Here is a 55,822-nt window from a genome sequence, read left to right on the forward strand (position 1 = left end):
GTGCTGACCTCGGTGTCGGCGGCGCTCTCGGTGGACCCGGACGGCCGCCGCATCACCGCGGACAAGCTCGTGCCCGGCACCACGACGGCCCTGGACCACACCCTGGGCGCGGGGCTCACGTTCGTGCCCTCGCACTTCGCCTGGCCGCACCTGATGATCCTGCACGCACCGGGCTGGCGCCCGGTGATCCACTACCCCGTGGCCGCCCCGGACCTGGCCAAGCCCACCTCCGTGGAGACCCTGGAGCGGCGGCTCACGGCCCTCGCGCACCCCGTGCGCCTGCGGCTGTGCCGCGACATGGCCCGCGCGCCCTTCAGCACCGGCGAGTTGGCCCACGCGACCGGGCTCACCGCGCCGGAGGTCTCCCGGCACCTGACGCTCCTGAAGAAGGCGGGCCTGGTCACCACCACGCGGCGCGGCCGGTACGTGCTGCACCAGCTGGACGTGACCGTGGTGGCCCGCCTGGGCAGCGACTTCCTGGAGGGCATCCTGCGCTGACCCGCCCCGGGAAGGGCAGCCGTCAGACGGCTCCGCCGCCCGCCCGCACCAGACCCGTCTCGTACGCGAGGACCACCACCTGCACCCGGTCCCGCAGGCCGAGCTTGGTCAGGATGCGGCCCACGTGGGTCTTCACCGTGGCCTCCGACAGGACGAGCCGCGCCGCGATCTCCCCGTTCGAGAGCCCCTGGGCGACCAGGATCATGACCTCGCGCTCGCGGTCCGTGAGCCGCTCCAGTTCCTTGTGCTGCGGCTGCCCGCCCGCGTTCGGCAGCATCGGCGCGAAGCGGTCGAGAAGGCGCCTCGTCGTGGACGGCGCGACCACCGCGTCACCGCTGTGCACGGAGCGGATCGCCGCGAGCAGCTCCCCCGGAGGCACGTCCTTGAGCATGAAGCCGGACGCGCCCGCCTTCAGCCCCGAGAAGGCGTACTCGTCGAGGTCGAAGGTCGTCAGGATGAGGACCTTCGGCGGATTCTCGTCCTGGCAGATGCGCCGGGTCGTCTCCACGCCGTCCAGTTTCGGCATGCGTACGTCCATGAGCACCACGTCGACCTCGGTCGTCCGCAGCGCCTGAAGGGCCTCGACCCCGTCACCCGCCTCGGCGACGACGTCCATGTCCGGCTGTGCGGCGAGCACCATCCGGAACCCCGTGCGCAGCAGCGCCTGGTCGTCGACGAGCATGACGCGGATCGACATCAAAGGCCCTTTCGTGGAGCTGTTCTCATCAGCGAGCGGATGTGCTCAAGAGCGATGTGTTCAAGAGCGGCGTATTCAAGAGCGTATGGCGTGGGCGTATCGGTGACAGGTGTCAGTTCGCGGGCTTGAGCGGGAGAAGGACGCTGATGCGGAAGCCTCCGCCCGGCCGCGGCCCCGCGTCCAGGGTGCCGCCGACCATGCCGACGCGCTCCCGCATGCCGATCAGGCCGTGCCCGCTGCCGTCGGCGCCGCCGTCCTCGTACAGCTCGTGCGGGGCGCCCTTGCCGTCGTCCTCGACCAGCAGCCCCAGGCCGTCGTCGAAGTAGACCAGGCGCACGCTCGCGCCGGTGTTCTCACCGCCGTGCTTGCGGGTGTTGGTGAGCGCCTCCTGCACGATGCGGTACGCCGTGAGCTCGACGCCGCTGGGCAGCGGGCGCGGGGTGCCCTCGACCTTGAAGTCGACCGGCAGTCCCGCCGTGCGCACCTGCTCGATGAGCTCGTCGAGCTGCTCGACATCGGGCTGCGGGACGTACTCACCGCTCTCCTGGTGCTCGCCGGTGCGCAGCACGCCGAGCAGTCTGCGCATCTCGGCGAGCGCCTGCCGCCCGGTGCCCGAGATGGTCTCCAGGGCCTGCTTGGCCTGCTCGGGGGCCTGGTCCAGGACGTACGCGGCGCCGTCGGCCTGGACGACCATCACCGAGACGTTGTGCGCGACGACGTCGTGCAGCTCGCGCGCGATGCGGGCCCGCTCGGCCGCCACCGCGACCTTGGACTGCGCCGCCCGCTCCTTCTCCAGGCGGTCGGCGCGCTCCTCCAGCTGTGCGAAGTAGGCGCGGCGGGTGCGGATGGAGTCGCCGAGCACCCAGGCGAGGGCGAAGGGCACCATCTGGAAGATCGTGAAGAAGACGCTGCCGAAGGCACCTATGTTCTCCTCCGGCCAGCGCAGCGCCGACAGCGGCGCCGCGCACAGGCCGCCCACGAGGGCGAACCGCGAGGCCCACTTCGAGCCGTCGGCCGAAGCGGTGTAGATGATCACCAGCATCGCGAAGTCGGCCGGCATCGTCTTCACGTCGAAGATCAGCTGGGCGACGCCGAGCACCGCGGCGAGGATCAGCATCTTCTCCGTGTACTTGCGGCGCAGCGCCACCACGACGGACATGCCGAGGACGACGACGGCGGCCGCGGCCTCCGGGTCGTGGCCTTCCACATCGGCCATGGAGACGAGACCGATGCCGGAGACCCCGAGCAGGACGAGAGCCCAGAAGCAATCGACCCCGGTCGGGTGTCTGCGGAGGAAGTCATAGACGCGCTGCACGTAACCCAGCGTAGGCAGCGGGATGGCCCTCCGGGGTCAACCGGAGGTCCGATCCGTACCCCTCGCGTGTACTCCCCAAGGTGGAGGCCCGCTTAGCCTTCTCGTGTGACGAACGAGGTCCGGGACGAGCGGCCAGAGGTGCGGCGTGGCTGGCGAGAGGCCATGGAGACCGCGCTGTACGGGCCCGACGGCTTCTACCTGCGCCCCGAAGGACCCGCGGGGCACTTCCGGACGTCGGTGCACGCCTCCCCGCTCTTCGCGGGCGCGGTGGCCCGGCTGCTGTGCCGGGTGGACGAGGCGCTCGACCACCCGGACGAGTTGACCTTCGTCGATCTCGGCGCGGGCCGTGGCGAGTTGACGGCGGGCGTCCTTGCCGCGCTGCCCGCCGACGTGGCGGCACGCGCGCGTGCCTGCGCGGTCGAGCGGGCCGGGCGCCCGGCGGGACTCGACCCGCGCGTCGAGTGGTGCGAGCGGCCGCCCGCCGGCGTCACCGGCCTGCTCTTCGCCAACGAGTGGCTGGACAACGTCCCCCTGGACGTCGTCGAGGTGGCCCCCGACGGCCTGGTGCGCCGTGTCCTCGTACGCGACGACGGCACCGAGACACTCGGCGACGCGGTGGACGGCGCGGACGCCTCCTGGCTCGCGCGCTGGTGGCCGCTCGCCCCGGAGCCGGGCCTGCCCTTGGAGCCGGGCCTGCGCGCGGAGATCGGCCGCTCCCGGGACGAGGCGTGGGCGACGGCCGCGGGGACGCTGACCCGCGGTCTGGCGGTCGCGGTCGACTACGCGCACGACCGCGCCGGACGGCCGCCCTTCGGTACCCTGACCGGCTTCCGCGCGGGCCGCGAGACGGCGCCCGTGCCGGACGGCACCTGCGACATCACGGCGCATGTGGCGCTCGACGCGTGCGCGCCGCCCGGAGCCGCCCTGCTCACGCAGCGCGCGGCCCTGCACGCCCTGGGGGTCGGCGGTGGCCGCCCGCCGCTCTCCCTGGCCTCCAGCGATCCGGTGGCGTACGTACACGCCCTCACGCACGCCGGAGAGGCGGCGGAGCTCACCGCGACCGGCGGACTGGGCGACTTCGGGTGGCTCGCCCAGCCGGTCGGCATCACCGACCCGCTACTTGTCGATGTCGCCGACCACGAAGAACAGTGACCCCAGGATCGCCACCATGTCGGCGACCAGCTGTCCCGGAAGCAGTTCGGCGAGCGCCTGGATGTTGTTGTACGACGCCGAGCGGAGCTTCAGGCGGTACGGGGTCTTCTCGCCCTTGGAGACCAGGTAGTAGCCGTTGATGCCCAGAGGGTTCTCGGTCCACGCGTACGTGTGGCCCTCGGGGGCCTTGAGCACCTTCGGGAGACGCTGGTTGACCGGCCCCTGCGGCAGCTCGGCGAGCCGCTCCAGGCAGGCGTCGGCCAGGTCGAGCGCGTTGTGGGTCTGCTCAAGGAGTACCTCGAAGCGGGCCAGGCAGTCGCCCTCCTGACGCGTGACGACCTTCAGCGTGTCCTGGAGCTCCCCGTACGCGAGGTACGGCTCGTCGCGGCGCAGGTCGAAGTCGACTCCGGAGGCGCGGGCGATGGGACCGCTCACTCCGTAGGCGTGCACCGCCTCCGGGGAGAGCACACCGACGCCGCGCGTACGCCCCCGGAAGATCTCGTTGCCGAGGACCAGCTTGTCGTACACGTCCATGCGGGAGCGGACCGAGGCGACAGCGGCACGCGCGCGTGCGGCCCATCCGGCGGGGAGGTCCTCCTTGAGGCCGCCCACGCGGTTGAACATGTAGTGCATGCGGCCGCCGGAGATCTCCTCCATCACGTTCTGGAGCTCCTCGCGCTCCCGGAACGCGTGGAACACCGGGGTGATTCCGCCCAGTTCGAGCGGATACGACCCGAGGAACATCAGGTGGTTGAGCACGCGGTTCAGCTCGGCGAGGAGCGTGCGCATCCAGACGGCGCGCTCGGGCACCTCCATGCCGAGCATCCGCTCCACGGCGAGGACGACCCCGAGTTCGTTCGAGAACGCGGACAGCCAGTCGTGCCGGTTCGCGAGCACCACGATCTGCCGGTAGTCACGCGCCTCGAAGAGTTTCTCCGCGCCGCGGTGCATATAGCCGATGACCGGCTCCGCGTGCTGGATCCGCTCGCCGTCGAGGACGAGGCGCAGCCGCAGCACGCCGTGCGTGGACGGGTGCTGCGGGCCGATGTTGAGCACCATGTCGGTGCTCTCCGCGGCACCGCCGATGCCGAGCGTGGTCTCCGTCGTGGGGCTCATGCGCGCATTCTCTCGTACGCGCGCTCCTACGCGACTGTCACGTCGGCTACGTACGCTTGAGGCATGGATACGGGGACGGCACAGCCGACTCAGCCGGGACAGCCGGGACAGTCAGCGGCGGAGCCGGTGTGGACGGGGCTGCCACGGGGGCTGCTGCGGATGCGGCGACTGCTCCTGGTGGTCTGGCTCGTGCCGCTCGCGGCGGCCGTCGGCGTCCTCCTGGGGATCTTCGCCGGGCCCGCGTGGGCGGTCTTCGCGGCGGTTCCGCTGGCCTTCGTGGTGTGGGGCTGGCCGATGCTGGGACGGAACTGGCGCTCCTGGCGGTACGCGGAGCGGGCCGACGACCTGCTGATCAGCCGGGGGGTGCTCTGGCGCGAGGAGACGATCGTCCCGTACGGCCGGATGCAGCTCGTCGAGGTGACATCGGGGCCCGTGGAGCGGCACTTCGGCCTTGCCAGCGTGCAGCTGCACACGGCCGCCGCGGCCACGGACGCCCGGATCCCCGGCCTCATCCCCGAGGAGGCCGAGCGGCTGCGCGACCGCCTCACCGAGCTGGGCGAGGCCCGCTCGGCGGGGCTGTGAGCGGCGTACGCGAAGCGACGGGGGAAGAACACGCCCCCGGCGCCCAAGACGTGCGAGAACGGCGTCTGCACCCCGTGACGCCCCTGCGCCGCGCCTGGGCACCGGTCGCGATCGTCGTGGGCTTCGCGGTGCACGACCCGAGCGGCACGCAACGGCGGGCCTCCGAGCTCCCCGTGGCCCAACTCCTGGCCGGGATCGCCGTCGTCCTCCTGGGCGGCGCCCTCTACGGCTTCATGAGCTGGTGGTTCACGCACTTCGCCGTCACCGACACCGAGCTGCGCATCCGCACCGGTCTGATCTTCCGGCGCACCGCGCACATCCGGCTCGACCGGCTCCAGGCCGTGGACGTGACGCAGCCGCTCGCCGCCCGCATCGTGGGCGTCGCCAAGCTCAAGCTGGACGTCGTCGGGACGGAGAAGAAGGACGAACTGGCCTATCTGGGCCAGGAGGAGGCCTCTGTCCTGCGGGCGGAACTCCTCGCGCGGGCGGCCGGTTTCGCGCCGGAGACGGCGCACGAGGTCGGTGAGGCGCCGGTCAACAACCTGGTGCACGTACAGCCGCGGATGCTCGCGATCTCGCTGGTCCTGACCGGCACGACGTGGGGCATGCTCATCGCCACGCTCATCGTGCCGCCCTTCCTGTGGTTCGCCACCCACAACCTGTGGACAGTGCTCGCGACCGGACTGCCCATGCTGGGCGGCGCGTTCGCCAGCAGCATCGGGCGGTTCATCGGGGAGTACGACTGGAAGGTGGGCGAGTCCCCCGACGGCCTGCGCATCGACCACGGTCTGCTCGACAAGGCGCACGAGACGGTGCCTCCGGGGCGCGTGCGGACGGTGCGCGTCGTGGAGCCGTGGCTGTGGCGGCGGCGTGGCTGGGTGCGGGTGGAGCTGGACGTGGCGGGCTCCTCCAACTCCGTCCTGGTCCCGGTCGCTTCACGGGAGGTCGCGGAGTCCGTGATCGCGCGGATCCTGCCGGGCGTACGGGTGCCGGACGCCGCCGAGCTCGTCCGGCCTCCCGCGCGAGCGGCGTGGTGCCTCCCGGTGTGGTGGAAGGGGTACGGCCTGACGGTGACGGACACGGTGTTCGCGGCCCGGCACGGGCTCCTGCGCCGCCGCCTGTCGCTGGTGCCGCACGCGAAGGTGCAGAGCGTGCGGCTCACGCAGGGGCCCTGGGAACGGTTCAAGGGGGTGGCGGACGTGCAGGTGGACACGGGGGCGAACAAGACGGTGACAGCGCGGCTGCGTCCCTCGGGGGAGGCGGCTGCTCTGCTTCAGTCGCAGGCTGACCGGTCCCGTACGGGGCGCAGGACTGCGCGGCCTGACCGGTGGATGGCGTGAGGGGCTAGGCCGGGGCTCCGCCCCGGACCCGCTCCTCAAACGCCGGAGGGGCCGAATCTTTGAGACCGTCCGGCGATTGAGGACGAACTCGGCGAAGCCGGTGACGACAACCAAGGCCCAGGGGCCCGTCTACGCCCGCAGCGCCGTCCGCAGCTCCGCCACGTCGATCTGTTCCGTCTCGTCATGTTCCGTCAGGTCGATGACCTGACCCACGGCACGGTCCGAGCCCTCCGCGGGGGCCTTGAACTCCGCCTCTGCCTCCGCCTTGTGCACGGCGAGTGCCTCCTCGCCCACCACGTCCGCGAGGTCCGTGTTCTGTACGGACTCCAGCGCCCCGGCGGTCGCCTCGCTCTTCGTGCCGAAGAAGTCGAAACCTCCCTGGGCGGTCTGGCGGCGCCTGTGCGTGGGCGGCGCGACGGCGACCGCGCGCTCATGCCCGCCGTATCCCTCGGCCGCCCCGGGCTTCCCCTGCGCTTCGTCCCCGTCCGCGCGTTCCCGGGACGTCTCACGCTCAGGGGTGGGCTTCGGGGTCAGCCGGTCGAGCGCCGCGTTCGCCCGGTCGTACAACGACGGGGGCGCGATCGTCCCCGGGCGCACGACGGGAGCGGGGGCCTCGCCGCGGACCGGGGCCGGCGGCAACGCCTTCGCCGGGGCGGACGCCTCGATGGCGAGCAGCCGGCGACCCTCCAACGCGGTCGCCCGCTCGGTCTCCGCCGTCGCGTACCGCCGCAGCAGCGCCGCGTGTTCGTTCCGCAGGGCGGCGAGCTCGGCCCGCTTGGAGCGCAGCTTCGTCTCCAGGCGGCCCCGCAGCTCGCGGGACTCCTCCAGGTCGGACTCGAACTCGGCTATCCGCTCCTCGTAGCGCCACTCGTCGCTCTTGCGGCCCCGGCCCAGCTCAGCGACCTGTTTACCGGCCGCCAGGTCCCAGCGGCGCATGACGACCGAGCCCACGACGGCAGCCGCGGCTGCGGCGGCGGCCAGGCCGCGGAGCACGACGGGTTCCGCGAACAGCCAGGCGCCGCCGGCGCAGACGAGAGAGAGGCCTGCGACCGTCGAGGGAGGAAGCAGCCTGTGCAAGGGTGGGGAATGGCGGTGACGTCCACGTGGCATGGCCAGAAACTTACCGCGCGTAGGCGAACTGTGGTGCCCCGCCCGCCAAAATGACAGCGCCATAGTGCTGACTCCCCACCCTTCCCGGTCCTCTTCCGCCGCTCAACTCCAGTTTCGGCCGAGCCACTTCGAGCGTTCCCCCTTCGGGCGTCTTCAGCCGCGCTACTTCTTGATCAATCCCTTCGACTCCAGATAATCCCTGGCGACATCGGCTTCCTTCTGCCGCTCCACATCGACCTTCCGGTCGAGTTCCGCGAGATCTTCCGTCGTCAGCGTCTCGGTCAGCTTCCCGAGCGCGTCGGCTATCTCCTTGTCGCCCGCTTCCTTCGCGTTCACAACCGGAAGGATGTTGTCCGCGTTCTGCAGCTTCTTGTCGTCCTCAAGGGCCACGAGACCGAAGCTGTCGAGCGTCGCGTCCGTGGTCGTGGTCAGCACCACTTGGTCCGTGCCGTTCTTGACGGCCTGCTTGGACTGCGTGGTGCCGACGCCCTTGGGGTCGATTCCCGCGACGTCGATGCCGTACGTCTTCTTCAGCCCCGGAGCGCAGAAGGGCCGCGACTCGCATTCGTCACTCGCGGCGATCTTGACCTTCTCGCCGGACTTCCCGAGATCCGAAAGCGTCTTGAGCTCGTGCTCCTTCGCGTATTCCTTGCTCACCGCGAACGCGTTCTGATCGACCGCGTCACCGGCGGGAAGCACCTTCAGGCCGCGCGGTTCGGCGAGCTTCTTCAGGGCGGCCACCGTGGCGTCCACATCATTCGATGCGACCGGCTTCGCCTTCGGGCCGTTCTTGCCGAGGTTCAGGAACTCCGCGAGCGTCGCCGCGTATTCGGGGGCGACATCGATCGCGCCCTTCTTCAGCTCGGGCTCGTACACCTCGCGGTTCTGGACGGTCTTGACCTCGGCGTCGTATCCGGCGTCCTCGAGGACTCCCACATAGAGCTCGGCGAGCACCTTCTGCTCGGTGAAACGGGCCGAGCCGACCACGAGCTTGCCCTTGTCACCCGCCTTGCCGCCGTCGCCCTTGCCGTCCTTCTCCAGGCTGTCCCCGCCGCACGCGGTGAGCCCCGCGGTCAGCGCCACGACGGCCACGGCCGCCCCTGCCATCCGTCGCGCGCGACGCGTTGTGCTGTTCATCGGTGAACCACCATTTCGAAAGCCCTGGGACACGAAAGCCCTGGGAACCACTGGAAACTGCCGTCGAAGGAGACTGCCGCGGGAGATCACTGGGCGACCCCCGAACGCCCTCGCATGGGGTCGAAGGCCTTGCCCACCACGACGAGCACCACCTCCACGAAGAGGGCGAGCACCGCCACGAGCAGCGCCCCCGCCACCACCTGAGGCGTGTTCTGCAGGTTGAACCCGGCCGTGATGATCCGGCCGAGGCCCCCTTCGCCCGCCATCGCGGCCAGCGTCGCCGTCGCGACGACCTGTACGCCTGCGGACCGGACCCCGGTCATGACCAGGGGGAACGCGAGGGGCAGCTCGACCCGCGCGAACAGCTGGCGGCCGCTCATGCCCATCCCCCGCGCGGCCTCCACCACCGACCGGTCGACCTCGCGCATCCCGATGTACGCGTTGGTCAGCAGCGGCGGCACCGCGAAGAGGACCAGCGCGATCAGCGTCGGCACGTCCCCGCGCTCGCCGAGCGGGGTGAGCGTGAGCAGCACGAGCACCGCGAGCGTCGGAACCGCACGGCCGACGTTCGAGATGTTCACGGCGAGGGCGCCACCCTTGCCGATGTGGCCGAGGTACAGGGCGATCGGCAGCGCGATCAGACACGCGACGGCGAGGCACACACCGCTGAAGTACAGATGCTCGGCGAGGCGGTTCCACACCCCCTTCTCGCCCTGCCAGTTGGCACCCGTGGTCAGCCAGTCGTACGCGCCGGTTATCGCGTTCATGCAGGTTCAGCCACCTTGGCCGTGCGCTCCGCGTGCGCGGGACGCTTCGTACGTATTCGGTGGACGCGGGTCCACGGCGTGAGCCGGCGCTGGAGGGCGAGCAGGAGCAGGTCGGCGACGATCGCGAGGAGCACGCAGAGCGCGGACGCGGTGAGCACCTGCGCCTTGAACGTCGTGTCGAGGCCGTCGAGGATCAGCGATCCGAGGCCCCCGTAGTCGACGATCGCCCCGACGGTCGTCAGCGCCACCGTCGAGACCGTCGTGATCCGTACACCGGCGAGCAACGCGGGCAGCGCGAGCGGGAGTTCGACCTCCCACAGCAGCCGCAGCGGGCCGTACCCCATCCCCTTGGCCGCGTCCCGCGCCTCCTGGGGCACCGCCTGGAGCCCCGCCAGGATGTTCCGCACGAGGATCGTCAGGGAGTACAGCACGAGGCCCGTGACGACCAGCGAGGCCGAGAGCCCGAAGAAGGGCAGCAGGAGCGAGAACATCGCGAGCGAGGGCACCGTGTAGAGCACGGTCGTCACGCCGAGGATCGGGCCCGCGAGGAAGGACCAGCGCCGCGCGAGCAGTGCGAGCGGCAGCGAGACGGCGACGCCGATGGCGACCGAGGCCGCGGTGATGCCCACATGCTGCACCGTGGCGTCGATCAACTCCTGGCTGCGGGAGCTCACGTACTCCCCGCAGATCCAGTCGTTCGTCACCAGACAGTTCTGCTCGCTCATCCCGCCCCACTCCCCCCGAGTACCGATTCCTGAGGCCGTCTGGCGACCCTAACGCGGAGCACCGACAATCGCCGAGACTCGTCGTACTGGCGCAACATGGGCTTTACACAACGCCCGCAACAATGGGGAATCATGATCCGGTTCGAGCACGTCACCAAGCGGTACGAGGACGGCACCACGGCCGTCGACGACCTGTCCTTCGATGTCGCCGAGGGCGAACTGGTCACGCTCGTCGGCCCGTCGGGCTGCGGCAAGACGACGACGATGAAGATGGTGAACCGTCTCATCGAGCCGACCGAGGGCCGGATATACGTCGAAGGTGAGGACATATCCACCATCGACCCGGTCCAACTCCGGCGCCGGATCGGCTATGTCATCCAGCAGGTCGGCCTCTTCCCGCACAAGACGGTCCTGGAGAACACCGCGACCGTCCCGCACCTGCTCGGCGTGAAGCGCGGCAAGGCCCGCGAGCGCGCCGCCGAACTCCTCGACCTGGTCGGCCTCGACCCCGCCACGTTCGGCGACCGCTACCCCGAGCAGCTCTCCGGGGGCCAGCGCCAGCGGGTGGGCGTGGCCCGCGCACTGGCGGCCGATCCGCCGGTGCTCCTGATGGACGAGCCGTTCGGCGCGGTCGACCCCGTGGTGCGCGAACACCTGCAGAACGAGTTCCTGCGCCTCCAGCAGGCCGTCCGCAAGACCGTCCTCTTCGTCACGCACGACATCGAGGAGGCGGTCCGCCTGGGCGACCGCATGGCCGTCTACGGAGAGGGCCGCATCGAGCAGTTCGACACCCCGTCGACAATCCTGGGCGCACCGGCCAACGGCTACGTGGCGGACTTCGTCGGAGCGGACCGCGGCCTCAAGCGCCTCTCCGTGACGCCCATCGAGGAAGGCGACCTGGAGCAGCCGCCCGTCCTGCACCTGGACGACCGGCTGCCCGCGAAGCTCGACGCCCGCTGGGCCGTCGTCCTGGACGGCGAGAACAACCTGCACGGCTGGATCTCCGCCGAGGACGCGCACGGCGGCCCGGGGACGGTCCGGGACCACGCCCGCCGCATGGAGGCGTGGCTCCCGGTGGGCGCGACCCTGAAGCAGGCGTTCGCGACGATGCTCCAGCACGACGCGGGCTGGATCGCGGTCATCGACAAGGACAGCGAGGGCCGCTTCCTGGGCGTCCTCACCCCGGCCCGGCTGCACGAGGCGCTGCGCAGGTCGACGGCGGCCGACGCGCGCGACATCGCGCGCGGGGAGGTCGAGTTGGAGACCATCGCGGCCATCGGCGGGAACTGAGGCCCTACTTGCCGTGCGTGGGCCCTACTGCCGTTCTTGAGCCCCGCGCGCCATGGGTGAGCCCTACTTGCCGTTCAACCGTCCGCTGATCCACTCCAGGGTCGCCGGGATCTCCCGGCGCCACGTGTTGAAGTTGTGCCCGCCGCTGTCGAGCGTGATCGACGAGATCCTGGTGGGCGACTTCACCTTGTCGATGAACTTCTCGGTGTCCGCGTAGTTGTCCTCTCCTTGTTTGCTGGTGGTGACAAGGAGGGACGTCTTGGGCGGCGGCATGTGGTCGAGGTACCACATGAGGTCGGCGCGCCGCTCCAACTCCTTGTCGCCGTGGAAGAGATCGCCCGTCGTGACGTCGATGGGCGCCTTGTAGTAGGCGGAGAGGCCCGCCCCGGCGGCGTACACATCGGGATGGTGCATGGCGAGCTTCAGCGCGCAGTAGCCGCCCGTGGAGTCGCCGATGACGCCCCAGCTGCCCGCGGTCCGGCCCGCCCTGTAGTGCTCGGAGATGGCACTGGGCAGGTCCTTGGCGAAGAAGGTCTCGGCCTGCGGGCCACCGGGGACGTCCACGCACTCGGTGTCCCGCGGAGGCGCCACGGTGGGCCGCATCATGACCAGGATCATCGGCTGCATCTCGCCCCGCTTGGCCTTCTCGTGGGCGGTCTGCGGGTAGTGCAGGCCCTTGATCAGTGCCTGGGCCGTGCCGGGGTAGCCGGTGAGCACCACGGAAACGGGGAACGTGCGGTCCTTGTAGCGCGGCTGGAAGTACTCGGGCGGCAGGTAGACGTACGCGGGGCTGGCTATGTCCGCCTCCTTCCCGCTGACGACGACCTTCTGGATCTGGCCGCCGATCGGAGGGCTGCCGCCGCCCTTCACGTTCACGGGCCGGGTGCTGCGCACGTCGACGGGTGTCTCGCCCTTGGCGGGGTCGTGGTCGACGACGACACCGGGGCTCGTCTCCTGGCCGAAGAGATCCGCCCACGTGGCGTAGAAGCCGAACGCCTGATTGGCGGCGAGGCCGATCGAGGCGAAGATCGCCAGCTGTGTGGCGATGAGCAGCCCGATACGGCCGGTGACCGCCCGCCAGTTCTGGCGGGCCAGGCGCGGCCAGACCCAGACCGTGCCGATGAACAGCACGACGGCGAGGAGAACCGCCAACGCGAGGACCTTGTTGCTCGTCAGACCCATGGGGTGTTCTGCCTGCGCTTTCTGCCTGTTCCGTCGTTCATTTTTTCCAGCGGTTTTCCGGTCGGGAGTGAACCCGATTCACGGAAGGACCGTCCTAGAGGGCGCAATGTCGCCGGATGCCGTTTTGGTGCCGGATTCAAGCTCTCTCGCAGAACCACGGGATGCGATGTCTGTCAGGATAGATGCGGAAATGTCGGGCGCGGTTCCGGACCATGCGGGCAGCCGCCCCGAAGGTCGGCGCCGTACCGGCGGGCTCCGTGACGGCAGACTCCGTGACAGCAGATTCGGCCGGCTGCTCCGCGGCCCACGCCCGGAGGCCGTACCCACCCTCGTCGCCCGCGCCTGCACCCTCGTGGGCCTCCTGAACATCGCGGCCGGCGTCTTCCCGCGCTTCCGGCACAGCCGCATGCACGCCATCGCCGAGGTCCTGCCCGGCGCGCTCGGCCCCTTCGCCGCCGCGCTCGCGCTCAGCTCCGGCGTCCTGTTGCTGCTGCTCGCGCACGGCCTGCGCCGGCACAAGCGGCGGGCCTGGCGGGCCGCCGTGGTACTGCTCCCGGCCGGTGCCATCGCGCAGTTCGCCTACCGGCACTCGGTCATCGGCGCACTGATCTCACTCGCCCTCCTGACCCTGCTGCTGCGCCATCGGGGTGAGTTCGCCGCCCTGCCCGACCCGCGCAGCCGCTGGCGCGCCCTGGCCAACTTCGTGCTCCTCGGGGCCGGTTCCATCCTGCTCGGCCTGGTGATCGTCAGTGCTCACCCGGGCAAGGTCATCGGGGACCCGAGCATCACCGACCGCCTCGCCCACGTCCTGTACGGCCTGTTCGGCTTCGAGGGCCCCGTCGACTACTACGGACGCACGTCCTGGACGGTGGCCTGCTCACTGGGCGCCCTGGGCCTGCTCACCGCGATCACCACCATCTACCTGGCCTTCCGCCCCGAACACCCGGCCGCGCGCCTCACCGAGGACGACGAGACGAAGCTGCGCGCCCTGCTCGACAAGCACGGCGCCCGCGACTCGCTCGGCCACTTCGCGCTCCGCCGCGACAAGGGCGCCGTCTTCTCCCCCAGCGGCAAGGCGGCGGTCACCTACCGCGTCGTCTCCGGGGTGATGCTCGCGAGCGGTGACCCGATCGGTGACGTGGAGGCCTGGCCGGGCGCGATCGAGCGCTTCATGGACGAGGCGAAGGCCCACTCCTGGACGCCCGCCGTCATGGGCTGCTCCGAGACGGGCGGCGAGGTCTGGACCCGCGAGACCGGCCTGGACGCCCTCGAACTGGGCGACGAGGCGGTGGTGGATGTCGCGGATTTCTCCCTGTCCGGGCGTGCGATGCGCAACGTACGCCAGATGGTCAAGCGGATCGAGCGCAATGGATACGAGACCCGCGTACGGCGCGTGCGTGACCTCGGGGAGCGCGAACTGGAGCGGATACAGCGCGCGGCCGACGACTGGCGCGGCACCGACACCGAGCGCGGCTTCTCCATGGCGCTCGGCCGTATCGGCGACCCGGACGACGGCGACTGTCTGATCGCGACCGCCCACAAGGCTGACGACGAACCGGGCGACTACGGAGACCTCAAGGCCGTCCTGCACTTCGTCCCCTGGGGCAAGGACGGCGTCTCCCTGGACCTCATGCGCCGCGACCGCTCGGCCGACCCCGGCATGAACGAGCTGCTCATCGTGGCCGCACTCCAGGCCGCCCCGAAGCTCGGCATCGCCCGCGTCTCGCTCAACTTCGCGATGTTCCGCGCGGCCCTGGCACGCGGCGAGAAGATCGGCGCGGGCCCGGTCCTGCGGGCCTGGCGGGGCCTGCTCGTGTTCCTCTCCCGCTGGTTCCAGATCGAGTCCCTGTACAAGTTCAACGCGAAGTTCCGCCCCCGCTGGGAGCCCCGCTTCGTCGTCTACCGCTCCTCCAAGGACCTCCCCCGCATCGGTTTCGCGGCCATGCAGGCCGAGGGCTTCGTGAGCCTGGCCCTGCCCCGTTTCCTGCGGCGGGGGAGCGCGCAGCGCCGTCCCTGCCCGCACCACACGACGGAGCGCGAGGTCCGGGCGGCATAGAGCCCGCCCGCACGGGCCTAGGCTGGAGGCATGAGTACGTTGCGCGGGCGGGGATCGGTCGAGGGGCTGCCGGAGTGGGGCCGCTGTGCGGTCATGGGGGTCGTGAACGTGACCCCCGACTCCTTCTCCGACGGGGGCCGCTGGTTCGACACCACGGCCGCCGTCAAGCACGGCATCGACCTGGTCGCCCAGGGCGCCGACCTGATCGACGTGGGCGGTGAGTCGACCCGCCCCGGCGCCCCGCGCGTGGACGAGGACGAGGAGCTGCGGCGCGTGGTCCCCGTCGTGCGGGGCCTGGCGTCCGAGGGCGTGACGGTGTCCGTGGACACCATGCGCGCCACCGTCGCCGAGCAGGCGCTCGCCGCGGGTGCCGTCCTGGTGAACGACGTCAGCGGTGGCCTCGCCGACGAGCGCATGGTCCCCGCCGTCGCCGCCGCGGAGGCGCCCTTCGTGGTGATGCACTGGCGCGGCTTCCTCACCGACATCCACGCCAAGCCCGTCTACGAAGACGTGGTCTCCGAAGTCGTCGACGAGCTCCACGCGCGCGTGGAAGCCGCCATCGAGGGCGGCATCGCCCCCGAGCGCATCGTCATCGACCCGGGCCTTGGCTTCTCCAAGGACGCCGAGCACGACCTGGCGCTCCTGGCCCGCCTCGACCGCCTCCGTCAGCTCGGCCACCCGATCCTGGTCGCCGCCTCCCGCAAGCGCTTCCTCGGCCGCGTCCTCGCGGGCCCCGAGGGCGCGCCGCCGCCCGCCCGCGAGCGCGACGCGGCCACCGCCGCGGTCTCCGCCATCGCCGCCCACCAGGGCGCCTGGGCCGTCCGCGTGCACGAGGTGCGGGCCACGGCCGACGCCGTCCGCGTCGCCCACGCCGTGACCAGCGCGGCGGGCGGTCCACGGTGACCGGGGCCAGGACCGACGTGGAACAGGTCGAGCTGGCCAACACGGCTTTCTACGAAGCACTGGAGCGCGGCGACTTCGACGAGCTCTCCCACCTGTGGCTGGACACGGACGCGGCCCCGGAGCACGACGACGACCCCGAGAGCAGGGACGACGAGGACGCGCGGGACGACGAACCCGCGATCTCCTGCGTCCACCCCGGCTGGCCGGTCCTCACCGGCCGCGGCGAGGTCCTCAGGTCGTACGCGCTGATCATGGCGAACACCGAGTACATCCAGTTCTTCCTGACCGACCTGCACGTCGGGGTCGCCGGCGACACCGCCCTGGTGACCTGCACGGAGAACATCCTCAGCGGCGGCCCGCCGCCCGAGGGCGGCGGCGAGCTCGGCCCGCTCGTCGGCCAGCTCGTGGTCGCGACCAATGTGTTCCGCCGCACAGTCGACGGATGGAAACTCTGGTCGCACCACGCCTCACCCGTACTCGCCGAAACCGACGACGAAGAGGGCGAGGAGTCACCCTCCTGAGTGGGTAGGGGCGGTTACAGGAGCCCCCGCGGGCCAGGACTGTCAGTGCTCGCAGGTAGATTCGATCGAGGCTGCTGTGCCGACCGCACTCGGCGCAGGCCTGCCGATACCAACGATTGCAGGAGTGATTCGCGTGGATCGTGTCGCGCTGCGCGGCCTCAAGGCCCGTGGACACCACGGTGTCTTTCCGCGGGAACGCGAAGAGGGCCAGACCTTCATCGTGGACCTGGTCCTTGGCCTGGACACCCGTGCGGCCGCCGCCGACGACGACTTGGCGAAGACCGTGCACTACGGAGTCGTGGCGGAGGAGGTCGTGGCCGCCGTCGAGGGCGACCCGGTGGACCTCATCGAGACGCTCGCCGAGCGCATCGCCCAGACGTGTCTGAAGCACGACGGAGTCCTGGAGGTCGAGGTGTGCGTCCACAAACCGGACGCCCCGATCACCGTCCCCTTCGACGATGTGACCGTCACCATCACACGGAGCCGAGTATGACCGCGTTTTCCACGCAAGGGCAGAGCGACCCGACCGTCCAGCCGGTGCCCACCGCCGTGGTGGAACAGGTCGACGCCGCCGACAGCACCCTCTCCAACCCCAAACGCGCCGTGATCTCCCTCGGCAGCAATCTCGGCAACCGCCTGGAGACGCTGCAGGGCGCGATCGACGCCCTGGAGGACACCCCCGGCCTGCGCGTCAAGGCGGTCTCTCCGGTGTACGAGACGGAGCCCTGGGGCGTCGACCCCGGCTCCCAGCCCTCGTACTTCAACGCGGTGGTCGTGGTGAAGACGACCCTGCCGCCCTCCTCGCTCCTGGAGCGGGCGCAAGCGGTCGAGGAAGCCTTCCACCGTGTGCGGGAAGAGCGCTGGGCCGCCCGCACGATCGACGTCGACATCGTGGCGTACGCGGACGTCGTCTCGGACGACCCGGTCCTCACGCTCCCCCACCCGCGCGCGCATGAACGTGCCTTCGTCCTGGCCCCTTGGTACGACGTGGAACCCGAGGCACAGCTGGCCGGCCGCGGCCCGGTCGCCGAGCTCCTTGCCAACGTCACCCGTGACGGCGTCATCCCCCGTGTCGACCTGGAACTCCGCCTGCCCGAATAGTCGTTAGGGTCTAACGGACCCGCATGACACGAAGCGGGTCCGTACGACGATGAAGCGATGAAGGGTCATCCGTGAAGCAGCTGCGCATCAGGACACTGGCCGGCCTCTTCGTGGTGGCCGGGGTGCTGTCCTGGGCGGGCGCCCGGCTGTGGGACTCCGTCGGCACGCTGCCGCGGGTCCCGCTGGCCGCGCCCATCGTGCTCGCCGTGATCGCCGCGGTGCTGCTCGCCACGGCGCTCTCGCTGCGGTCCCGGCTGCGCGCCCAACGCGAGCGTCGCCCCGGGGCGAAGGGCGTCGAGCCGATGATGGCCGCGCGCGCGGTCGTCTTCGGCCAGGCGAGCGCCCTGGTCGCCGCCCTGGTCGCCGGGATGTACGGCGGCACGGGCGCGTTCCTCCTGGAATACCTGGACGTCCCGGCCCGCCGGGACCAGGCGATCTACGCGGGCCTCTCGCTGGTAGCGGGCATCGCGGTCATAGCGGCCGCCTTCTTCCTGGAGCGGGTCTGCCGCCTCCCCGAGGACGACGACGAAACGGGCGGGGCGGCCCCGGCGGCCTAGAGCAACCGGCCGAGGAGCGCCCCGAAGGCGCGCGGGGAACTGCACGACCGGCCAGAACGCGCCCGCAGACGCATACACCCGTCCCGTAAGGCGCCTAGCGCGCCATGATGAGGCTCATGGCCTCATTACGCGTCGCAGGGTCACGCAGCTGCCCCCGCACCGCAGACGTGATCGTCTTGGCGCCCGGCTTGCGCACCCCGCGCATGGTCATGCACATGTGCTCGCACTCCACGACCACGATGACGCCGCGCGGCTCCAGGATCTCCATCAGGGAGTCCGCGACCTGCGTGGTCAGCCGCTCCTGGACCTGCGGACGGCGCGCGTAGACGTCCACGAGGCGAGCCAGCTTGGACAGGCCGGTGATCTTGCCGTCGGACGAGGGGATGTAGCCGACGTGCGCGACACCGTGGAACGGCACCAGATGGTGCTCGCAGGAGCTCTGCACCTCGATGTCCTTCACCAGGACCATCTCGTCGTGGCCGAGATCGAACGTCGTCGTCAGGACGTCCTCGGGCTTGAGCCACAGACCGCCGAATATCTCCTTGTACGCGCGTGCGACCCGCCCAGGAGTCTCCCGCAGGCCCTCCCGGTCCGGATCCTCCCCGACCGCGATGAGCAGCTCGCGCACGGCGTTCTCGGCCCGCTTCTCGTCGAACACGCCGATCGTGCCCTCGCCGTCCAGCGTCACCGGATCGGTCATGTGTGCCTCGTTCCTAGCGTTCCACGCGTCATGCGTCAGTACGTACGAAAAAACTGCGCCCCCCAGGCTAGAACCAGGGGGGCGCAGCTTCCATTCCGGGCCTGCTGAGGCGCCGGGGATCAGCTCTCGGGGCGATCCTCCTTGGTCACCTCGATGGGCGTCTCCGTCGGGCCCGCGGTCACCGCGGGCGTCGCGCCGTTCGCACCGTTCGTCAGCGACAGCTCCCGGGGGGAGAGCACCGGCGGGCGGGTAGAGGGCGTACGCCGCGAGGAACCGGTCCACGCCGGGCGGGCCGGGCGCTTCACGATGCCTGCGAAGACCTCGGCGATCTGCTCCTTGTTCAGGGTCTCCTTCTCGAGGAGCTGGAGGACCAGGTTGTCGAGAACGTCGCGGTTCTCGACGAGGATCTCCCAGGCCTCGTTGTGCGCGGTCTCGATGAGCTTCTTGACCTCTTCGTCGACCAGCGCCGCGACCTCTTCCGAGTAGTCGCGCGGATGACCCATCTCACGGCCGAGGAACGGCTCGGTGTTGTCGCCGCCGAACTTGATCGCGCCGAGCCGCTCGGTCATGCCGTACTGCGTGACCATGGCCCGCGCGGTCGCGGTGGCCTTCTCGATGTCGTTCGCCGCGCCCGTCGTCGGGTCGTGGAAGACGAGCTCCTCGGCCGCGCGCCCGCCCAGCATGTACGCCAGCTGGTCGAGCATTTCGTTGCGCGTGGTCGAGTACTTGTCCTCCTCGGGCAGGACCATGGTGTAACCCAGGGCCCGGCCGCGCGACAGGATCGTGATCTTGTGGACCGGGTCCGAGTTCGGAGACGCCGCCGCGACCAGGGCGTGTCCGCCCTCGTGGTACGCGGTGATCTTCTTCTCCTTGTCGGACATGATCCGCGTCCGCTTCTGCGGACCCGCCACGACGCGGTCGATCGCCTCGTCGAGCGCGTGGTTGTCGATCAGCTTCTTGTCGCCGCGCGCCGTGAGGAGCGCCGCTTCGTTCAGCACGTTCGACAGGTCGGCACCCGTGAATCCCGGCGTACGCCGCGAGACCGCGCCCAGGTCGACGTCCGGAGCGACCGGCTTGCCCTTCTGGTGAACCTTGAGGATCTCCAGACGGCCCTGCATGTCCGGGCGGTCGACCGCGATCTGACGGTCGAAACGGCCGGGGCGCAGGAGCGCGGGGTCGAGGATGTCGGGGCGGTTCGTGGCGGCGATCAGGATGACGCCGCCCTTCACGTCGAAGCCGTCCATCTCGACGAGCAGCTGGTTCAGCGTCTGCTCGCGCTCGTCGTGACCGCCGCCCATACCGGCACCGCGGTGCCGGCCGACGGCGTCGATCTCGTCGACGAAGACGATCGCCGGGGCGTTCGCCTTGGCCTGCTCGAAGAGGTCACGCACACGCGAGGCGCCGACACCGACGAACATCTCGACGAAGTCGGAACCGGAGATCGAGTAGAAGGGGACGCCGGCCTCACCCGCGACGGCGCGCGCGAGGAGCGTCTTGCCCGTGCCGGGCGGCCCGTACAGGAGCACGCCCTTGGGGATCTTGGCCCCGACGGCCTGGAACTTCGCCGGCTCCTGGAGGAACTCCTTGATCTCGTGGAGTTCCTCGACGGCCTCGTCCGATCCGGCCACATCGGAGAACGTCGTCTTCGGTGTGTCCTTGGTGATCAGCTTGGCCTTGGACTTCCCGAACTGCATGACCCGGGAGCCGCCGCCCTGCATCTGATTCATCAGGAACAGGAAGACAACGACGATGAGCACGAAGGGGAGCAGGGAAAGAAGGATGCCGACGAACGGGTTCTGCTTCGACGGCGAGACGGTGTAACCGTCCGGGATCTTCTTGTCCTGGTACTTGTCCTGCAAGGTCTTGGCGATGTCGACACCTTGGTTGCCGATGTAGCTCGCCTGGATCTTGCTGCTGTCCTTGACCTTCTGGCCATCCTTGAGCTCGACCTTGATGGTCGACTCGTCACCGGTGGTGAGCTTGGCGCTCTCGACCTTGTCGTCGTTGATCGCCTGCACTACCTGGCCGGTGTCCACCGTCTTGTAGCCGCCGGACGAACCGACCACCTGCATCAACACGACCACGGCAAGGACGGCCAGCACGATCCACATGACTGGCCCACGGAAGTATCGCTTCACGTCCATCCATACGGAGCGATGACGCCCCGTCCCTCCTGCCATAGTGAGTTTGATAAAGACTGTTCTTCGGACGGTACCCCAGCATTGTCACCCGATACCGCACGGGACGGCTGACAAACCCGTCTTCGCATGCTCCAACGGCGGGAAACGGGTGAGGGTTCCCGGCCGCCTCCGCGGAGTTGGCCGGGGGACCGGGAATCAGCCGCCGTAGACGTGCGGAGCGAGGGTGCCGACGAACGGCAGGTTGCGGTACTTCTCCGCGTAGTCCAGGCCGTACCCGATGACGAACTCGTTCGGGATGTCGAAGCCGACCCACTCCACGTCGATCGCGACCTTGGCCGCATCGGGCTTGCGCAGCAGCGTGCAGACCTTCAGCGACGCGGGCTCGCGCGAGCCGAGGTTGGAGAGCAGCCAGGACAGCGTCAGACCGGAGTCGATGATGTCCTCGACGATGAGGACGTGCTTGCCCTTGATGTCGGTGTCCAGGTCCTTGAGGATCCGCACGACACCGGAGGACTGGGTGCCCGCGCCGTACGACGACACGGCCATCCAGTCCATGGTGAGCGGGGTGGACAGCGCACGCGCCAGGTCCGCCATGACCATCACCGCGCCCTTGAGCACTCCGACGATCAACAGGTCCTTGCCCGCGTACTCCGCGTCGATCTTCGCGGCCAGCTCAGCCAGCTTCGCGTCGATCTCTTCCTTGGTGATGAGCACCGACTGAAGGTCGGTGCCCATGTCTTTCGCGTCCACCCGCATCACTTTCGGTCGTCCGTCACACCGGCTGCGCGGGGCCCGGGGATCCCTCGGTCAACAGCCTTGCCGGATCACCAGTCTGCCACCCTGGCGCTGAGCGACGACTTTGCCCGGGAGATTGATGGCTCCCTGGCCGCGCCAGCCCGTGATCAGCCGGTCGACCTCTTCGAGGTGGCGGGCGAAAAGCGCACCGGCCGGAGCGCCCGCTTCGATGGCGGCGCGGCGCACGATGCGGCGGCGTACGGCGGGCGGCAGGGCGTAGAGCTTGGCGCACTCCAGGAGTCCCGCGGCGTCACGCACGGAAGCTTCCGCCTGTGCGGCCCAGTGGTCCAGGGCGTCGGCGTCATCCCGGGACAACTGGGCCGTACGGGCGAGTGCTTCCACGACGCCCTTGCCGAGCGCCTTCTCCAGGGCGGGCAGACCTTCGTGCCGCAGCCGCGAGCGGGTGTAGGCGGGGTCGGTGTTGTGCGGGTCGTCCCAGACGGGCAGCGACTGGACCATGCAGGCCTTGCGGGCGGTCTGCCGGTCGATGTGCAGGAAGGGGCGGCGGTAGCGGCGGTCGGCTCCGGGGCCGCCGGACACGGCCGCCATCCCGGACAGGGAGCGGATGCCGGAGCCGCGGGCGAGACCCAGCAGGACGGTCTCCGCCTGGTCGTCACGGGTGTGGCCGAGGAGGATCGCGGCGGCGCCATGGCGCTCGGCCACCGCGTCGAGTGCGGCGTATCTCGCGTCGCGGGCCGCGGCCTCGGGGCCGCCGTCCCGGCCGACGTCGACAGCGACGGACTCGATCGGTTCCAGGCCGAGGGCGGTGAGCCGGGATACGACCTCGGCGGCGCGCAGATCGGACCCGTCCTGCAGTCCGTGGTCGACGGTGACACCGCCGGCGCGGATGCCGAGCTTGGGGGCCTCGAAGGCGAGAGCGGAGGCGAGCGCCATGGAATCGGCGCCGCCGGAGCACGCGACCAGCACGAGTGGCGTCGCGGCCTGCTCGCGTGGAGGGTGGGGGTGAGCGGGGCGTGAGGGGACGTGCTCGGGGGTGCGCTGTGCTTCGGGGCGCTGTTGGTCGGCGCGCTGGGCGTCGGTGCGCTGTACGTCGGTCAGTACGTCGTGGAGTACGCGGCGGACCGCCAGGCGTATCGCCGCGACCGCAGGATGGGGACCCATGTCCGGTTCCCTTCATGAAGTTCGGGGGTGAGCCTCGGACCTGTCACTGTCGCTCAGGACCACTCGGGAGATCGGGCCTCAGTCAGACCTCACGAGGTTAGTCACTCAGAGTGTGTCGATGGTGACAGAGCCGAGCCGTTCCCCGAGCATTGCACGCCTACCCATGGCTCACGGTCCCTCGGACGGGTGATTGCGGGGGCGTTTGCCTGCCATCGGCCGCAACTCGCTCCCCTACGACCCTCACTCTCCCTTACGGTGCACCCGCGCGACCCAGTCCGCCGGTTTGGCGATCTCCGACTTGGTGGGCAGCGTGTTCGGCGAAGTCCACACCCGGTTGAAGCCGTCCATTCCGACCTCGCCGACGACCGCGCGCACGAAACGCTCGCCGTCCCGGTATTGGCGCAATTTCGCGTCCAGGCCGAGCAGCTTGCGCAGAGCTTGATCGAGGCGGCTCGCCCCGCGGGCCCTGCGCTGCTGGAACTTCTCCCGGATCTCGCCCACGGAGGGCACCACATCGGGGCCGACGCCGTCCATCACGAAGTCGGCGTGCCCTTCGAGGAGCGACATGACGGCTGTGAGCCGGGCCAGGATCTCGCGCTGGGCGGGGGTCTGCACCAACTCGACGATGGAGCGCCCCCCGTCGTCCTCCTCGCCCTCAGGGCGGCCGCCGGCGAGCGACTGGGCGGCTTCCCTGATGCGCTCCAGGACCGTCATGGGGTCGACCTCGGTCTCGGAGAGGAACGACTGGATCTCCCCCTCCAGGTGGTCCCGCAGCCAGGGCACGGCCGAGAACTGCGTACGGTGCGTCTCCTCGTGCAGGCACACCCAGAGCCTGAAGTCATGGGGGTCCACGTCGAGTTCGCGCTCCACGTGCACGATGTTCGGTGCCACGAGGAGGAGCCTGCCGCCGCCGTTCTCCCCCGCCGGGAGGTCGCGGGTGGCCGGGGCGAAGGTCTCGTACTGCCCGAGGACGCGTGAGGCGAGGAAGGAGAGCAGCATCCCGAGCTCGACGCCCGTCACCTTGCCGCCGACCGCCCCGAGCACGGCGCCGCCGGGGCCGCTGCGCCGGTCCTGCATCTTGTCCAGGAGGGGTTTGAGGATCTCCCGGAACCCGGCGACGTTCGCTCGGATCCACCCGGCCCTGTCGACCACGAGCACCGGGGTGTCGTGTATGTCCTCCGTGCCCATCCGGGTGAAGGAACGGACATGCTCCTCCGAGGACTTCGCATGCTTCCGGAGCTCGGCGACGATGGCCCGCGCCTCGTCCCTGCTCACTTCTGGACCCGGCCGGACGAGCCGGGTCGCGGTCGCCACCGCGAGATTCCAGTCGACCATCTCCGCACCACCGATGCTCGTCATGCGTCAACGGTACGTGCTCGACCCCGCCCGTGGAGCGGGTTGACCCCCGAGATTGCCCCACTCCGGGGCCCCTAGGGGTCAACGGGAAGCGATTGCCCCGTGAGGCCGCCATCACCGGCCCGTCGACACGACGGCGGGCGAGACACCCGTGTCCCACCGGCCGGTGAGGCCGGACCGTCCATCGTCTGCGACACCGTCGTGGCCGGTCGCGCTCTTCCCCGCGTCCTTTCGGGGCGCGGCCTGCCCCTACCGCCCCGAGGCCCAGGGCCTGCTACCTGCATCCGCACTTCGCCACCGACGACGCCATCTGGTCCAGTGCCGCCTGCGCCGCCTTGGGGTCCGTGGTGCCTGTGGTCATGAACGCGAAGACCAGGAGGCGGCCCTCCGCGTCGACGACCGTGCCCGCCAAGGTGTTCACGCCTGTCAGGGTGCCCGTCTTCGCGCGTACGACGCCCGTGCCCGGGGAGTCCTTCGGGTAGCGGTCGACCAGGGTGCCCGTGAAACCGGCCACCGGCAGGCCCGTCACCACCGAGCGCAGCTCGGGGTGGGCGGGGTCGGCGGCGCGGGACAGGAGCGCGGCGAGCAGGTCGGCGGAGCTGCGGTCGGCGCGGTCCAGGCCGCTGCCGTCCGCGAACTTCGCTCCGGAGAGCGGGAGTCGCTCCTTCTTCAGCTGGGCTTCGATCGCCTTGCCCGCGCCGTCGAAGCTCGCAGGCTCCTTTGCGGCGAGCGCCGTCTGGCGGGCCAGCGCCTCGGCGATGTCGTTGTCGCTGTGCGTCAGCATCCGCTCGACGAGTGCGGACAGCGGCGGGGACTCCACCTCGGCGAGGGACTCGGCCCGGTCGGACGCCTTGGACGGGCCCGGGTCCTTCTTGTCTTTCTCGTTCTTCTTGTCCTTGGTGTTCGTTTCGATGCCCTCGTCCTTCAGGAGCTCCGCGAACTTCTTCGCCGCGTCGCCCGCCGGGTCACCCGAGCGCGGGGCCGGCCCGCTGGAGGAGTCGTCCAGGCGGCCCTCGTCGGCCATCAGGGCGCTGACCAGCGTGAGGTTCTCGTTCGGGCCGATGGGGTGCTGCTGCTCCCCCGAGTAGAGCGACGTGTCGTACGACAGATTCACCTTGTCGGCCCCGCGGTCCTTCAGGGCGCGCGCGGTGTCCTTCGCCAGCTCGTGCAGGCTCGCGGCGCTTCCCGAGAAGGGGCCGTCCTTGCGGGCGGTGAGCGTGGGGTCGCCGCCTCCCACCAGGACGACGTCCTTCGAGTCCGGCTCGATGACCGTCCTCGTGGTGATCCGGTGGTCGGCCCCCGCCGCGGTCAGCGCCGCCACCGCCGTGGCGATCTTGGTGGTGGACGCGGGCGTCAGGGTGTCGCCGCCGCCCTTGCCGTAGACCCGCCGCCCGGTGCCCGCGTCGATGACGACCGCCGAGCGCTCGGGGCCCAGGGCCTTGTCCTTCAGGAGCGGATCGAGGACGCCCGCGAGCGCCTTGCCGTCGGGAGCGGGCGCGGAGCCGCCGTGCGCGGAACCCGCGGGCACGCCGAGCCCCCTGAGCACGGAGGGGGCGCTCGGGGCGTCCGCCGGCGCTCTTCCGGACGTACGACCGCCGTGATCTGTGCCACCCCCGGCCTCCTGGGAAGCCGCCCAGTCCCGCTCGGCCGTACGCTGACCGGAGGAGTCCCAGGGGCCGGCCGCGGCCACCGCACCGGCCGCGATCGCGAGTCCTACGGTGGCGGCACCCGCCGTGAGCTGCCAGGTCTTGAGCTTCGCAGGAGCCTTGAGAGCGGCAGGGATCTTGGGAGCCAAAGGCTCGGGAAGCCGCTTGAGCAGCTTCCCGACCTGCTGCCGGGTCTGTTGCCAAGGCTTGAGCTCGGGCACGACGACCAGCCCCTTTCGCGATCACACATCTGCGTGAGGGACACTTAACCACCCGAAGTATGTGCTGATCATGGAGGAGCCACCCGTGGAGTTCGACGTCACCATCGAGATTCCGAAGGGTTCGCGGAACAAGTACGAGGTGGACCACGAGACCGGCCGGATCCGCTTGGACCGTCGCCTCTTCACGTCGACCAGCTACCCCGCGGACTACGGCTTCGTCGAGAACACCCTCGGCGAGGACGGTGACCCGCTGGACGCCCTCGTCATCCTGGACGAGCCGACCTTCCCGGGCTGCCTCATCAAGTGCCGCGCGATCGGCATGTTCCGGATGACCGACGAGGCGGGCGGCGACGACAAGCTGCTCTGTGTCCCGGCGTCGGACCCCCGCGTGGAGCACCTGCGCGACATCCACCACGTCTCCGAGTTCGACCGCCTGGAGATCCAGCACTTCTTCGAGGTCTACAAGGACCTGGAGCCCGGCAAGTCCGTCGAGGGCGCCGACTGGGTCGGCCGCGCGGACGCCGAGGCCGAGATCGAGAAGTCGTACAAGCGCGCGGAGGCGCAGGGTCACTGAGTGCCCCTCCTCCGCCGCTGACGGCCGTTCACGGGCCGCGTGATCTTCACGAAGACCACGCGGCCCGTTCGCGTATCTGTGCGCATACTGTTCGTACTGGAGGTGCGCAAGGTTCGTACGTGGGAGCGAGGCAAGTGAACGTGGCTGACCAGGAGGCCGAAGACCGCAAGCCACAGTCGGATGAGGCAAGGAGTGCGTTCACTCAGCCCACCGGCGTGGTGCCGCAGCCACCGGCACCCGAGGACGAGTCGCAGACGACCTCCGAGTTCGCGATCCCGACCGGTGTGCCGAGCCCATCGGCGACCACCACCCAGGAGACCGAGAAGTCGGCGTTCACCACACCGCACACCTACAGCTCCCGCACCGCGCCGCCCGCTTTCACTCCCCCGCACGGCATACCCCTGGTGAAGCTCACCAAGGAGACGCCCTGGCAGGACCAGATGCGCACGATGCTGCGCATGCCGGTCGCCGAACGGCCCACTCCGGAGGCCTCGCAGAGGCACGAGGACGAGACCGGGCCGGCCGTGCCGCGCGTGCTCGACCTGACGCTGCGTATCGGCGAGCTGCTGCTGGCGGGCGGCGAAGGCGCCGAGGACGTGGAGGCGGCGATGTTCGCCGTCTGCCGCAGCTACGGCCTGGACCGCTGCGAGCCGACCGTGACGTTCACGCTGCTGTCGATCTCGTACCAGCCGTCCCTGGTGGACGACCCGGTCACCGCCTCCAGGACCGTGCGCCGCCGAGGCACCGACTACACCCGCCTCGCGGCCGTCTTCCACCTGGTGGACGACATCAGCGACACGGACACCGACATCTCCCTGGAGGAGGCCTACCGCCGGCTCGCGGGGATCCGCCGTAACCGCCACCCCTACCCCGGCTGGGCGCTCACGGCGGCCAGCGGGCTCCTCGCGGGCTCGGCCTCCGTGCTCGTCGGCGGTGGCGCCCTGGTCTTCGTGATCGCGGCGGTCGGCGCGATGCTCGGCGACCGTCTCGCCTGGCTGTGCGCGGGCCGCGGGCTTCCGGAGTTCTACCAGTTCGTGGGGGCCGCGATGCCGCCCGCCGCGATGGGCGTCACGCTCAGCGTCCTGCACTCCCAGGAGGTCAACGCCTCCGCGGTGATCACCGGTGGTCTCTTCGCGCTGATCCCCGGAAGAGCCCTGGTGGCCGGCGTCCAGGACGGCCTGACCGGCTACTACATCACGGCGGCGGCACGCCTCCTGGAGGTCTGCTATCTCGTCGTGGGCATCGTCGTCGGCGTACTGCTCGTGCTGTCGCTCGGCGTGATGCTGGACGCCACGAGCCTGCAGCCGGAGACGGCGTTCGTGGCGACCGACTCGCGCCCGGTGATCCAGATCCTGGCCTCGATGGCGCTGAGTCTCGCCTTCGCGATATTGCTCCAGCAGGAACGTCACACCGTGCTCATCGTGACCCTCAACGGCGGTATCGCCTGGGTCATGTTCGGCGCCCTCGCGCAGACGTCGCTGGAACTCTCGCCGGTCGCAGCGACAGCCGTCGCGGCCGGGCTCGTGGGCCTGTTCGGGCAGCTGTTCTCGCGCTACCGCTTCGCCTCTTCACTGCCGTACGTCACCGCGGCCATCGGCCCGCTGCTGCCCGGTAGCGCGACGTACTTCGGTCTGCTGGCCCTCGCCCAGAACGACATGAACACGGGCATCAACTCGCTCACCAAGGCGGCGGCGACGGCCCTTGCCATCGCGATCGGCGTGAACCTGGGCAGCGAGGTCTCCCGCATGATCCTCAAGATCCCGGGTGCCACGACGGCGGCGAACCGCCGTGCGGCGAAGCGGACGCGGGGCTTCTAGAGCCTGCCGCTCGCTCAGCGCTTGGCGTGCCGGCCGCGCGACGCCGGGGCCGCTCCGGGGGCCTCGCCCTCGGCGGCTGCCGCCTTCTTGTTCTTGCCGCGCGCCCTCAGGAACTCGATCACGATCGGCACCACCGAGATCAGGACGATCAGGATGAGGATCGCCTCGATGTTCTTGTGCACGAAGTCGATCTTGCCGAGCCAGGCGCCGAGCAGCGTCACGCCCGCGCCCCAGAGGATGCCGCCGATGATGTTGAACGTGATGAACGAGCGGTACCGCATGCCGCTGACGCCCGCGATGATCGGCGTGAACGTCCGCACGATGGGCACGAAGCGGGCCAGGACCAGGGACTTCGGGCCGTACTTCTCGAAGAACTCGTGCGCCTTGACCACGTTCTCCTGCTTGAACAGCTTGGAGTCCGGGCGGTTGAAGAGCGCGGGGCCGACCTTCTTGCCGAAGAGGTAGCCCGCCTGGTCGCCGAGGATCGCGGCGACGCAGATGAGGATGCAGCAGAGCCAGAGCGGGAAGTCCAGCTGCTTCGTCGTGATCAGCAGGCCCGTCGTGAACAGCAGCGAGTCGCCCGGCAGGAAGAAGCCGATGAGCAGGCCCGACTCGGCGAACACGATCGCGAGCAGGCCCCAGACCCCGAACGTGTTCAGGAGGTAGTCCGGGTCCAGCCAGCTTGGTCCGAGCGCAAGCGTCGTCACGGTTCCGGGCTCCTGAGGGTGAGAGGGCGATGCGGCGGGGACGGCCGCCCAAAGCTATCAACGCGAGGTGACGTGCCCAGGTTCCACTGCCCTCCCCAGGGTGCACTGTGCGCCGATTGGGACAAAGCTGTGTGCCATGGGTATCGAAGATTTCGGCGGTGGCACCGACCCGCACTCCGACGTACTGGTCGTGACGACGAACGACGTACCGGGATACCGCGTACAACAGGTTATCGGTGAGGTCTTCGGCCTCACCGTCCGCTCCCGGCACTTGGGCAGCCAGATCGGCGCGGGCCTCAAGTCCATGATCGGCGGCGAGCTGAAGGGCCTCACGAAGACGCTGGTGGAGACCCGGAACCAGGCCATGGAGCGCCTCATCGAGCAGGCACGCGCGCGGGGCGGCAACGCGGTCCTGATGATGCGCTTCGACGTCACCGAGGCCGCGGACGTCGGCACGGAGGTGTGCGCCTACGGCACGGCGGTCGTGATCGCGCAGGAGCAGTGACGTCAGCGGTAAGGGGCGGCCACCATGGGTGACCGCCCCTTACCATTCCTTACTGTTCCTTACCGTTCCTTACCGGTACGCCTGCTCAGCTGTTCCGCGCCGCGTTCGCCAGCATCGCGTCCCGCATGTAGACCGCGAGCCCCGGCCGGATCGCCTCGTAGACGGCCGTGAACCGCTCGTCCGACACGTACATCTCGCCGATGCACGTGTGGATCTCGTACGTGCAGTCGTAGTGGAAGCGGCAGATGAAGCGGCGGTGGTCCTCCGCGACATTCATCGCGTCCTCGGAGTCCGCGGGCAGCCCCCGGGCGAGCGCGTCGGCCATGCGCGCGTGCAAGGCGTTGGACTCGTCGTTGATCCGCTGCCAGTCCTCCTTGGTGTACGAGGCGGCCTTGCGCTGCGACTCCTTGTAGGCGTCGGTGTCGCCCCAGCGCCGCTCGACCTCCTCCGCGTACTGGTCGGGGTCGTGGTCCCCGAAGACCTCGAACTTCTCCTCGGGCGTGAGGTTGATGCCCATCTTCTTCGCCTCCATGGCGGTCTCGACGGCGGCGGCCATCTCCTGGAGCCTGGTGATCCGGGCGGTCAGCAGCTCGTGCTGGCGGCGCAGGTGCGCGCGCAGGTCCGTATCCGGGTCGTCCAAGAGGGCCGACACCTCGTCGAGGGGGAAGCCGAGCTCCCGGTAGAACAGGATCTGCTGCAGCCGGTCGAGGTCGTCGTCGCTGTAGCGCCGGTGGCCCGCCTGGCTGCGCTCGCCGGGCGCGAGCAGGCCGATCTCGTCGTAGTGGTGCAGCGTGCGCACCGTCACTCCGGCGAAACCGGCGACCTGTCCCACGGAGTAGCTCATGGCTCCCGCCTCTCTCTCGGTACGCACCTCAGCCTGAGTCCTCACGTCACGTGAGGTGCAAGTGCGGACCCCGGCAACCGCTCATATCCTCGCCAGCGGGGGCATGAAATCCCCGTACGAAGGAGACCGCCCATGCCGCTCCACCGCAGCGAGGCCCCGAACGGCGGCTCCCAGGAGCGCACCCTCGCGGTGAACCCCTTCTACGGAGAGGCCGACCCGGTCAGCGGCATGACCGAGGCACCGCCCAAGCATCGCCTCCCCGACAGGCCGCTGCCGCCCGCGACGGCCTACCAGCTGGTGCACGACGAGCTGATGCTCGACGGCAACTCACGGCTCAACCTCGCGACCTTCGTCACGACGTGGATGGAGCCGCAGGCCGGCGTCCTGATGGCGGAGTGCCGGGACAAGAACATGATCGACAAGGACGAGTACCCGCACACCGCCGAGCTGGAGCGGCGCTGCGTGGCCATGCTCGCCGACCTGTGGCACGCGCCAGACCCGGCGGGCGCCGTCGGCTGCTCGACGACCGGATCGAGCGAGGCGTGCATGCTCGCCGGGATGGCGCTCAAACGCCGCTGGGCCAAGGCCGGGCAGAACCGTGACCGCTACCCCTCCCCCGCCGCGCGCCCGAACCTCGTCATGGGCGTCAACGTCCAGGTGTGCTGGGACAAGTTCTGCAACTTCTGGGAGGTCGAGGCGCGCCAGGTCCCCATGGAGGGCGACCGGTACCACCTCGACCCCGAGGCCGCCGCCGAGCTCTGCGACGAGAACACGATCGGCGTGGTGGCCGTGCTCGGCTCCACCTTCGACGGGTCGTACGAGCCGGTGGCCGAGCTCTGCGCGGCCCTGGACGACCTCCAGGAGCGCACAGGGCTCGACATCCCCGTGCACGTCGACGGCGCGTCCGGCGCGATGGTGGCGCCCTTCCTCGACGAGGACCTGGAGTGGGACTTCCGGCTGCCGAGGGTGGCGTCCATCAACACGTCGGGCCACAAGTACGGCCTGGTCTATCCGGGCGTCGGCTGGGCCCTGTGGCGCAACGCGGACGCGCTGCCGGAGGAGCTGGTCTTCCGGGTGAACTACCTCGGCGGTGACATGCCGACGTTCGCGCTGAACTTCTCCCGGCCGGGAGCGCAGGTCGCCGCGCAGTACTACACGTTCCTGCGCCTGGGCCGCGAGGGCTACCGCGCCGTCCAGCAGGCGGCCAGGGATGTCGCCCGCGGCCTCGCGTCACGCATCGAGGCGCTCGGCGACTTCCGGCTGATCACCCGCGGGGACCAGCTGCCGGTGTTCGCGTTCACCACGCGGGACGACGTGACGGCGTACGACGTCTTCGACGTGTCCCGGCGCCTTCGCGAGCGCGGCTGGCTGGTCCCCGCGTACACCTTCCCGGCCCACCGCGAGGATCTGGCGGTGCTCCGCGTGGTCTGCCGCAACGGCTTCACGGCCGACCTCGCGGAGCTGTTCCTCGCGGACCTGAGCAGCCTGATGCCCGAACTGCGGGAGCAGCCGCACCCGTTCACCAGGGACAGGGACGCGGCCACGGGGTTCCACCACTAGGGCCCGATGTGTTCGATGTGAATGGTTCGGGCGTCGGTGTCCATGCGGTACAAGAGTCGCCGGCGCCCCAAGTGGAGGCGCCGGTAGTCGATGCCGTGCAGCGCGTGTGAGCTCAGCCCTCCTCCGCCCCGGCCGCGAACGGGTTCTCCTCGCCCTCGGCGAGGATGCCCACGAAGGGCTCGCCCTCCCCCGCGAACGTGTAGGCACCGCCCTCGATCCGCTCGATCAGACCGCGCGTCCACTCCATGCCGCCGTCGGCCGTGTGGACCCAGAGGTTCATGATCTCGCCGATGTGCCCGAGCTGCTCCGGGCCGTCCTCGGGCGTGTAGTACTCCGTGACGGACCTGCGCCACTCCTCGATCCCCCGCACCCGCTCCCTCAGGAGATCGGCCGCCTCACCGCGCGGCAGGTCGACGATGAAGCCGAGGGCCGCCGCGAGCATGTCGGGGCGCTGGTCGTACGAGACCAGGTTGGCCCGGAGCAGGTTCAGGTACTCCTCGGTGCCCGCCTCCGTGATCTCGTACTCCGTGCGCGGCGGACCGCCGGCCGTGGACGGGGCGATCTCATGGGCGAGCAGCAGGCCCTGCTTGGCCATCTGCTTCAGCGCGTGGTAGATCGAGCCGGGCTTGGCGTTGGACCATTCATGGGCGCCCCAGTACTCCAGGTCGTTGCGCACCTGATAGCCGTGGGCCCGTCCGTGCTGACGGACGGCGCCGAGGACGAGGAGTCGGATCGCCGACATAAAAGCCACCTCCTTCTAATCAATTTTGATTAGAGTAGCGGTATGGCCGAGACAATGATCCCCTTGTTCCCCTGCCACGAGCTCGACGAGACCCTCGACTTCTACAAGGCCATCGGCTTCGAGGTGACCTTCCACCAGAAGAGCCCCTACCAGTACGGCGTCGTCGAACGCGGCGACATGCAGTTCCAGTTCTTCCGCATGAAGGGCTACGACCCCAAGGGGTCCTACAGCGCCTGCTACGTCCTGACCGACGACGTGGACGCCCTCCACGAGTCATTTCGTACGGGACTCAAGCAGACGCTCGGCCGTATACCGACCCGCGGCCTGCCGCGCATCAGCGCCCTGAAGGACATGAGCTACGGAGTGCGGCAGTTCCTGATGACGGACCCGGCGGGCAACTGCATCCGCGTCGGACAGCCCATCGCCGAGTCCTTCGAGCACACGGCGGTGCCGAAGGAGCGGTACGCGCGCGCCCTGCACCAGGCCGTGCTCCTGGGCGAGTCCAAGGAGGACCACGCGGCGGCGGCCCGCATCATCGACCACGCGCTCGCGGCGGAGGGCACCCCCACCCCCGTACAGCTCGTGAAGCTGTACGTCGTGCGGGCCGAGATGGCCGCGCAGCTCGGCGAGCCGGAGCGGCCGGAGGAGTGGCTCGACCGGGCCGAAGCGGTCCAACTCACGGACGCGCAACGGCTTTCAGCGCGTGACGAGCTGCTGCGGGCGGAGGAGCTGCGCGGGTCCCTGCAGTTCAGCTCTCGCCGCGCTCCAGGGCCACCAGCTCGAACGCCGTCTTGCCGTCGACGGTCTCCCGGATGATGTCGGCGTGGCCCGAGTGCCGGGACATCTCGGTGATCAGGCGGAGCAGCACCCATCGCATCGACACGTCCTCCTTCGGGAACCACGGCTGGTCCGGGAGCGAGAACGTCTCGTCGAGGGTGGGCAGGGAGCGGATGAACTCCTCGGTCCGGTCGGCGACTTGACCCCAGTAAGCGAGCGCCGACTCGACCGTCTCGCCCTCGACCAGGCGGAAGCACTCGTCCCAGTTCGCCTCGGTGCGCTCGATCGCCGGGGCGACGCCCTTCGCCCGCGAGATCCAGCTCTCCTCGACCTCCGCGACGTGCTTGAGCAGCCCGGAGAGCGAGAGCTCGCTGGCGCTGGGCACGGTGGCCGCCTGCTCGTCCGTCAGGCCGATCAGGGCCCGCCGGATGCCGCCGCGCTCGGCATCGAGGAAGGCGAGCAGCGCGCCGCGCTCGTCGCCGGGGGCCTCTGCGTTGACGTGGGTGACCATGGGGTCCGCCTCTCCGAGCCGTGGAACCTGCCGGGCTTTCCGGCTTTCCGACACCACAGACGTTACGGACCCTTGCGGTCAGGTTCTGTCCGCAAGGGTCCGGGAGTTCCAGACGTACGCCCGGCGCACGAGGGAAGCCCTCAGAAGGGGAAACGGGTGCGCCCGTGCTGCACCGAGATCCACTTCTGCGTGGTGAACGCCTCCACCGTCGAGTCGCCGTTGAGCCGCCCGACGCCCGAGCTCTTCTCGCCGCCGAAGGGCACGATCGGCTCGTCGTGCACGGTGCCGTCGTTCACGTGGAACATGCCGCTGTTGATGCGCCGCGCGAACCGCACGCCGCGCTCGACGTCGGCGGTGTGGACGGCGCCGCTGAGCCCGTACGGGGTGTCGTTGGCGATGCGCACGGCCTCTTCCTCGCCGTCGAAGGTCACAAGGAGCGCCACCGGGCCGAAGATCTCCTGCTGCAGGATCGGGGAGTCGGCCGGCAGGTCCGCCAGGACGGTGGGCGCCACCAGGTTGCCCTCGGTGCTGCCGTGCAGGAGCGCCTTGGCTCCCGCGGCCACCGCCTGGTCGACGACCTTCGTCATCGAGTCCGCCTGCGAGGAGTTGATCAGCGGGCCGATGTGGGTCGCCGGGTCCGCCGGGTCGCCGACCTTCAGGGACGCGACCTTGGCGACGAACTTCTCGGTGAACTCCGCCTCGAGCGACCGGTCCACGAGGACGCGGTTGGCGGCCATGCAGACCTGACCCTGGTGCACGAAGCGGCTGAAGACCGCCGCGTCCACCGCGTAGTCGATGTCCGCGTCGTCCAGGACGACGAGCGCGCTGTTGCCGCCGAGTTCGAGGACGGACCGCTTGAACTGCGCCGCGCAGACCGTGCCGACGTGGCGGCCGACGCGGTCCGATCCGGTGAAGGAGATGACGCTCGGCACCGGGTGCTCGATGAACGCGTCGCCGATCTCGGCGATGTCGGTGATGACCACGTTCAGCGCACCGGCCGGCAGACCGGCGTCCTCGAAGAGCCGCGCGAGGAAACTGCCGCCCATCACCGGCGTGTTCTGATGCGGCTTGAGCACCACCGTGTTGCCCAGGGCGAGCGCAGGGGCGACCGTCTTGAGGGAGAGGAGCAGCGGGAAGTTGAAGGGGCTGATGACCCCGACCACGCCCACCGGCTCGCGGTAGAGGCGGTTCTCCTTGCCCTCGCCGGGCGAGGGCAGGATGCGGCCCTCGGGCATCAGCGCGAAGTTGACCGACTCGCGCAGGAATTCCTTGGTGAGGTGGATCTCGAAGGCGGCCTTGAGCCGGGTGCCGCCCAGCTCGGTGACGATCGCCTCGGATATCTCTTCCTCGCGGTCCTCGATGATGCGCAGGGCACGCTCGAAGACCGCACGCCGGGCGTAGGGGCTCGTCGCGCCCCACGCCTTCTGCGCACGCTCGGCTGCGCGGTAGGCCTGGTCCACCTCGTCGGCCGTCGCCACGGTGATCGAGGCCAGCTTCTCCCCGTTGTACGGATTGAAGTCGATGATGTCCCAGGAGCCGGAACCGGCCTTCCACTCACCGTCGATGTACTGGTGAGCCAGGTCAGTGAAGAAGGACATGAGACCCCTTGCCGCAGACGGGTGCCGAGTGCTGATTTCCCGTCATCGTACTGACGTATCAGGTCAGTTGGAGTAGACCACGAAGAAGGTCGCGACTATCGGCCGGATTCGGGCTGTCGCTCTGCAGCTCACTGACCACCCGCTCGTACTGGCCGACTTCCTCCGGCTTGTCGAGGTACAGGGCTCCTGTCAGCTGCTCCACGTACACGACGTCGGACAAGTCCGACTCCGGGAAGCGCAGCATGGTGAACGCTCCGCTCTCGCCCGAGTGCCCACCGAAACTGAACGGCATGACCTGAAGAGTGACATTCGGCCGTTCTGAGATGTCGATCAGATGCTGGATCTGACCGCGCATCACTTCCCGGTCCCCGTACGGGCGTCGGAGCGCCGCCTCGTCGAGTACGCAGTGGAAGCGAGGGGCGCGCTCGGAGATGAGGAGCTTCTGGCGTTCGAGGCGCAGGGCGACGCGGCGCTCGATGTCGGCCTTGCTCGCGCCCTTCATGCCGCGCGCGACGACCGCGTGGGCGTACGCCTCGGTCTGCAACAGGCCGTTGACGAACTGGACCTCGTAGACACGGATGAGTGATGCGGCGCCTTCGAGACCCACGTACGTCTGGAACCAGCCCGGCAGGACGTCCGAGTAACTGTGCCACCAGCCGGCGAGGTTGGCCTCTTTGGCGAGGGAGAGCAACGCGACCCGCTCGGTCTCGTCGTTGACGCCGTACAGCGTCAGCAGGTCCTCGACGTCCCTGGACTTGAAGCTCACCCGTCCCAACTCCATGCGGCTGATCTTCGATTCGGAGGCGCGGATCGAGTAGCCGGCCGCTTCACGGGTGATGCCGCGCGATTCCCTCAGGCGCCTGAGTTGCGAGCCAAGGAGCATGCGCCGTACGACCGAGCCGCTCGACTCCCCTGCGGTCACTTCGCTCAATCCTCCCCATCACTTGGAAGCCAGCAGTCTGCCATTAAACGCTTCAGGGGGTACTCGTTCGGTTACAGAAACGGAAAGCCTTCGGAAGTCCTCCACAAGAAGTCGTAGGAAGAAATGGGCAAGAACTGGCACGGGAACGAGCAAGTCCGGCGCGTGCACGTGCATCTGCCCTTGCATCTGCTGTACGCATTCGGAACCATGGTCGGCGCGCCACCGCTGTATCTCCGTCGGAGCGAGCTGTACCGACGCGATGGAGCGGCGCCGCACCGACCGCGCCACCGCTCCATCGCTATGTACCGCGAAACCGGGGAGTGCCTCGCATGGGGACGAATGGATCGACCATGCTCGAGCCGTTACGGCAGGGGCTTCCCCCACTCGACCCCTCAGCCGTCTCCAGCGCGGCGTCCTGCTCCCTGCCCGCCCGCTATGAAGCGGTGGGCAGCGCGCGGCAGTTCACCCGCAAGACACTGGGCCAGTGGGAACTGGAAGAGCGCTTCGACGACATCGCCCTGGTCGTCTCCGAGTTGGTCACCAACGCCCTGCGGCACGCGCTGCCTTCCGACACCCCGCGCGACCAAGGGCCGCCCGTGCGGCTGCACTTGATGCGGTGGACCTCACGTCTGGTGTGCGCGGTGCGTGACCCCAGCGACGACAGTCCGGTCGCGCGCCAGACCGACGACGACTTCTCGGCCGAGTCAGGCCGCGGCCTGTTCCTGGTGGACTCGTTCAGCGACAGCTGGGGCTGGCACCCGCTCGCGGGCGCGCTGCGGGGCAAGGTCGTGTGGGCGTTGTTCCAACTGCCTTAGCGGGCTCGGCCCGGCCGGTGCCCGGCCCGGCTCGACGGGGCCGATACCCGGCCCCCTGATGCGTGCGGCGGGGCTAGCCACCTATCAGGTGGTCGAACTCCCCGTCCTTCATCCCCAGCAGCATCGCCTCTATCTCGGCGCGCGTGTAGACGAGCGCGGGCCCTTCGGGGAACCGCGAGTTGCGCATGGCGACGTCGCCGCCGGGCAACTTCGCGAACTCCACGCAGGCTCCCTGCGAGTTGCTGTGCCTGCTCTTCTGCCAGACCACCCCATGAAGCTCCGTGGCCGCCATGCCGTTAAACACGTGGTGCACAGTCGCTCCCCGGTGGTGCAGTGCCTGATGCGGCGCTAGATGCAGTGGTCAACTGTCCCGGATCATAGCTGTGTTCACATGCTGATGCATGGGCAGATGCACGTGCACGCGGGGTGTTCCCTTGATTACAGCTCCGTCAGCACCTGCCCAGATCGCCACACGACATGCGGACGCGGTCCGGGCCGAAGCCTTGGCTCACTGGTTCGTGTACTAGGTAGAGACGCAAAGGGACCCGTTCGTGTTCCAACGTTTACGCAACGTCCTGGTGGCGGCGCCGCGGTAGGGATGCGGCGGCTCAGCGCTCCGAGCCGTACGGCAGCAGCGCCATCTCCCGCGCGTTCTTGATCGCGCGGGCCAGCAGCCGCTGCTGCTGGGCGGAGACCCGGGTGACCCGCCGCGAGCGGATCTTCCCCCGGTCCGAGATGAACTTGCGGAGCAACTCCGTGTCCTTGTAGTCGATGTACGTGATCTTCGCCTGGTCCAGGGGGTTGGGGCGGGGCTTCTGGACGCGGGCGGACGGCTTGCGGGGGGACATTCAGACCTCCAGGAGGGTGTCGAAGGCAGGGGGCAGGTGTTTCCAGGCATCGCGCCCGGCGGCGTACTCCTCGTCGGTCAACAGGCATGACTCCAGGACCTCTTCGAGGCCCTCGCGGTCCAGGCCCGGCGAGGTGAAGACCAGGTGCTGGCAGCAGTCGCCGTGCTCCGGATGCCAGTCGAGGGCCGCCGCGGCACGACGCACCGGCGGCACCATCTCCCACGCGGCATCCGGCAGCGAGGCGAGCCACGGGCCCGCGCTCTCGACGCACAGCGCGCCGCCCGCGGCGTCCCAGCCGAGCAGCGTGTCCGGATGGTCGGCCAGCCAGAACCGGCCCCGGCTGCGGGCCGCCGCACAGGTCAGATCCTCCAGGGCCTGATAGAGCCGCTCCGGATGGAAGGGCCGGTCCCGGTGCCATACGAGGGTGGCGACCCCCGCCTCGTCCGCGTCGACCGGCAGCAGCGCACAGGACGGATGCTGGGCGGCAGCCGCCGCCTCGACGTCGAATCCGGCGAGCGCGGCACCCGCCAGGCCCCCATGACCGCTGATCGGGACCTGGCGGGCGGTCGGGTGGAGCTGGGCGAGGAGCGCGCGGTCCTCGTCGTCGGCGTCCGGTGAATCCGCGACGGCGAGCACGGGGGCGTACTCGAGCTGGCGGGCCCAGGTGTCGGCGACCGTCCGCTGATCCGTGGAGGCCGCGGCGAGCCCGGCCTCCATGAGGTCGTCGCCGTTGCCGAGGTAGGGCAGGAGCAGGGCCGGATCGACGGCCGTGATCACGCCGCTCAGCCGCAGCCCCTCGTGCCCGTGCGCCGTGATCACCTCGGCCATCGCCTTGGGCTCGACGGAGTCCCACAGCTCGACGACCGCGAGCCGCGTGAGGCCGGAGTCCGCGAGCCGTTCGAGCTCGGGCACCAGGTCCTCGCGCAGGGCGCAGCACGCACAGTCGTTGACCAGCGGCGCCTCGCCCGTGGAGAGCACTCCGGTGGAGTCGCGCACCGTGCGTACGACCGTGCCGTGCACGGCGGTCGCCAGATCGTGATGGAGCGCGACGCTCCCCGGGACGGTGGTGAGGAGCCGCTCGACGGCTTCCCGCCGGGCGTCGGAGTGAAGGCCGCCGACGATGGCGACGTCCATGGCGTTGGCGGGATTCGACGGGTTCGGCGGATTCGCTGGGTTCGGCGGATTCGGCGGATTCATCGGGGTCACCGCGCGCCGTAACGGCGCTCGAAGCGCTCCACGCGGCCCGCCGTGTCCAGGACCTTGGCCGTGCCCGTGTAGAAGGGGTGGCTCGCCGAGGAGACCTCGACGTCGATGACGGGGTAGGTGCGCCCGTCCTCCCACTCGACCGTCTTCTCGCTGGTCGCGGTGGACCGGGTGAGGAAGGCGAAGCCGGCGGACTTGTCGCGGAAGACGACGGGGCCGTAGGGCGGGTGGATGTCCTTGCGCATCGCGGTCAGCGCTCCTCTCGGAAATCGACGTGACGCCCGACGACCGGGTCGTACTTGCGCAGCGTCATGCGGTCGGGGTCGTTACGGCGGTTCTTGCGGGTCACGTACGTGTAGCCGGTTCCGGCCGTGGACCGGAGCTTGATGATCGGGCGGAGTTCGTTGCGAGCCATGGGGCTAGTATATGAAAATGAATCCCGTTTTCAAAACGGTTCCATGAACGGCCCCATGAACGAGAGGTGCGTCACCATGTCCGCCCACTGCCAGCTGACCGGCGCCATGCCGGGCTTCGGCAACCAGATCTCCCATTCGCACCGGCGCACGTCACGCCGGTTCGACGTGAACGTCCAGCGCAAGCGCTACTGGCTGCCGAGCGAGGGCCGCTACGTACGGCTGCGACTCAGCGCCAAGGGCATCAAGACCGTCGACTCGATCGGCGTCGAGGCCGCCGTCGCCCGGATCCGTGCACGTGGGGTGAGGATCTGATGGCCAAGAAGAGCAAGATCGCGAAGAACGAGAAGCGGCGCGAGATCGTCGCGCGGTACGCCGCGCGGCGGGCCGCGCTGAAGGAGATCGTCCGCCGCCCCGGCACGGGCGAAGCCGAACGGCTCGCCGCCCAGGCCGAGTTGGCGCGGCAGCCGCGGGACGCGAGTGCGACGCGCGTACGCAATCGGGACAGTGTCGACGGGCGTCCACGCGGTTACGTGGGGAAGTTCGGCCTGTCCCGGGTGAAGCTGCGTGACCAAGCGCACGCCGGATTCCTCCCCGGGGTGCGCAAGTCGTCCTGGTAGCTTGGCGCGCGATTCACTGACTTGATTCGCGCGTCATGTAGGGGGACTTCAGTGCGCATGCACGTCCGGAACGTACGTATCGGCACCGCGGCGGCGGGTCTTGTCGCCGCCCTAGTCCTGACCGGTTGCAGCAGTGACGGCGGCGACGGTGAGGACGAGGGCAAGGACAAGGGCTCAAGCTCGGCGGGTTCCTCCGCCGGGTCCGACGGGTCCGAGACGCCGGACGAGGGCGGTGCCGACTCCGGCGCGGACTCCGGCGCCAAGGACGGCAGCTCCGAGGGCAGCTGGGTCGCCACCGCCGACGGGAATCCGCTCGCGCTGGTCATCGCCGGAAAGCAGGCGACGCTGCTCGGGGAGAACGTCCTGTGCAGCGGTACCGCCGGTGGCGACGCCATCAAGCTCAAGTGTGCCAAGGGCGACTCCGGCCGGACCGAGGGCACGGTCGAGTCGGTCAACGGGACGTCGATGACGGTCTCTTGGCAGGGCGGGAGCGAGGACCAGTTCACGCGGACCAAGGGCGGCAAGCTGCCGGAGGGGCTGCCCACGGCAGGGCTTCCGGAGTCCTGAGGCGCCTCGCGCTTGATCTTTGATGTGCGGCTAGCGGGCCGCGGGACCCTGGTCGGGGTCCCGCGGCCCGCTGTCTGTTTGTGCGCCCGGGTCTGTTCGCGCGCTCGTGTCTGTTTGCGCGCTCATGTCTGTATGTACGCCTGTTTCTGAGCCGTCCACCAGCATGGGTGGCGGCGTCGTGTCCAGGGCGTCCGAGAGTTCTTCGAGGGTCGCGAGGAGGAGGGCCGCTCCTCTGCGTACGACCCGGTCGGGGACGCCCTCGCCGTCCCACTCGTCGAGGGCCTTGCGTACGGCTTCCCACTTCGGGACGCGGCGTTCGCGCACGGCCTTCGCGCCCGCCTCGGTCGACGTGCGCAGGGCATCCGCGAGGCGGTCCGCCGCGGGGACCGGGGTCGCGTCGCGGTCCGGGAGGTGGGCCTCCATCAGCATGGCCACGCGGCCGAGTTGGGCGAGGGTCTCCTCGGCGTCGGCCGCCGCGGCGCGGGAGAGGCCGCGGTGGCGTACCGGTTCGTTCTTCGCGCGGGCGACCGCTTCCTGCCAGGCGATGCGAGCGTCACGGGCGGCCAGGAGTGCCCCGCGGACGTCCGGGCAGGAGCTGCCCGCAGGGTCGGCGTAGCGGCTGACGACGGCTGCGGCGTAGCGGCCGTCCGCGATCAGCCAGTCGGCGAGGCGGTTGCGCAGGCGCGGGGTCTCCCAGGCCGGGTACACGGCGTACGCGATCATCGCGAGGACGCCGCCGAGGAGCGTGAGGACGACGCGTTCCGGCACCGTCTGCGTCCACTGCTCGCCGCCCATGCCGAGCAGGAACACGACGTACGCGGCGACGCAGGCCTGGGCCGCGACCTGGCCCGTGCGCATCAGCAGGTACATCATTCCGGCGCAGAGCACGGCGAGGGCCGCGGAGAGCCCGGTGTCGGGGTCCGCCAGTTGCACCAGGCCGGTGGCCAGGGCGACGCCCACGAGGGTGCCGCCGAAGCGGGCCACCGCGCGGGAGTACGTCTGCGAGAAGTCCGGGCGCATCACCATCACGGAGGCCATGGGGGCCCAGTAGCCGTGGCCGAGGGGGAGCCAGGTGCCCAGGAGGTAGCCGGCGGCGGCCACCGCGGTGACGCGGATCGCGTGGCGGGTGACGGGGGATTCGTGGCGGCGGCGGAGCTCGGTTCGCATGGCGCGGAGGGCCGCGGGGAGGAGGGCGGGGAAGGTGGGGCGGAGGAGGGGGGTGGAGGTGGTGGGGGTGGTGGAGGTGGTGGATGGGGTTGGCTTTTCGGGGGGCTTGCCTGCCGTTTCGACCACGTCGCGCAGGAGTGCCGCCAGGCGTTTCGCCGCTCGCTGCGCCGGGCCCGTGAGGATCGCCCCCGTGTCCGGGGTCTGGAGGGTGGCCACGCCCGCCGGTGGGATCGTGACCGGTTCGCCGTGCCGGATCGCCCTGGCCGCCGCGTCCAGGATGGTGCCTGCCGCGCCCAGGATCTCGCGTACGCGGTCGCGTTCGGGCCCCTCTTCCGGTACGCCGACGGCCGGGTCGGCCAGCGAGGCGAGTACCGGGCGGATGCGTTCCGCGAGGCCGCGGGCGCCGTGGAGTTCGGCGGGGCGGGTGCGGGCCTGGCGTGGGGTGATGGTCGCCGCGTCGCGGGCCGCCATCAGGGGTTCCGGGTCGAAGTCGGCGAGGGGGTCGTGGCGCAGGCGGCGTGCGTAGTCGGCCTCGGCCGCGAGCGCGTCGGCGAGGGCGTCGCGGTGGGCGCCCCATCTGCGTACGGGGAACAGGATCACGAGGGCGGCCTGTACGGCTCCGCCCACCACCATCATCGCGGCGTGACCCGCCGCGGCGGGCAGGGAACCGGGGAGGGTGACGGTGACCAGCATGATCGCGACGTTGGAGGAGGCGATGATGCCGATGGTCGGGCCCGCAGCCCAGCTCAGGCCCGAGAGGAAGGTCCAGAGGGAGAGGAGGGCGAGGAAGAGGAGGGTGTGGGAGCCGGTGAGGTAGCCGAGGAAGGTGGAGACGGCGAGGCTCGTGCCGGAGGCCAGGGCCAGTTCTGGGCGGGGGCGCCAGCTGCGCTGGAAGGTGGCGATGGCTGCCTGGAAGGCGCCGAATGCCGAGCTGGCGGCTACGGCAGGACCGAAGAGGGTGAGGCTGACGCCGATGATGATGGCGAGGCCGGCTGCGCCGCGGAGCGCGATGAGGGGCTCAAGCCGCTTCCGCTCGACGGTCAACCCCGAGCGGCTGGTCGCCTTCAGCGCTCGAAGCCAGGTCACTCTGTGATGATACGGGGCATATCGGGCAGGTGGCAGGGAAGGGCGTGTCCGGCAAGGAGAGACTGCGGGGTGATCGGGCGGGTGGGCAGGAAAGGCCCGTTCGGCAAGGTGGGGCCGCGGGACAAACGGGCGAGTGGGCGAAAAGGCCTGTTCGGTCGGAGGCGGATGCGGGGTTACGGAAGGCGGCGACGCCGAGCGGCGGTCAGCTGGGCATCGTCGGCCGCCGCCGCCCCGTGGCGCCAGCCCTCCGCATCCGCCGCCCCCCGCACCCGCGTGCTCGTCGTCTCCGGAAACATGCGCTCGGTGGTCGACGTGACGGCCACATCCCTCGCGGCCAGGACCGGCAGCAACTCCCCCGCCTCCGGGGACCCCACGGTGACCTCCTCCGCAGCCGCGGCGAGGCGCGCGCCGATGCGGTTCGCGTACGCGAGCAGGAACGCCTGACGGAACGTCTTCGTACGCTTCCGGCCGCCCGCCCGCTGCCCCGCCTCCGCCTTCGTCATCGCTGCCACCCCCTGCACGAGGAGCGAGGTGTGGAGGAGTTCGACCACCTCCAGGTCGGACTCGAAGCCGACGACGGTCGAGAAGCCGTACGCCTCGTTCCACACCGCACGGCAGCGGTTCGCGGTGGCCACCGCGTCCAGGAGGATCGCCTTCGCCGTCTCGTACGGGGCGTCCACGCCGATGCGGCAGGCGCCGGGAGTGTCCTTGGCGTGGGTACGGGACGCGAGCAGGGCCTCGTCGATGGTGTGCCTGGCCATCAGCTCCTGCGCCTTCGCGGTGAGCGCCTCCGCCTCCTCGGGGAACCCGGTGGCCTCCGCCTTGGCGAGCAGCGCGCGGATACGGGTGAGGATGCGGGGCTCCTCGTGGCCGGGGGGCGGCGGCGTGTGGAGCGGGCTGCCCGGGGCCGGGCCCACGGGCTCGATCGGGGGCAGGCGCAGGAGGAGGCGGTAGAGGGCGAGGATGTTCGTGGCCTGGGAGAAGCGGTCGGATCTGGGGGTATCGCGGGGCGCGAGCCCGGCCAGCTGCGCCTGCCAGCGGGGCGGGAGAGTGTCGCCGTACCGCCTGGTCTCTGTGGTGATCAGCTCGGCGGCCAGTTGCGTCTGGTGGGTGCGGTCGGCCCCGTGGGCGACGTCGTCCTGGGCGCGGCCGACCATGCGTATGACGTCCGCCGGCTGCCAGCCCCGCTCCCACGCGCGGCGCACCAGCTCCTCGCCCCTGCGCCACAGCTCCGCGTCGGCCCCGGGCGCGGCGGCGAGGAGTGACGCACCGGTGTCGAGGCCCTCGTCGCCGTCCGCGTACAGCGCTGCCGCGAACGCCTTGTCGATCACCTCGGTCACCGGATCCATGGCTCAAGGGTATGGCTGGCCATACCCTTGAGACGCCCTCCAGTGGTCGTGCCCGGCGGCGCCGTGGGCGGTTGGGTTGAGGCATGACCTCAACTGCCGTACGGCTCACCGCCGTCCGCCGCCTCTACCGTGACGTGACGGCCCTCGACTGCGTCGACCTCGCGATACGCGCCGGGACCTTCACCGCGATCATGGGGCCGTCCGGCTCCGGCAAGTCGACGCTGCTGCAGTGCGCTGCCGGGCTCGACCGGCCGACGTCCGGGGCCGTGGAGATCGGCGGCACGGAGATCACGGGGCTGAGCGAGCGGCGGCTGACGCTGCTGCGGCGGGACCGCATCGGCTTCGTCTTCCAGTCCTTCAACCTCCTCCCGTCACTGACCGCCGCCCAGAACGTCGCCCTGCCCCTGCGGCTCGCGGGGCGCAGGCCCACGCGTACGGAGGTGGGCGACGCGCTGGACCGAGTGGGCCTGGGTGACCGTGCCCGGCATCGGCCCGGGGAGCTTTCGGGGGGTCAGCAGCAGCGGGTGGCGTTGGCGCGGGCGCTCGTCACGCGGCCCGCCGTGCTGTTCGGGGACGAGCCGACCGGTGCGCTGGACACGACGACCAGTCGTGAAGTGCTGGTGCTGCTGAGGGAGTTGGTCGACGGGGGGCGGCAGACCGTCGTGATGGTCACGCATGATCCTGTGGCGGCTTCGTATGCCGACCGGGTGGTGTTCCTGGTGGACGGGCGCATGGCCGATGAGGTGCTCGCGCCGGATGCGGGGGAAGTGGCTCGGCGGATGGCTGGGCTTGAGGCGGAGGCGGGGGCGGGTGCGGGGGCGGGGGTTGGTGCAGGGGCGGGGGTTGGTGCGGGTGCGGGGGCTGAGGCTGAGGCTGGAGCTGGAGTTGGAGCTGGTCAGGGTGTTGAGGCTGGTCATGGTGTTGGGGCGGATGGTCGGTGATGTTCCTCGCCTCCCTTCGTACTCGCTGGGGCGGCCTCCTCGGTGCCTTCGTCGCCGTCGCGCTGGGCGTGGCGCTCACCGCCGCCATGGGGCTCGGGCTCGCCTCGACGTTCAGCGCGCCGGAACGGGAACCCGTGCGGTTCGCCGGGTCACCTGTGGTCGTCATGGGGCAGAACACCCTCACCGTCCCGGTCAAACGCGGCCCGGACACCGCACACGTATCGAAGCCGCTCGCTCATCCACACCCTGTGGATATCGAACTTCTGCGCGAGCTGCGTCGCCTCGGACCGGTCCGGATGGACGGGACGAGGACGGACGCGGTGGGGTTGGACGCTCCTGCCCGGGACGTGCGGGAGGTCGTCGGGGAACGGGCCCGCGTGCTGACCGGGGGTGATCGGCGGCTCGCCGATCCGGAGCCGGGGCGGGACGCGGAGGCGCTGGTGGCCGTGAACTCCTTCCTCGGGACGGCGGGCGGGGTGTCCGCGTTCGTGTCGGTCTTCGTCACCGCGTCCACCTTCGCCTTCGTCGTGGCGCTGCGGCGGCGGGAGTTCGGGCTGCTGCGGATGGCCGGGGCGACACCGGGGCAGGTGCGCAGGACGCTGCTCGCGGAGGCCCTCGCGGTGGGGGTCGCGGCCTCCGGAGTGGGGTGTGTGCTGGGGGCGTGGGGTGCGCCGGTGCTGGCTCGGGCGCTGGTGGACGCGGAGATCGCTCCGGAGTGGTTCGGGATCGGCGGGGCGGTCTGGCCCTACCATCTCGCCTTCTGGGTCGGGGTGTTGGTTGCCTTTTCGGGAGCGTGGATCGCCTCGCGGCGGGCCGGGCGCGTGGGTCCGGTCGAGGCGCTGCGGGACGCGTCCGTCGATACCGGGGTCATGCCGTGGAGCCGGCGGATCGTGGGCGGTGTCCTGCTCACGGTGGGGGTCGGGATGCTCGGCTGGACTCTGTGGACGGATCCGTCGGCGCTGATGAAGCGGAAGACGTACACGACCCAGCCGATGATCCTGATCACCGCGCTGGCCGCGCTCACTCCCCTTCTCGTACGTCCCGTCCTGCGCACCGTCCGCCTTCCCGGCGCCGTCGGGCTCCTGGTCCGCGAGAACTCCGCCGCGTCCGTGCGGCGCACGGCGGCCGTGGCGGCGCCGGTCCTGGTGACGGTGGCGCTCGCGGGGTCGCTCCTCGGCTCGGCGGAGACTGCGGGTGCGGCGAGGGCGGAGGAGGCTCGGGAGCGTACCGGTGCCGAACTGGTGGTGACGGGTGATGACTTGGGGCAAATGGGGGACGGCGTCCGCGGGGTTGCGGTGGCCGCGGCGTCCGCCTCGACTGCCGTGTTCGTACGGGAGGAGGGCACGGCGCTCATCCGCTCGGACGCGCGGGCCGTGAGCGATCCGGCGGCGTTCGCTTCGGTGTCGCGGCTTCCGGTGGTGGCGGGGGACATACGTGACCTCGACGATCGGTCGATCGTCGTGAACGAGGAGTGGGAGCGGCGGCGGGTGGGCGAGCGGGTCGACGTCTGGCTCGGGGACGGCAGGCCCGCGTCGCTGCGGATAGTGGCGGTACTTGCGCGGGGGACGGGGGACGCGGGTGCGTACGTTACGGCGGCCAATGCGGGGGTGGGCGCGGCGGGTGCGGCGGTTGACCGCGTTGATGTGGGGCTGCGGGCCGGGGCGGACCCGGGGGAGGTGGCTGAGGCGCTGCGGGGGCCAGGGCGCGGCGGCGAGCGGAACGGCGGCGGCGGCGAGGGTGAGCTGCGGGTGCGGTCGGCGGAGGAGTGGCTGGCGGCCACGCATCCGGCGACGAAGCCGCAGACGCGGCTGGGGCTGCTGGTGCTGCTGGGCATCGCGTTGGTCTACACGGCGATCTCCCTGGCGGGAACGCTGCTGATGGCGACGTCGGTACGGGGCCCGGAGCTGCGGTCGCTGCGGATGGCAGGGGCTACGTGGGGGCAGGTGCGGATGGTCGTCGCCGGGGAGTCGTTGCTGGCGGTGGGGGTGGGGGCGGTACTGGGCCTGGCGGTGACCGCGGTCAACCTGGGCGCACTGAGCGCGGGCCTGGCACGGCTGTCGGCGCCGGCGGGGGTGGTGGTTCCTTGGGGGGTGGTGGGGGTGGCCGTGGGGGTCTGTGCGGTGGTGGGTGTGGGGGCGGGGGTGTTGGGGGTGCGGGCTCGGGGGCGGGGGTGAGGGCGGGGCTGAGCGGTCGGGGTACGGGTGCCGGTCCGTCCTGGCGGGCGGGAAAGGCCCGTTCACACAGAGGCGGATGCCGGGCTGGAGAGGCCCGTTCGGGAGAGCCCAGCCCTCCCCCCCGCAGCGGTGAGAAGACCCCGCCCAGCCCGCCGCAGGCGCTAGCTGTCGCCGCCCTCATCGATCAAGCGCCGCACCTCCCGGTCGATCAGCCCCAGCCGCGCCTCCGCCACAAGCGGCACCGCCCGCCGCTGCCGGCGGGCCTCGTGGACGTCGATGTCGACCGTCACCAGGCCCGGTTCCCACTTCGGCGCCTGCGCCACGACCGTCCCCCGCGGGTCCACCACCCGCGAACCACCCCAGAACGACGCCCCGTTCTCGTTCCCGACCCGGTTCACGAAGACCACCCAGCACTGGAGCATGCGGGCCGTGTAGGAGAGCAGGGTCTCCCAGTACAGGCCCGTGTCCATCGCCTCGGGGTCGAGGCTCGCCGCGCTGTTCGTGGGGATGATGATGACCTCCGCACCGTCCTGCACCGCCAGCCACGGCAGCACCGGCTGCCACGCGTCGTTGCAGACGAGGGTCGCGGCGCGCCCGCGCCCGCCCGGCAAGTCGTACGCACGCAGATGCTGGCCGGGGCTGACGTGCTTGCGCTCCTCCCACGCCAGGTAGTTCGGCAGGTACAACTTCCGGTGAGTGTGGAGGAGTTGGCCCGCCGCGTAGTACGCGGAGGTGTTGTACGCGCGCAGACTCGTGTGCTCGTGCAGGCCGACGATCACGTCGGGGCCCGCCGCGGAGAGCTCCAGGAGCCGTACGTCCTTCGCGTCCAGCGACGTGTCCCGCTCCAGACCGCCCAAGTGGTAGCCGTGCAGGCTCAGCTCGGGGAAGACGACGAGGTCGGCACCCTGCGCCGCCGCCTGACCGACCTGGTCCCGGGCTTCCGCGAGGTTCTCGTCCACCTCGCCGAGGACACAGTCGGTCTGCGCAAGGGCCACTCTCATGGCTCCGAGCCTCGCAGCGCCGGGCACCCCCGCATGTCGGGGACGCCCGGACGTGGGCTCCCGGGGCAGGCGGCGGCCAAGCCGGAGGCCTGTCCGGCCAGCGGCCCGTAAACGCCCTGCGCGGGAATGTCAGTGCCTGGTGACAGACTCCCCCGCATGACCGAAAGGTGGGCCCTCGCCGCCACCGAGGCCGGCGGCGCCACCCTCGCCCCCCTCGGGGACGACGGCCTGCCCGCGGGGCCTGTGCTGCACGAGCGGGACCTCGCCGGAGCCGTGCGTGACCGGCCCGACGTGAGCCGGTGGGTCTGGCGGTCCACCGCCGAGATCTATCCCGCCCTGCTCGCGGCGGGCGTCCGGGTGGACCGGTGTTACGACGTCGAGGACGCCGAGCTGCTCCTCCTGGGGCACGAGGGCCGCCTCGGCGAACCCCGCTCGGCCGCCGCGGCCTGGGCACGGCTGCACAACGCCCCCGTGCCGAACGACCCGCCCCCGAGAGCGGCGGCCCCCGGCGCCCAGGATTCCCTCTTCGAGCCCTCCCCTTCGACGTCCCTCCCCTTCGACGCCCTCCTCGAGGTGTACGCGGCGCAGCAGCGAAGACACGAAGCCGCCGAGCACCCCGGCAGGATGCGGCTGCTCACCGCCGCTGAGTCGGCCGGGATGCTGGTGGCCGCCGAGATGAACGTGGCGGGTCTCCCCTGGCGCGCGGACGTCCACCACGCCCTGCTCACCGAGCTCCTCGGCGAGCGCTATGCGGGCGGCGGGCGGAACGCGGGCGCCGCCGAACCGCGCCGCCTCGCCGAGCTCGCCGACGAGATCTCCGCCGCCTTCGGGCGCCGCGTCCGCCCCGACCTGCCGAACGACGTGATCAAGGCCTTCGCGCAGGCCGGGATCCGCGTCAAGTCCACCCGGCGCTGGGAGCTCGAGGAGCTCGACCACCCGGCCGTACGACCCCTCGTCGAGTACAAGAAGCTGTATCGGATCTGGACGGCGCACGGCTGGAGCTGGCTCCAGGACTGGGTGCGCGAGGGTCGCTTCCGGCCCGAGTACACGCCGGGCGGCACCGTCAGCGGACGCTGGACCACGAACGGCGGGGGCGCGCTGCAGATCCCCAAGATCATCCGCCGTGCCGTCGTCGCCGACCCCGGCTGGCGCCTCGTCGTCGCAGACGCCGACCAGATGGAGCCACGGGTCCTCGCCGCGATCTCCCGCGACCGCGGCCTGATGGAGGTGGCGGGGAGCCACGAGGATCTCTACACGCGCCTCTCGGACCGCGCCTTCTCCGGCGACCGCGACCACGCCAAGATCGCACTCCTCGGCGCCGTGTACGGGCAGACGTCGGGCGACGGCCTGAAGAACCTGGCGGCGCTGCGCCGCAGATTCCCCGCCGCGGTCGCTTACGTCGACGACGCGGCGAAGGCGGGCGAGGAGGGCCGACTCGTACGGACCTGGCTGGGACGGACGAGCCCGCCCGCGGCCGGAGCCGATGACTTCGACGAGGCGGGCATCCCCCAGGAAGCGCCCGCTGAACTCTCGCAGCAGGAGGGTGAGTTCACTCCCGGTTACGCCTCCAGCAACACCCGCGCCCGCGGCCGCTTCACCCGTAACTTCGTCGTCCAGGGCAGCGCGGCCGACTGGGCCCTGCTGATGCTGGCCGCGCTGCGCCAGTCCATCGCCGCGGCCGGTCTCCGCGCCGAACTGGTCTTCTTCCAGCACGACGAGGTCATCGTGCACTGCCCGCAGGAAGAGGCCGAGACGGTCACGGCCGCGATCCGCGCCGCCGGGGACCTGGCGGGGCGCATCGCGTTCGGCGATACGCCGGTGCGTTTCCCGTTCACCGTCGCCGTGGTGGAGTGCTACGCGGACGCGAAGTAGCCGATGGGCAGGCCGGGTTCAGCCCGCCGCCACCCCCGGCCCCGCCCCCGACGGCGCCCCCGACGCCGCTCCCGACGCCGCTCCCGCCAGCAAGCCCTGCAGTTCTCCCACGACCTCGCTGCTGTCCGTGCCGTCAAGTGACTCCAGCGCAGACCTCCAGAGCGCGTACGCCTCTTCGGCGCGCCCCTCCGCGTACAGCAGGAGTCCGCGCTGATGGCGGGCCAGACCCGCCATGTGGGCGTCCGCCCGGTGCTCCGCGCGTTCCAGGAGGCCGGTGCACTCGCGCGCCGCGTCCCGCGTCCGTGACACCTCGCGCAGGGCGCGGACCATGCCGAGGCGCACCTTGGACTCGTTGTGCCAGTCCTCGGACTCGCCGTGGATGCGCAGGCTCTCCTCGAAGTGCGTGAGCGCCACGTCCGGTTCGTCGAGGTGGAGGTAGGCGTAGCCGATGGCGCAGTGGGCCTCCTGACGGACGCCCGCGTGCCCGAGGCTCTCGCCGATCGCCAGGCTCCGCTCGTGGTAGTCGATCGCGGTGCGCACGTCGGTGTGTCCATAGATGTCGCCGAGGTTGGCGAGGGCGAATGCCTCGCTCAGTGGATCGTCCAGGGACGTGGCCAGTTCCAGGGTCTGCCGCAGCCCCTCGGCCGCTTCCTCGCGGCGGCCGAGGGCGTCGAGGAGGAGGCTGCGGTTGAGGACGGCACGATGCACGAACGACACGTGTCCAAGCTCGCGCCACAGGTCCAGCGCCTCGTCGATCAGGGCGAGCGCCGCGCCGCTGTGCCCCGACACGTACTTGAGGCCCGCGAGGTCCATGAGGGACTGCGCCTCGCCAGCGGCGTCGCCCCGGCGACGGGCGGCGGTCACCGCGAGGCGGTTCAGGAGGTCCGCCTCGGCGAGCCGGCCACGGCGCTTGAGGTACGAGAAGAAGCAGCGGGCCAGCACGGGCAGGAGGGCGGATTCGCGGCCGTGGCGGTCGGCGAGCGCGATCACGTTGCTGAGTTCCGTGTCGCCCCAGGCGAAGGCGTCGTCGCTGGTCATCGGTGGCACGGCGGGGACGAGGACGCCCTCGGCGGTGTGCCGGGGCGGCAGCCGGTCGTCGACCCCCCGCATCCGGTCGTCGAGGTCCTGCCCCTCCGGCATGATCGCCAGAACCGTCGCCCGCGCCGACTCCGCGTACCACCGGAGCGCCGATTCCACGACGTCCGCCGCCGCGGTCCCGTCCTCGTGGGCCGCCTCCCGCGCGAAGTCGCGTACGAGGTCGTGCGGGGCATAGCGGCCGTAGGCCGTCTCGTCGATCAGCGCGACGTCGACGAGCCGGTCGAGTGCGGCTCCCGCGCGCCACTCCTCGACCTCCAACAGACGGGCGACGAGCGGGACTCCGTACGCCGGAAGATCAAGCGCGCCGATCGCGGCGAGGGCGGCGGCCGCGTCCCGGTCGGACTCGCGCTCCGACGTACGCAGCGCGTCGAGCGCGACGGCGAGCGAGCGCCGCACGCTCAAGTCGTCGTGCTCCAGGTGGTGCAGGCGCCCACCGCTGACGGTGAGCAGCTCGGCGAGGGCGTCCGGGGTGAGGGCGCGGCGCGCGGCGAGGCGGGCCGCGACGATACGCAGGGCCAGCGGGAGGCGGCCCGCGAGCTCGACCAGGGGGTGCCCCGCGTCGAGCCCCGCGCGCCCGGAGACGGCGCGCAGCAGGGCGGCGCTGTCCGCGCCGGAGAGCGGATCCAGCGGGAAACGTCCCGCGCCGTCGAGCGCGGTGAGCGGAGAACGGCTGGTGACGATGACCGCGCAGCCGGCCCCGGCGGGCAGCAGCGGCCGCACCTGCGCGGCGGTCGCCGCGTCGTCCAGGACCAACAGGGTGCGGGTGGGCGCGAGGAGCGTACGGAGCAACGCGGCTGCGGCGTCCGGGTGTTCGGGGCTGCTCCCTTGCTCGACCCCGAGGTCCCGGAGCAGGGCGGCGAGGGCCTGGCCTGGCGTGAGGGGCGTCATCCCGGGCGTTGCCCCGCGCAGATTGACGTAGAGCTGCCCGTCGGGGAAGTGCTCCCGCAGCCGGTGCGCCACGTGCAGGGCGAGCGCGCTCTTCCCTACGCCCGCCATGCCGGAGAGGACTGCGACGGGGGGTGTGACGCTGCCGGTGCCTTGCGGCTGGCCGAGCGGGGCCTCGCTGCCGACGCCGAGCGACTGACCGGGCCGGGCCTCGCTGCCGACGCCGAGCGACTGACCGGGCCGGGCCTCGCTGCCGACGCCGAGCTGCTGGCTGAGCGGGGCCTCGCTGCCGACGCCGTGCGGGGCCTCGCTGCCGCCCTGTCCGGCGAGGAGCGTCGCCAGGGAGCGCACTACTTCTTCGCGGCCGGTGAAGTGGGGCGGGCATGGGGGGAGTTGGGCGGGGCGGGTGGATGCGGGGGCGTGGGCGAGGGCGAGCGCGAGCGCGGGAGTTGGGGTGGAGGCGGGAGCGGGAGCGGTGTCGGGGGCAGCGGTGTCGGGGGCTGGGCTTGGGGCTGGGCCGACACGTACTTCGGGTTCAGCGGCGACCGGCGCGCCAGACCGCCCAGCGACAGACGCCCCCGACTCGGGAGCTACAAACGCCCCTGACGCCCCTGACGCCTCAGATGCCTTAGACGCCTTAGACGCCTCAGACTCTTGCAGCACCTCGCGATGCGCCTCCCGCACCGACGCGCCCGGCTCCACCCCCAGCTCCTCCACCAGCCTGCGCCGCAGCTCGCGGTGGACGGCCAAGGCCTCCGCCTGGCGGCCCGTGCGGTACAGGACCAGCATCAGCTGGCGGTGGAACGTCTCCCGCAAGGGGTACTCGGCGACCAGTTCCGCCAGCTCCGGGACGAGCCCTCCACCGCCGACCCCGGTCGCGAGCTCCGCGTCGTAGCGCAGTTCGAGGGCGAGGAGCCGTGCCTCCTCCAGGCGCGGTACGAGCGCGTGGCCCGCCGAGTCCGCGGGCAGCCCGCCCAGCGGAGTGCCGCGCCACAGGGCGAGCGCGGCGGACGCCGCGTCAGCGCAGCCGTCCCAGTCACGTTCCGCGTGCGCGGTACGGGCCTGCGCGACCAGCCGCTCGAAGACCCGGACGTCCAGCTCGCCGTCCGCCACCCGCAGCCGGTACCCCGGAGGCACCGCCCGCAGCCGCTCCGGATCGTCCAGGAGACGGCGCAGCCGCGTGACGTGGTTCTGCAGCGAGGCGTGCGCGGACGCGGGCGGGGCGCCGCCCCACAGTGCGTCCTTGAGGGCGTCGACGGAGACCACTCTGCCCGGTTCGAGCAGCAGCGCGGCCAGCAGCGCACGCCCCTTGGCGCTCTGCACCGGCTGCGGCTCGCCATCGGCGTCGTACACCGCGGGCGCGCCCAGGAGTCCGAACCGCAACCCGCCGCACCGCACGCTCACGCCATCTCCCGCCAACCGTTGGCGACATGTTAGCGATCTGTTGGCGGCCCCTGATGGGATGAAGACATCGGGCCCGGCCCCGCCGGTACTCGCGCCAAGCGCGTAACTCGGGGGAGTGTCGCCGCCGCGGCCGGGCCCGATCAATTTCTGCGAGGCATCCTCAACTTCCTTACGGGGTACGGACGTTGAGGTGCTCGCGGAATCGGGGCGCCCGCGCGCGTGTCCCCGTACGAGGACGGGGAGCAGCGACACCCACACGGGGAGCCGCGCCCCGCGGACCTCCCGCATCCGTGCCCGCCTCCGGATTCCGGCACCAGTTGCTCACGGGTTTCCCACTGATCGCCCACTGTTTGCCCACGTCCCGCGAGGGCCACGAGAGTCACGAGGGCCGCGAGGGCCACGAGGGCCACGAGGGCCACGAAGCCGCTCCGTACTGGTATCCCCAGGTAACCTTCGGCACCCCGCAGCGGCGCCGCCCCTCACCCCGACGGCACCCGCACCGTGAACACCGCCCCCTCCCCCGGCGTGCTCCGCGCCGTCACCGTCCCGCCGTGGCCCTCCACCAGCTGCCGGACGATCGCAAGGCCGAGCCCACTGCCACCCGTCGACCGCGTACGTGACTTGTCCGCGCGCCAGAAGCGGTCGAAGACGTGCGGCAGGTCGTCGGGCTCGATGCCCGTGCCCGTGTCGGCGACCTCCACCTCCACCGCGTCGAGCGTGGCGCGGCAGCTGATCGTGACGTCGCCGCCCTCCGGGGTGTGCCGGATCGCGTTGGACACCAGGTTGCCGATCGCCTGCCGCAGCCGGAGCGGATCGGCCGTGAAGCAGGGGTCGCCGAGCGTCGTCGCGCTCAGCCGTACGCCCGCCGCCTCGGCCCCCGCCTGGTGCGCCGCCGCGACCTGGTCCACGACGTCGGACGCGTGGACGGGCTCGCGGTGCAGCCGGAGCGTACCGGCGTCTGCGGCGGCAAGATCCTGCAGGTCGTTGACGATGTGCTGGAGCAGCAGCGCCTCTTCGAGGAGCGAGGAGACGAGTTCAGGGTCGGTCTCGACCACGCCGTCCTCGGCCGCCTCCAGCCAGCCGCGGATGTTCGACAACGGCGTACGCAGCTCGTGCGCGACGTCGCTCACCATGGCCTGACGCTGGTCCTCCAGGGCCTTGCGGTGGGCGGCCATGTCGTTGAAGGCATCGGCGAGTTGGCGGATCTCCCCCGCGGATCCCGCCGAGCGCGCCGTGACGGGTTCGGCGGCCTCGCCCGTCTTCATCCGCTGGGTCGCGGCGGTCAGGGCACGCAACGGCTTGGTCAGCCGGGTCGCGGCGAAGGCGGTCACGGCGACCGTCACCGCGAGGATGCCCGCCGAGAGACCCGCGAGCCGGGTGGTGTTGGCCCCCGAGAGGCTGAACCCCGACGTCTCGCCCGCGCGGGCCGCCGCGGTGCGCGAACCGTCGGAGCTGGTGACGAAGAGGAGCGCGGGCGCGGAGACGTACGGCCCGAGCTGCTCGCGCCTGGCGCTGCCCACGCAGGCGGCGGTCTTGGCGGCCCCCGCGTCGGCGGGGCGTGCGACACCGGCTGGACCCTCGGTCGGGGCCCGCGATGCGGCGGGGGTGCTGGTCGGGGCGCCCCGCTCTCCGGCGGGCACGCTCGACTCGGAGGCCGCGCTCGACTCGGAGGGCGCCGTCCTGTCACCCGACTCCACGGACGGGCCCGAATCGACGGGGCTCCAGCGGCCCGTGAGTCGGTCATCCGCCTCGCCCGACGGCTGCCACCACGTCAGATCGAGCCCGAGCTTGA

Annotated in this window: 53 protein-coding genes (2 of these 53 running past the window's edge); 23 read left to right on the forward strand and 30 right to left on the reverse strand. The window is 70.8% G+C overall.

Translation table 11 applies throughout. The features are described from left to right. A protein-coding gene (locus AC5P1C_RS03010) for a DUF5937 family protein (RefSeq protein WP_493864077.1) crosses the window boundary here: on the forward strand, window positions 1–498 show its end. Its footprint begins 621 nt before the window's first position; the window shows 498 of its 1,119 coding nt (coding positions 622–1,119); its start codon lies beyond the left edge, outside the window; the stop codon is at window positions 496–498. Between the two features lie 22 nt (window positions 499–520). On the opposite strand, the gene AC5P1C_RS03015 is transcribed toward AC5P1C_RS03010, so the two are convergent. Then, the gene (locus AC5P1C_RS03015; protein WP_493864078.1) at window positions 521–1,195 is read right to left on the reverse strand and encodes a response regulator transcription factor; all 675 of its coding nucleotides are present in this window, start codon (window positions 1,193–1,195) and stop codon (window positions 521–523) included. A 112-nt stretch (window positions 1,196–1,307) separates the two neighbouring features. Next, window positions 1,308–2,510, reverse strand: coding sequence for a sensor histidine kinase (locus AC5P1C_RS03020; RefSeq protein WP_493864079.1), 1,203 nt, complete (start codon window positions 2,508–2,510; stop codon window positions 1,308–1,310). Between the two features lie 162 nt (window positions 2,511–2,672). Here AC5P1C_RS03020 and AC5P1C_RS03025 point away from each other — a divergent pair, with 162 nt between their 5' ends. Beyond that, window positions 2,673–3,662: an SAM-dependent methyltransferase gene (locus tag AC5P1C_RS03025; RefSeq protein WP_493864512.1), complete on the forward strand. Its 990-nt coding sequence runs from the start codon at window positions 2,673–2,675 to the stop codon at window positions 3,660–3,662. Here the strand turns inward: AC5P1C_RS03025 and AC5P1C_RS03030 are convergent. Then, window positions 3,627–4,778 carry an NADH-quinone oxidoreductase subunit D gene (locus AC5P1C_RS03030; RefSeq protein WP_493864080.1) on the reverse strand — a complete coding sequence of 384 codons (1,152 nt, stop codon included), beginning with the start codon at window positions 4,776–4,778 and terminating at the stop codon, window positions 3,627–3,629. The genes AC5P1C_RS03025 and AC5P1C_RS03030 overlap by 36 nt on opposite strands. A gap of 63 nt (window positions 4,779–4,841) precedes the next feature. On the opposite strand from AC5P1C_RS03030, the gene AC5P1C_RS03035 reads away from it, so the two are divergent. Together AC5P1C_RS03035 and AC5P1C_RS03040 are read left to right on the forward strand one after the other, a co-directional pair. Continuing rightward, the gene (locus AC5P1C_RS03035) at window positions 4,842–5,360 is read left to right on the forward strand and encodes a PH domain-containing protein (protein ID WP_493864081.1); all 519 of its coding nucleotides are present in this window, start codon (window positions 4,842–4,844) and stop codon (window positions 5,358–5,360) included. Next, the gene (locus AC5P1C_RS03040; RefSeq protein WP_493864082.1) at window positions 5,357–6,700 is read left to right on the forward strand and encodes a PH domain-containing protein; all 1,344 of its coding nucleotides are present in this window, start codon (window positions 5,357–5,359) and stop codon (window positions 6,698–6,700) included. Before AC5P1C_RS03035 ends, AC5P1C_RS03040 begins: the two co-directional genes overlap by 4 nt. A gap of 129 nt (window positions 6,701–6,829) precedes the next feature. Here AC5P1C_RS03040 and AC5P1C_RS03045 read toward each other — a convergent pair whose 3' ends face one another. The 4 genes from AC5P1C_RS03045 to AC5P1C_RS03060 form a co-directional block, all read right to left on the reverse strand. After that, a complete protein-coding gene (locus AC5P1C_RS03045) occupies window positions 6,830–7,810 on the reverse strand; it encodes a hypothetical protein (protein ID WP_493864083.1) in 981 nt (326 codons plus the stop codon). 162 nt (window positions 7,811–7,972) lie between these two features. After that, window positions 7,973–8,947 (reverse strand): ABC transporter substrate-binding protein, encoded by a 975-nt coding sequence (locus AC5P1C_RS03050; protein WP_493864084.1) that lies wholly within the window; start codon window positions 8,945–8,947, stop codon window positions 7,973–7,975. 86 nt (window positions 8,948–9,033) lie between these two features. Further along, entirely contained in the window at window positions 9,034–9,714 is a 681-nt protein-coding gene (locus tag AC5P1C_RS03055) for an ABC transporter permease (protein WP_493864085.1), read from the reverse strand. Further along, window positions 9,711–10,439 carry an ABC transporter permease gene (locus AC5P1C_RS03060; protein ID WP_493864086.1) on the reverse strand — a complete coding sequence of 243 codons (729 nt, stop codon included), beginning with the start codon at window positions 10,437–10,439 and terminating at the stop codon, window positions 9,711–9,713. Before AC5P1C_RS03060 ends, AC5P1C_RS03055 begins: the two co-directional genes overlap by 4 nt. A 132-nt stretch (window positions 10,440–10,571) precedes the next feature. Between AC5P1C_RS03060 and AC5P1C_RS03065 the strand changes: the two genes are divergently transcribed. Then, on the forward strand, window positions 10,572–11,729 hold the full coding sequence (locus AC5P1C_RS03065) for an ABC transporter ATP-binding protein (protein ID WP_493864087.1): 1,158 nt from the start codon (window positions 10,572–10,574) through the stop codon (window positions 11,727–11,729). A gap of 63 nt (window positions 11,730–11,792) precedes the next feature. Here AC5P1C_RS03065 and AC5P1C_RS03070 read toward each other — a convergent pair whose 3' ends face one another. Then, a complete protein-coding gene (locus AC5P1C_RS03070; RefSeq protein WP_493864088.1) occupies window positions 11,793–12,911 on the reverse strand; it encodes an alpha/beta hydrolase in 1,119 nt (372 codons plus the stop codon). Window positions 12,912–13,077: 166 nt separating this feature from the next. Here AC5P1C_RS03070 and AC5P1C_RS03075 point away from each other — a divergent pair, with 166 nt between their 5' ends. The 6 genes from AC5P1C_RS03075 (at window position 13,078) to AC5P1C_RS03100 (ending at window position 18,049) form a co-directional block, all read left to right on the forward strand. Beyond that, window positions 13,078–14,967, forward strand: a complete 1,890-nt coding sequence (locus AC5P1C_RS03075; RefSeq protein ID WP_493864089.1) for a phosphatidylglycerol lysyltransferase domain-containing protein — start codon at window positions 13,078–13,080, stop codon at window positions 14,965–14,967. Between the two features lie 30 nt (window positions 14,968–14,997). Then, a complete protein-coding gene (gene folP, locus AC5P1C_RS03080) occupies window positions 14,998–15,870 on the forward strand; it encodes a dihydropteroate synthase (protein ID WP_493864090.1) in 873 nt (290 codons plus the stop codon). Beyond that, window positions 15,867–16,391 carry a nuclear transport factor 2 family protein gene (locus AC5P1C_RS03085; RefSeq protein WP_493864091.1) on the forward strand — a complete coding sequence of 175 codons (525 nt, stop codon included), beginning with the start codon at window positions 15,867–15,869 and terminating at the stop codon, window positions 16,389–16,391. The genes folP and AC5P1C_RS03085 overlap by 4 nt, the downstream gene beginning before the upstream one ends. Window positions 16,392–16,524: 133 nt before the next feature. Then, complete coding sequence (gene folB, locus AC5P1C_RS03090) at window positions 16,525–16,884, forward strand: dihydroneopterin aldolase (RefSeq protein WP_383267804.1); 360 nt, start codon at window positions 16,525–16,527, stop codon at window positions 16,882–16,884. Continuing rightward, the gene (gene folK / locus AC5P1C_RS03095) at window positions 16,881–17,492 is read left to right on the forward strand and encodes a 2-amino-4-hydroxy-6-hydroxymethyldihydropteridine diphosphokinase (protein WP_493864092.1); all 612 of its coding nucleotides are present in this window, start codon (window positions 16,881–16,883) and stop codon (window positions 17,490–17,492) included. The genes folB and folK overlap by 4 nt, the downstream gene beginning before the upstream one ends. A 71-nt stretch (window positions 17,493–17,563) precedes the next feature. Further along, window positions 17,564–18,049, forward strand: coding sequence for a DUF3180 domain-containing protein (locus AC5P1C_RS03100; protein WP_493864093.1), 486 nt, complete (start codon window positions 17,564–17,566; stop codon window positions 18,047–18,049). Between the two features lie 94 nt (window positions 18,050–18,143). Here the strand turns inward: AC5P1C_RS03100 and folE are convergent, their stop codons facing one another. From folE to dacB, 6 genes are all read right to left on the reverse strand, one after another. Then, on the reverse strand, window positions 18,144–18,749 hold the full coding sequence (gene folE / locus AC5P1C_RS03105; protein WP_453690802.1) for a GTP cyclohydrolase I FolE: 606 nt from the start codon (window positions 18,747–18,749) through the stop codon (window positions 18,144–18,146). 119 nt (window positions 18,750–18,868) lie between these two features. After that, window positions 18,869–20,893 (reverse strand): ATP-dependent zinc metalloprotease FtsH, encoded by a 2,025-nt coding sequence (gene ftsH / locus AC5P1C_RS03110; RefSeq protein WP_493864094.1) that lies wholly within the window; start codon window positions 20,891–20,893, stop codon window positions 18,869–18,871. 192 nt (window positions 20,894–21,085) lie between these two features. Continuing rightward, complete coding sequence (gene hpt / locus AC5P1C_RS03115) at window positions 21,086–21,646, reverse strand: hypoxanthine phosphoribosyltransferase (RefSeq protein WP_493864095.1); 561 nt, start codon at window positions 21,644–21,646, stop codon at window positions 21,086–21,088. A gap of 51 nt (window positions 21,647–21,697) precedes the next feature. Further along, window positions 21,698–22,807, reverse strand: a complete 1,110-nt coding sequence (gene tilS / locus AC5P1C_RS03120) for a tRNA lysidine(34) synthetase TilS (protein ID WP_493864096.1) — start codon at window positions 22,805–22,807, stop codon at window positions 21,698–21,700. A 240-nt stretch (window positions 22,808–23,047) separates the two neighbouring features. Next, window positions 23,048–24,166, reverse strand: coding sequence for a zinc-dependent metalloprotease (locus AC5P1C_RS03125; protein ID WP_493864097.1), 1,119 nt, complete (start codon window positions 24,164–24,166; stop codon window positions 23,048–23,050). Window positions 24,167–24,437: 271 nt separating this feature from the next. Next, complete coding sequence (dacB, locus tag AC5P1C_RS03130) at window positions 24,438–26,030, reverse strand: D-alanyl-D-alanine carboxypeptidase/D-alanyl-D-alanine endopeptidase (RefSeq protein ID WP_493864098.1); 1,593 nt, start codon at window positions 26,028–26,030, stop codon at window positions 24,438–24,440. A gap of 85 nt (window positions 26,031–26,115) precedes the next feature. Between dacB and AC5P1C_RS03135 the strand changes: the two genes are divergently transcribed. Together AC5P1C_RS03135 and AC5P1C_RS03140 are read left to right on the forward strand one after the other, a co-directional pair. After that, window positions 26,116–26,604 carry an inorganic diphosphatase gene (locus tag AC5P1C_RS03135; protein ID WP_135330561.1) on the forward strand — a complete coding sequence of 163 codons (489 nt, stop codon included), beginning with the start codon at window positions 26,116–26,118 and terminating at the stop codon, window positions 26,602–26,604. Window positions 26,605–26,744: 140 nt separating this feature from the next. Next, entirely contained in the window at window positions 26,745–28,421 is a 1,677-nt protein-coding gene (locus tag AC5P1C_RS03140) for a threonine/serine exporter family protein (RefSeq protein WP_493864513.1), read from the forward strand. A 14-nt stretch (window positions 28,422–28,435) separates the two neighbouring features. On the opposite strand, the gene AC5P1C_RS03145 is transcribed toward AC5P1C_RS03140, so the two are convergent. Beyond that, window positions 28,436–29,128, reverse strand: coding sequence for a DedA family protein (locus AC5P1C_RS03145; RefSeq protein ID WP_493864099.1), 693 nt, complete (start codon window positions 29,126–29,128; stop codon window positions 28,436–28,438). 136 nt (window positions 29,129–29,264) lie between these two features. Between AC5P1C_RS03145 and AC5P1C_RS03150 the strand changes: the two genes are divergently transcribed. Beyond that, window positions 29,265–29,633, forward strand: coding sequence for a YbjQ family protein (locus AC5P1C_RS03150; protein WP_344518213.1), 369 nt, complete (start codon window positions 29,265–29,267; stop codon window positions 29,631–29,633). Window positions 29,634–29,718: 85 nt separating this feature from the next. Here the strand turns inward: AC5P1C_RS03150 and AC5P1C_RS03155 are convergent, their stop codons facing one another. Beyond that, window positions 29,719–30,477: a MerR family transcriptional regulator gene (locus AC5P1C_RS03155; RefSeq protein ID WP_493864100.1), complete on the reverse strand. Its 759-nt coding sequence runs from the start codon at window positions 30,475–30,477 to the stop codon at window positions 29,719–29,721. A 132-nt stretch (window positions 30,478–30,609) separates the two neighbouring features. Between AC5P1C_RS03155 and gad the strand changes: the two genes are divergently transcribed. Beyond that, a complete protein-coding gene (gene gad, locus AC5P1C_RS03160) occupies window positions 30,610–32,037 on the forward strand; it encodes a glutamate decarboxylase (RefSeq protein ID WP_493864101.1) in 1,428 nt (475 codons plus the stop codon). 112 nt (window positions 32,038–32,149) lie between these two features. Here gad and AC5P1C_RS03165 read toward each other — a convergent pair whose 3' ends face one another. After that, window positions 32,150–32,779 carry a PadR family transcriptional regulator gene (locus AC5P1C_RS03165; RefSeq protein ID WP_493864102.1) on the reverse strand — a complete coding sequence of 210 codons (630 nt, stop codon included), beginning with the start codon at window positions 32,777–32,779 and terminating at the stop codon, window positions 32,150–32,152. A gap of 42 nt (window positions 32,780–32,821) precedes the next feature. Between AC5P1C_RS03165 and AC5P1C_RS03170 the strand changes: the two genes are divergently transcribed. Next, entirely contained in the window at window positions 32,822–33,595 is a 774-nt protein-coding gene (locus AC5P1C_RS03170; RefSeq protein ID WP_493864103.1) for a bleomycin resistance protein, read from the forward strand. Here AC5P1C_RS03170 and AC5P1C_RS03175 read toward each other — a convergent pair. From AC5P1C_RS03175 to AC5P1C_RS03185, 3 genes are all read right to left on the reverse strand, one after another. Beyond that, a complete protein-coding gene (locus AC5P1C_RS03175; RefSeq protein ID WP_493864104.1) occupies window positions 33,528–34,067 on the reverse strand; it encodes a DinB family protein in 540 nt (179 codons plus the stop codon). The two genes, AC5P1C_RS03170 and AC5P1C_RS03175, sit on opposite strands and share 68 nt — an antisense overlap. Window positions 34,068–34,207: 140 nt before the next feature. Further along, window positions 34,208–35,665 carry an aldehyde dehydrogenase family protein gene (locus AC5P1C_RS03180; protein WP_493864105.1) on the reverse strand — a complete coding sequence of 486 codons (1,458 nt, stop codon included), beginning with the start codon at window positions 35,663–35,665 and terminating at the stop codon, window positions 34,208–34,210. 58 nt (window positions 35,666–35,723) lie between these two features. After that, complete coding sequence (locus AC5P1C_RS03185; RefSeq protein ID WP_493864106.1) at window positions 35,724–36,587, reverse strand: Sco1979 family transcriptional regulator; 864 nt, start codon at window positions 36,585–36,587, stop codon at window positions 35,724–35,726. 329 nt (window positions 36,588–36,916) lie between these two features. Between AC5P1C_RS03185 and AC5P1C_RS03190 the strand changes: the two genes are divergently transcribed. Beyond that, window positions 36,917–37,402, forward strand: coding sequence for an ATP-binding protein (locus AC5P1C_RS03190; RefSeq protein ID WP_493864107.1), 486 nt, complete (start codon window positions 36,917–36,919; stop codon window positions 37,400–37,402). Between the two features lie 73 nt (window positions 37,403–37,475). Here the strand turns inward: AC5P1C_RS03190 and AC5P1C_RS03195 are convergent, their stop codons facing one another. From AC5P1C_RS03195 to rpmG, 5 genes are all read right to left on the reverse strand, one after another. Further along, window positions 37,476–37,715 (reverse strand): DUF397 domain-containing protein, encoded by a 240-nt coding sequence (locus AC5P1C_RS03195; RefSeq protein ID WP_493864108.1) that lies wholly within the window; start codon window positions 37,713–37,715, stop codon window positions 37,476–37,478. Window positions 37,716–38,010: 295 nt separating this feature from the next. Next, the gene (gene rpsR, locus AC5P1C_RS03200) at window positions 38,011–38,250 is read right to left on the reverse strand and encodes a 30S ribosomal protein S18 (protein ID WP_493864109.1); all 240 of its coding nucleotides are present in this window, start codon (window positions 38,248–38,250) and stop codon (window positions 38,011–38,013) included. Next, window positions 38,251–39,384 (reverse strand): CobW family GTP-binding protein, encoded by a 1,134-nt coding sequence (locus AC5P1C_RS03205; protein WP_493864110.1) that lies wholly within the window; start codon window positions 39,382–39,384, stop codon window positions 38,251–38,253. Window positions 39,385–39,452: 68 nt separating this feature from the next. Beyond that, window positions 39,453–39,698: a type B 50S ribosomal protein L31 gene (locus AC5P1C_RS03210; protein WP_160506368.1), complete on the reverse strand. Its 246-nt coding sequence runs from the start codon at window positions 39,696–39,698 to the stop codon at window positions 39,453–39,455. 5 nt (window positions 39,699–39,703) lie between these two features. Continuing rightward, on the reverse strand, window positions 39,704–39,868 hold the full coding sequence (gene rpmG / locus AC5P1C_RS03215) for a 50S ribosomal protein L33 (protein ID WP_009719228.1): 165 nt from the start codon (window positions 39,866–39,868) through the stop codon (window positions 39,704–39,706). 76 nt (window positions 39,869–39,944) lie between these two features. Here rpmG and rpmB point away from each other — a divergent pair, with 76 nt between their 5' ends. Genes rpmB through AC5P1C_RS03230 form a run of 3 tightly spaced genes read left to right on the forward strand, consistent with a single transcriptional unit; the run spans window position 39,945 to window position 41,053 of the window. Beyond that, window positions 39,945–40,181: a 50S ribosomal protein L28 gene (gene rpmB / locus AC5P1C_RS03220; protein WP_493864111.1), complete on the forward strand. Its 237-nt coding sequence runs from the start codon at window positions 39,945–39,947 to the stop codon at window positions 40,179–40,181. Then, window positions 40,181–40,486 carry a 30S ribosomal protein S14 gene (rpsN, locus tag AC5P1C_RS03225; RefSeq protein WP_493864112.1) on the forward strand — a complete coding sequence of 102 codons (306 nt, stop codon included), beginning with the start codon at window positions 40,181–40,183 and terminating at the stop codon, window positions 40,484–40,486. The genes rpmB and rpsN overlap by 1 nt, the downstream gene beginning before the upstream one ends. Window positions 40,487–40,543: 57 nt before the next feature. Then, the gene (locus tag AC5P1C_RS03230; protein ID WP_493864113.1) at window positions 40,544–41,053 is read left to right on the forward strand and encodes a hypothetical protein; all 510 of its coding nucleotides are present in this window, start codon (window positions 40,544–40,546) and stop codon (window positions 41,051–41,053) included. A gap of 30 nt (window positions 41,054–41,083) precedes the next feature. On the opposite strand, the gene AC5P1C_RS03235 is transcribed toward AC5P1C_RS03230, so the two are convergent. After that, entirely contained in the window at window positions 41,084–43,306 is a 2,223-nt protein-coding gene (locus AC5P1C_RS03235; RefSeq protein WP_493864114.1) for an FUSC family protein, read from the reverse strand. A gap of 173 nt (window positions 43,307–43,479) precedes the next feature. Continuing rightward, the gene (locus tag AC5P1C_RS03240; protein WP_493864514.1) at window positions 43,480–44,646 is read right to left on the reverse strand and encodes a DUF2786 domain-containing protein; all 1,167 of its coding nucleotides are present in this window, start codon (window positions 44,644–44,646) and stop codon (window positions 43,480–43,482) included. A gap of 92 nt (window positions 44,647–44,738) precedes the next feature. Between AC5P1C_RS03240 and AC5P1C_RS03245 the strand changes: the two genes are divergently transcribed. Next, complete coding sequence (locus AC5P1C_RS03245; RefSeq protein ID WP_493864115.1) at window positions 44,739–45,596, forward strand: ABC transporter ATP-binding protein; 858 nt, start codon at window positions 44,739–44,741, stop codon at window positions 45,594–45,596. Continuing rightward, the gene (locus AC5P1C_RS03250) at window positions 45,596–47,770 is read left to right on the forward strand and encodes an FtsX-like permease family protein (RefSeq protein WP_493864116.1); all 2,175 of its coding nucleotides are present in this window, start codon (window positions 45,596–45,598) and stop codon (window positions 47,768–47,770) included. Before AC5P1C_RS03245 ends, AC5P1C_RS03250 begins: the two co-directional genes overlap by 1 nt. Before the next feature lie 161 nt (window positions 47,771–47,931). On the opposite strand, the gene AC5P1C_RS03255 is transcribed toward AC5P1C_RS03250, so the two are convergent. After that, on the reverse strand, window positions 47,932–48,771 hold the full coding sequence (locus AC5P1C_RS03255; protein WP_493864117.1) for a nitrilase-related carbon-nitrogen hydrolase: 840 nt from the start codon (window positions 48,769–48,771) through the stop codon (window positions 47,932–47,934). A gap of 156 nt (window positions 48,772–48,927) precedes the next feature. Between AC5P1C_RS03255 and AC5P1C_RS03260 the strand changes: the two genes are divergently transcribed. Continuing rightward, window positions 48,928–50,643: a bifunctional 3'-5' exonuclease/DNA polymerase gene (locus tag AC5P1C_RS03260; protein WP_493864118.1), complete on the forward strand. Its 1,716-nt coding sequence runs from the start codon at window positions 48,928–48,930 to the stop codon at window positions 50,641–50,643. 18 nt (window positions 50,644–50,661) lie between these two features. On the opposite strand, the gene AC5P1C_RS03265 is transcribed toward AC5P1C_RS03260, so the two are convergent. Next, a complete protein-coding gene (locus tag AC5P1C_RS03265; RefSeq protein WP_493864119.1) occupies window positions 50,662–54,030 on the reverse strand; it encodes an AfsR/SARP family transcriptional regulator in 3,369 nt (1,122 codons plus the stop codon). A gap of 479 nt (window positions 54,031–54,509) precedes the next feature. Further along, window positions 54,510–55,822: the 3' portion of a HAMP domain-containing sensor histidine kinase gene (locus AC5P1C_RS03270; RefSeq protein WP_493864120.1), read on the reverse strand. It continues 772 nt past the right edge of the window; 1,313 of the gene's 2,085 nt are visible here — the last part of the coding sequence; the start codon falls outside the window, past its right edge; its stop codon occupies window positions 54,510–54,512.

This window comes from Streptomyces sp. A18 (genome assembly GCF_059026065.1).

Excerpts from the sequence above, each read along its gene's own strand:
- rpmB (WP_493864111.1), top strand. The coding sequence starts at position 39,945 with ATGTCCGCCCACTGCCAGCTGACCGGCGCCATGCCGGGCTTCGGCAAC.
- rpsR (WP_493864109.1), bottom strand. The coding sequence starts at position 38,250 with ATGTCCCCCCGCAAGCCGTCCGCCCGCGTCCAGAAGCCCCGCCCCAAC.
- AC5P1C_RS03175 (WP_493864104.1), bottom strand. The coding sequence starts at position 34,067 with ATGGTCACCCACGTCAACGCAGAGGCCCCCGGCGACGAGCGCGGCGCG.
- AC5P1C_RS03035 (WP_493864081.1), top strand. The coding sequence starts at position 4,842 with ATGGATACGGGGACGGCACAGCCGACTCAGCCGGGACAGCCGGGACAG.
- AC5P1C_RS03025 (WP_493864512.1), top strand. The coding sequence starts at position 2,673 with ATGGAGACCGCGCTGTACGGGCCCGACGGCTTCTACCTGCGCCCCGAA.
- AC5P1C_RS03030 (WP_493864080.1), bottom strand. The coding sequence starts at position 4,778 with ATGAGCCCCACGACGGAGACCACGCTCGGCATCGGCGGTGCCGCGGAG.
- AC5P1C_RS03205 (WP_493864110.1), bottom strand. The coding sequence starts at position 39,384 with ATGGACGTCGCCATCGTCGGCGGCCTTCACTCCGACGCCCGGCGGGAA.
- AC5P1C_RS03170 (WP_493864103.1), top strand. The coding sequence starts at position 32,822 with ATGGCCGAGACAATGATCCCCTTGTTCCCCTGCCACGAGCTCGACGAG.
- AC5P1C_RS03075 (WP_493864089.1), top strand. The coding sequence starts at position 13,078 with ATGTCTGTCAGGATAGATGCGGAAATGTCGGGCGCGGTTCCGGACCAT.
- rpsN (WP_493864112.1), top strand. The coding sequence starts at position 40,181 with ATGGCCAAGAAGAGCAAGATCGCGAAGAACGAGAAGCGGCGCGAGATC.
- folE (WP_453690802.1), bottom strand. The coding sequence starts at position 18,749 with ATGACCGATCCGGTGACGCTGGACGGCGAGGGCACGATCGGCGTGTTC.
- AC5P1C_RS03050 (WP_493864084.1), bottom strand. The coding sequence starts at position 8,947 with ATGAACAGCACAACGCGTCGCGCGCGACGGATGGCAGGGGCGGCCGTG.
- ftsH (WP_493864094.1), bottom strand. The coding sequence starts at position 20,893 with ATGGACGTGAAGCGATACTTCCGTGGGCCAGTCATGTGGATCGTGCTG.
- AC5P1C_RS03070 (WP_493864088.1), bottom strand. The coding sequence starts at position 12,911 with ATGGGTCTGACGAGCAACAAGGTCCTCGCGTTGGCGGTTCTCCTCGCC.
- AC5P1C_RS03150 (WP_344518213.1), top strand. The coding sequence starts at position 29,265 with ATGGGTATCGAAGATTTCGGCGGTGGCACCGACCCGCACTCCGACGTA.
- folK (WP_493864092.1), top strand. The coding sequence starts at position 16,881 with ATGACCGCGTTTTCCACGCAAGGGCAGAGCGACCCGACCGTCCAGCCG.
- tilS (WP_493864096.1), bottom strand. The coding sequence starts at position 22,807 with ATGGGTCCCCATCCTGCGGTCGCGGCGATACGCCTGGCGGTCCGCCGC.
- hpt (WP_493864095.1), bottom strand. The coding sequence starts at position 21,646 with ATGCGGGTGGACGCGAAAGACATGGGCACCGACCTTCAGTCGGTGCTC.
- AC5P1C_RS03260 (WP_493864118.1), top strand. The coding sequence starts at position 48,928 with ATGACCGAAAGGTGGGCCCTCGCCGCCACCGAGGCCGGCGGCGCCACC.
- AC5P1C_RS03125 (WP_493864097.1), bottom strand. The coding sequence starts at position 24,166 with ATGACGAGCATCGGTGGTGCGGAGATGGTCGACTGGAATCTCGCGGTG.
- AC5P1C_RS03190 (WP_493864107.1), top strand. The coding sequence starts at position 36,917 with ATGGGGACGAATGGATCGACCATGCTCGAGCCGTTACGGCAGGGGCTT.
- AC5P1C_RS03245 (WP_493864115.1), top strand. The coding sequence starts at position 44,739 with ATGACCTCAACTGCCGTACGGCTCACCGCCGTCCGCCGCCTCTACCGT.
- folP (WP_493864090.1), top strand. The coding sequence starts at position 14,998 with ATGAGTACGTTGCGCGGGCGGGGATCGGTCGAGGGGCTGCCGGAGTGG.
- gad (WP_493864101.1), top strand. The coding sequence starts at position 30,610 with ATGCCGCTCCACCGCAGCGAGGCCCCGAACGGCGGCTCCCAGGAGCGC.
- AC5P1C_RS03250 (WP_493864116.1), top strand. The coding sequence starts at position 45,596 with ATGTTCCTCGCCTCCCTTCGTACTCGCTGGGGCGGCCTCCTCGGTGCC.
- AC5P1C_RS03055 (WP_493864085.1), bottom strand. The coding sequence starts at position 9,714 with ATGAACGCGATAACCGGCGCGTACGACTGGCTGACCACGGGTGCCAAC.
- AC5P1C_RS03015 (WP_493864078.1), bottom strand. The coding sequence starts at position 1,195 with ATGTCGATCCGCGTCATGCTCGTCGACGACCAGGCGCTGCTGCGCACG.
- rpmG (WP_009719228.1), bottom strand. The coding sequence starts at position 39,868 with ATGGCTCGCAACGAACTCCGCCCGATCATCAAGCTCCGGTCCACGGCC.
- AC5P1C_RS03165 (WP_493864102.1), bottom strand. The coding sequence starts at position 32,779 with ATGTCGGCGATCCGACTCCTCGTCCTCGGCGCCGTCCGTCAGCACGGA.
- AC5P1C_RS03255 (WP_493864117.1), bottom strand. The coding sequence starts at position 48,771 with ATGAGAGTGGCCCTTGCGCAGACCGACTGTGTCCTCGGCGAGGTGGAC.
- AC5P1C_RS03065 (WP_493864087.1), top strand. The coding sequence starts at position 10,572 with ATGATCCGGTTCGAGCACGTCACCAAGCGGTACGAGGACGGCACCACG.
- AC5P1C_RS03045 (WP_493864083.1), bottom strand. The coding sequence starts at position 7,810 with ATGCCACGTGGACGTCACCGCCATTCCCCACCCTTGCACAGGCTGCTT.
- AC5P1C_RS03210 (WP_160506368.1), bottom strand. The coding sequence starts at position 39,698 with ATGCGCAAGGACATCCACCCGCCCTACGGCCCCGTCGTCTTCCGCGAC.
- AC5P1C_RS03155 (WP_493864100.1), bottom strand. The coding sequence starts at position 30,477 with ATGAGCTACTCCGTGGGACAGGTCGCCGGTTTCGCCGGAGTGACGGTG.
- AC5P1C_RS03230 (WP_493864113.1), top strand. The coding sequence starts at position 40,544 with ATGCACGTCCGGAACGTACGTATCGGCACCGCGGCGGCGGGTCTTGTC.
- AC5P1C_RS03060 (WP_493864086.1), bottom strand. The coding sequence starts at position 10,439 with ATGAGCGAGCAGAACTGTCTGGTGACGAACGACTGGATCTGCGGGGAG.
- AC5P1C_RS03180 (WP_493864105.1), bottom strand. The coding sequence starts at position 35,665 with ATGTCCTTCTTCACTGACCTGGCTCACCAGTACATCGACGGTGAGTGG.